The organism is Novosphingobium sp. (assembly GCF_965228995.1).
GTDB lineage: Bacteria > Pseudomonadota > Alphaproteobacteria > Sphingomonadales > Sphingomonadaceae > Novosphingobium.
Genome location: NZ_OZ245852.1, coordinates 2,457,513 through 2,515,183, shown reverse-complemented (window position 1 = coordinate 2,515,183; position 57,671 = coordinate 2,457,513). Strand labels below are relative to the sequence as shown.

The 57,671-nt window shown below is 65.2% G+C and carries 41 protein-coding genes (2 of these 41 cut by a window edge); 24 read left to right on the top strand and 17 right to left on the bottom strand.

Features of this window, described 5'->3' with window-relative positions; genetic code table 11:
- The 14 genes from ACO056_RS11490 to ACO056_RS11425 all read right to left on the bottom strand — a co-directional run.
- Positions 1–799, bottom strand: the 5' portion of a protein-coding gene (locus ACO056_RS11490) for an amidohydrolase (RefSeq protein WP_421846820.1). It extends 980 nt beyond the left edge of the window; only the first 799 of its 1,779 coding nucleotides appear in the window; it begins with the start codon at positions 797–799; the stop codon falls past the left edge of the window.
- A gap of 121 nt (positions 800–920) precedes the next feature.
- Positions 921–2,297, bottom strand: coding sequence for an L-serine ammonia-lyase (locus tag ACO056_RS11485; protein ID WP_421846818.1), 1,377 nt, complete (start codon positions 2,295–2,297; stop codon positions 921–923).
- Positions 2,294–2,803, bottom strand: coding sequence for a prolyl-tRNA synthetase associated domain-containing protein (locus ACO056_RS11480; protein ID WP_421846816.1), 510 nt, complete (start codon positions 2,801–2,803; stop codon positions 2,294–2,296). The genes ACO056_RS11485 and ACO056_RS11480 overlap by 4 nt, the downstream gene beginning before the upstream one ends.
- Positions 2,800–3,339 (bottom strand): sarcosine oxidase subunit gamma, encoded by a 540-nt coding sequence (locus ACO056_RS11475; protein WP_421846814.1) that lies wholly within the window; start codon positions 3,337–3,339, stop codon positions 2,800–2,802. Before ACO056_RS11475 ends, ACO056_RS11480 begins: the two co-directional genes overlap by 4 nt.
- On the bottom strand, positions 3,332–6,196 hold the full coding sequence (locus ACO056_RS11470) for a glycine cleavage T C-terminal barrel domain-containing protein (RefSeq protein ID WP_421846812.1): 2,865 nt from the start codon (positions 6,194–6,196) through the stop codon (positions 3,332–3,334). Before ACO056_RS11470 ends, ACO056_RS11475 begins: the two co-directional genes overlap by 8 nt.
- The gene (locus ACO056_RS11465) at positions 6,193–6,465 is read right to left on the bottom strand and encodes a sarcosine oxidase subunit delta (RefSeq protein WP_421846811.1); all 273 of its coding nucleotides are present in this window, start codon (positions 6,463–6,465) and stop codon (positions 6,193–6,195) included. The genes ACO056_RS11470 and ACO056_RS11465 overlap by 4 nt, the downstream gene beginning before the upstream one ends.
- A 10-nt stretch (positions 6,466–6,475) precedes the next feature.
- Positions 6,476–7,729: a sarcosine oxidase subunit beta family protein gene (locus ACO056_RS11460; RefSeq protein ID WP_421846809.1), complete on the bottom strand. Its 1,254-nt coding sequence runs from the start codon at positions 7,727–7,729 to the stop codon at positions 6,476–6,478.
- A gap of 5 nt (positions 7,730–7,734) precedes the next feature.
- Positions 7,735–8,973 (bottom strand): aromatic ring-hydroxylating oxygenase subunit alpha, encoded by a 1,239-nt coding sequence (locus ACO056_RS11455; protein ID WP_421846807.1) that lies wholly within the window; start codon positions 8,971–8,973, stop codon positions 7,735–7,737.
- Positions 8,974–8,977: 4 nt separating this feature from the next.
- Entirely contained in the window at positions 8,978–11,485 is a 2,508-nt protein-coding gene (locus tag ACO056_RS11450) for a GcvT family protein (RefSeq protein ID WP_421846805.1), read from the bottom strand.
- A gap of 254 nt (positions 11,486–11,739) precedes the next feature.
- Complete coding sequence (locus ACO056_RS11445) at positions 11,740–13,389, bottom strand: APC family permease (protein ID WP_421846803.1); 1,650 nt, start codon at positions 13,387–13,389, stop codon at positions 11,740–11,742.
- Positions 13,386–15,068: a choline dehydrogenase gene (betA, locus tag ACO056_RS11440; RefSeq protein ID WP_421846801.1), complete on the bottom strand. Its 1,683-nt coding sequence runs from the start codon at positions 15,066–15,068 to the stop codon at positions 13,386–13,388. The genes ACO056_RS11445 and betA overlap by 4 nt, the downstream gene beginning before the upstream one ends.
- The gene (gene betB, locus ACO056_RS11435) at positions 15,055–16,464 is read right to left on the bottom strand and encodes a betaine-aldehyde dehydrogenase (protein ID WP_421846799.1); all 1,410 of its coding nucleotides are present in this window, start codon (positions 16,462–16,464) and stop codon (positions 15,055–15,057) included. The genes betA and betB overlap by 14 nt, the downstream gene beginning before the upstream one ends.
- Before the next feature lie 178 nt (positions 16,465–16,642).
- Positions 16,643–19,096, bottom strand: a complete 2,454-nt coding sequence (locus tag ACO056_RS11430; protein ID WP_421846797.1) for a TonB-dependent receptor — start codon at positions 19,094–19,096, stop codon at positions 16,643–16,645.
- Between the two features lie 222 nt (positions 19,097–19,318).
- Positions 19,319–21,661 carry a transketolase gene (locus ACO056_RS11425; RefSeq protein ID WP_421846795.1) on the bottom strand — a complete coding sequence of 781 codons (2,343 nt, stop codon included), beginning with the start codon at positions 21,659–21,661 and terminating at the stop codon, positions 19,319–19,321.
- 137 nt (positions 21,662–21,798) lie between these two features.
- On the opposite strand from ACO056_RS11425, the gene ACO056_RS11420 reads away from it, so the two are divergent.
- From ACO056_RS11420 to ACO056_RS11345, 16 genes are all read left to right on the top strand, one after another.
- Positions 21,799–22,272 (top strand): Lrp/AsnC family transcriptional regulator, encoded by a 474-nt coding sequence (locus tag ACO056_RS11420; protein WP_421846793.1) that lies wholly within the window; start codon positions 21,799–21,801, stop codon positions 22,270–22,272.
- Positions 22,273–22,511: 239 nt separating this feature from the next.
- A complete protein-coding gene (locus tag ACO056_RS11415; RefSeq protein WP_421846791.1) occupies positions 22,512–23,720 on the top strand; it encodes a CoA transferase in 1,209 nt (402 codons plus the stop codon).
- Positions 23,717–24,949 (top strand): acetyl-CoA C-acetyltransferase, encoded by a 1,233-nt coding sequence (locus ACO056_RS11410; protein WP_421846789.1) that lies wholly within the window; start codon positions 23,717–23,719, stop codon positions 24,947–24,949. Before ACO056_RS11415 ends, ACO056_RS11410 begins: the two co-directional genes overlap by 4 nt.
- Positions 24,950–24,951: 2 nt before the next feature.
- Positions 24,952–26,544, top strand: a complete 1,593-nt coding sequence (locus ACO056_RS11405) for an acyl-CoA dehydrogenase family protein (protein ID WP_421846787.1) — start codon at positions 24,952–24,954, stop codon at positions 26,542–26,544.
- Positions 26,544–27,404 carry a hypothetical protein gene (locus ACO056_RS11400; RefSeq protein ID WP_421846785.1) on the top strand — a complete coding sequence of 287 codons (861 nt, stop codon included), beginning with the start codon at positions 26,544–26,546 and terminating at the stop codon, positions 27,402–27,404. The genes ACO056_RS11405 and ACO056_RS11400 overlap by 1 nt, the downstream gene beginning before the upstream one ends.
- Positions 27,401–28,357, top strand: coding sequence for an NAD(P)H-binding protein (locus ACO056_RS11395; protein ID WP_421846783.1), 957 nt, complete (start codon positions 27,401–27,403; stop codon positions 28,355–28,357). The genes ACO056_RS11400 and ACO056_RS11395 overlap by 4 nt, the downstream gene beginning before the upstream one ends.
- Positions 28,357–29,277, top strand: a complete 921-nt coding sequence (locus ACO056_RS11390; protein WP_421846781.1) for an alpha/beta fold hydrolase — start codon at positions 28,357–28,359, stop codon at positions 29,275–29,277. Before ACO056_RS11395 ends, ACO056_RS11390 begins: the two co-directional genes overlap by 1 nt.
- Positions 29,278–29,495: 218 nt before the next feature.
- Positions 29,496–32,486, top strand: coding sequence for a TonB-dependent receptor (locus tag ACO056_RS11385; RefSeq protein ID WP_421846779.1), 2,991 nt, complete (start codon positions 29,496–29,498; stop codon positions 32,484–32,486).
- A 111-nt stretch (positions 32,487–32,597) separates the two neighbouring features.
- Positions 32,598–34,127, top strand: a complete 1,530-nt coding sequence (locus ACO056_RS11380) for a tryptophan halogenase family protein (RefSeq protein WP_421846777.1) — start codon at positions 32,598–32,600, stop codon at positions 34,125–34,127.
- Positions 34,124–34,843: a SapC family protein gene (locus ACO056_RS11375; RefSeq protein ID WP_421846775.1), complete on the top strand. Its 720-nt coding sequence runs from the start codon at positions 34,124–34,126 to the stop codon at positions 34,841–34,843. Before ACO056_RS11380 ends, ACO056_RS11375 begins: the two co-directional genes overlap by 4 nt.
- Positions 34,836–35,867: a cupin-like domain-containing protein gene (locus ACO056_RS11370; RefSeq protein WP_421846773.1), complete on the top strand. Its 1,032-nt coding sequence runs from the start codon at positions 34,836–34,838 to the stop codon at positions 35,865–35,867. The genes ACO056_RS11375 and ACO056_RS11370 overlap by 8 nt, the downstream gene beginning before the upstream one ends.
- Positions 35,864–37,366, top strand: coding sequence for a tryptophan halogenase family protein (locus tag ACO056_RS11365; protein WP_421846771.1), 1,503 nt, complete (start codon positions 35,864–35,866; stop codon positions 37,364–37,366). Before ACO056_RS11370 ends, ACO056_RS11365 begins: the two co-directional genes overlap by 4 nt.
- Positions 37,366–38,340 carry a glycoside hydrolase family 16 protein gene (locus tag ACO056_RS11360; protein WP_421846769.1) on the top strand — a complete coding sequence of 325 codons (975 nt, stop codon included), beginning with the start codon at positions 37,366–37,368 and terminating at the stop codon, positions 38,338–38,340. Before ACO056_RS11365 ends, ACO056_RS11360 begins: the two co-directional genes overlap by 1 nt.
- A 3-nt stretch (positions 38,341–38,343) precedes the next feature.
- On the top strand, positions 38,344–39,408 hold the full coding sequence (locus ACO056_RS11355; protein ID WP_421846767.1) for a LacI family DNA-binding transcriptional regulator: 1,065 nt from the start codon (positions 38,344–38,346) through the stop codon (positions 39,406–39,408).
- Positions 39,401–40,636, top strand: coding sequence for an MFS transporter (locus tag ACO056_RS11350; RefSeq protein ID WP_421846765.1), 1,236 nt, complete (start codon positions 39,401–39,403; stop codon positions 40,634–40,636). Before ACO056_RS11355 ends, ACO056_RS11350 begins: the two co-directional genes overlap by 8 nt.
- A gap of 78 nt (positions 40,637–40,714) precedes the next feature.
- Positions 40,715–43,135, top strand: a complete 2,421-nt coding sequence (locus ACO056_RS11345) for a glycoside hydrolase family 3 N-terminal domain-containing protein (protein WP_421846763.1) — start codon at positions 40,715–40,717, stop codon at positions 43,133–43,135.
- Here ACO056_RS11345 and ACO056_RS11340 read toward each other — a convergent pair.
- From ACO056_RS11340 to ACO056_RS11330, 3 genes are all read right to left on the bottom strand, one after another.
- Positions 43,128–44,702, bottom strand: coding sequence for a sulfotransferase (locus ACO056_RS11340; RefSeq protein ID WP_421846761.1), 1,575 nt, complete (start codon positions 44,700–44,702; stop codon positions 43,128–43,130). The genes ACO056_RS11345 and ACO056_RS11340 overlap by 8 nt on opposite strands.
- Positions 44,703–44,711: 9 nt before the next feature.
- Positions 44,712–45,587, bottom strand: coding sequence for a sterol desaturase family protein (locus tag ACO056_RS11335; protein ID WP_421846759.1), 876 nt, complete (start codon positions 45,585–45,587; stop codon positions 44,712–44,714).
- A 139-nt stretch (positions 45,588–45,726) separates the two neighbouring features.
- Positions 45,727–48,138 carry a TonB-dependent receptor gene (locus ACO056_RS11330; RefSeq protein WP_421846757.1) on the bottom strand — a complete coding sequence of 804 codons (2,412 nt, stop codon included), beginning with the start codon at positions 48,136–48,138 and terminating at the stop codon, positions 45,727–45,729.
- 785 nt (positions 48,139–48,923) lie between these two features.
- Between ACO056_RS11330 and ACO056_RS11325 the strand changes: the two genes are divergently transcribed.
- From ACO056_RS11325 to atzF, 8 genes are all read left to right on the top strand, one after another.
- Positions 48,924–49,979: a putative urea ABC transporter substrate-binding protein gene (locus tag ACO056_RS11325; RefSeq protein ID WP_421855458.1), complete on the top strand. Its 1,056-nt coding sequence runs from the start codon at positions 48,924–48,926 to the stop codon at positions 49,977–49,979.
- Between the two features lie 4 nt (positions 49,980–49,983).
- Positions 49,984–50,799, top strand: a complete 816-nt coding sequence (locus ACO056_RS11320) for an ABC transporter permease (protein WP_421846756.1) — start codon at positions 49,984–49,986, stop codon at positions 50,797–50,799.
- Complete coding sequence (locus ACO056_RS11315) at positions 50,796–51,575, top strand: ABC transporter ATP-binding protein (protein ID WP_421846754.1); 780 nt, start codon at positions 50,796–50,798, stop codon at positions 51,573–51,575. The genes ACO056_RS11320 and ACO056_RS11315 overlap by 4 nt, the downstream gene beginning before the upstream one ends.
- A 13-nt stretch (positions 51,576–51,588) precedes the next feature.
- On the top strand, positions 51,589–52,062 hold the full coding sequence (locus ACO056_RS11310) for a CopG family ribbon-helix-helix protein (RefSeq protein ID WP_421846752.1): 474 nt from the start codon (positions 51,589–51,591) through the stop codon (positions 52,060–52,062).
- Positions 52,059–52,898 carry an urea amidolyase associated protein UAAP1 gene (locus tag ACO056_RS11305; protein ID WP_421846750.1) on the top strand — a complete coding sequence of 280 codons (840 nt, stop codon included), beginning with the start codon at positions 52,059–52,061 and terminating at the stop codon, positions 52,896–52,898. The genes ACO056_RS11310 and ACO056_RS11305 overlap by 4 nt, the downstream gene beginning before the upstream one ends.
- A 12-nt stretch (positions 52,899–52,910) precedes the next feature.
- On the top strand, positions 52,911–53,549 hold the full coding sequence (locus ACO056_RS11300) for an urea amidolyase associated protein UAAP2 (protein WP_054120202.1): 639 nt from the start codon (positions 52,911–52,913) through the stop codon (positions 53,547–53,549).
- Complete coding sequence (gene uca, locus ACO056_RS11295; RefSeq protein WP_421846748.1) at positions 53,546–57,142, top strand: urea carboxylase; 3,597 nt, start codon at positions 53,546–53,548, stop codon at positions 57,140–57,142. The genes ACO056_RS11300 and uca overlap by 4 nt, the downstream gene beginning before the upstream one ends.
- 112 nt (positions 57,143–57,254) lie before the next feature.
- Positions 57,255–57,671, top strand: the start of a protein-coding gene (gene atzF / locus ACO056_RS11290) for an allophanate hydrolase (RefSeq protein ID WP_421846746.1). It continues 1,359 nt past the right edge of the window; 417 of the gene's 1,776 nt are visible here — the first part of the coding sequence; the start codon lies at positions 57,255–57,257; the stop codon falls past the right edge of the window.

Here is a 57,671-nt window from a genome sequence, read left to right as displayed (position 1 = left end):
TGCTGTCGGTGCCGCCTTTGCCCACCGGCTCGTCGTCGATAGTGCCGCTGGCATCGTGGAAGCTGGTGATGCCAAGCGCGAGCATCTGCTTGAGCCATGCAATCGTCGGCCCGCGCATCGCCGCCCAGCCCGGATCGGGGATGAACTTCGAGACTATGTCCATGCGCTCACGGATGATCCCGCTGGGCTCGCCATTGGCATCCCGCTCGATCAGGCCCGTCGCCGGCTCGGGTGTCGACTTATCCACCTTGGCGATCTGAAACGCGGCTGAATTATAGGCCGCCGAATGCGAGCCGGCGCGCAGCAGGGCCACGGGGTTGTTCGGCGCAGCGGCATCAAGATCGGCGCGCGAGAGATTGCGCTTTTCGGCAAAGTTCGATTCCTGCCAGCCATAGCCGGTGATCCATTTGCCCGGCCCCAGCTCTTTCGCCTTGGTGCGCAGCATGGCCTGCACTTCGGCAATGCTCTTCGCATCCTGCACCGCGATATCGTTGGGCGAAACGGGCTTGGGATGGAGATGTGTGTCGATAAAGCCGGGCATCAGCGTTTTACCGGCAAGATCGATCACTTTGGGCGCGGAATAGGCTTCAAGCAGGTCCTCGCCGCCCACCGCGACGATGCGGTCGCCTTTGACCGCGACAGCGGTCTTGAGCGTGAAGGCGCGGTCTACGGTGATGACCTGCCCGTGATGGAGGATAAGATCGACCGCTTCCTTGGCGCAGACCTGCCCCGCCGGCAGCGCGAGGCTCGCCGCGATAAGGCCGCCCTGCAGCCACTTGCCGAAACGCAACTGCGCCATGTCACTTCCCCCAACTCCGAACGCTTGTCCTAGATCGTATCAAGGGGAATTAGGCCTGTCGACCAACTCGTTCTCGCCGACCATAAATAGGGACAGTCCCTATTTATTGATCACCGCGCCCTCAGCACTCCACGACGTTGACTGCGAGCCCGCCCTGCGAGGTTTCCTTGTACTTGTCGCGCATGTCGAACCCGGTCTGGCGCATGGTCTCGATCACTTTATCAAGGCTGACCATGTGCTGCCCGTCTCCCAGCAGCGCGAGGCGCGAGGCGTCGATTGCCTTGACCGCGCCCATTGCATTGCGCTCGATGCAGGGGATCTGCACCAGCCCGCCGACTGGATCACACGTGAGCCCGAGATTGTGCTCCATGCCAATTTCGGCGGCATTCTCGATCTGCGCGTTGCTGCCGCCGAGAACCGCTGTCAGCCCCGCCGCCGCCATCGAGCACGCAACGCCCACTTCGCCCTGGCAGCCCACTTCGGCGCCCGAGATCGAGGCATTGCGCTTGTAGAGCGCGCCAATGGCTGCCGCCGTCAGCAGGAATATACGCCGCCCTGCCACATCGCCGCGATAGCAGCGTTCGTAATAGCGCAGCACCGCCGGGATGATGCCCGCCGCGCCATTGGTCGGCGCGGTGACGACCCGGCCGCCCGCGGCGTTCTCCTCGTTGACCGCCATGGCCCAGAGGTTGATCCAGTCGAGCACCACCAGCGGATCGCTCAGCGCCGCTTGCTGCCGCGCGACGAGCTCCGCCGCAATGGCCTGCGCCCGGCGTTTTACCCTGAGGCCGCCCGGTAGCACGCCGCCCTGCGATGTGCCGCGATCGATGCAGGCAGCCATTGTATCGGCGAGCAGGTCCAGTCCCGCTTCGACTTCGGCGAGCGGGCGCAGCGCCGTTTCGTTTGCCAGCATGAGCTCTGCAATCGTGACGCCGGCCTCAGCGGCCATGGCGACCAGTTCGTTGCCGGAAGTGAAAGGATAAGGCACCGGGGCGCTATCGCCTGCAGGGGCATTGCGGCCTGCCTCGTCCTCGTCGAGCACGAAGCCGCCGCCGACCGAATAGTAGAACCGCCGCAGCAGCACGGCATTGTCCGCACCAAACGCGCTCAGCGCCATGGCGTTGCTGTGAAACGGCTGCCGCTCGCGCTGGTGGAAATGGAGGTCGTCCGCGGGGGCAAAGCGGACCTGCTGCTTGCCCAGCAGATCAATGTATCCGCTTTCATGCACTGCCGCGATTTTTGCGGGCGCCGCGTCGATATCGATCCCGGACGGCGTCTCGCCCATCAGCCCCAGCAGCACCGCGGTATCGGAGGCGTGCCCCTTCCCGGTCAGCGCCAGTGAGCCGTAAAGATCAACCTCGACCCGCGCGGTCCCCGCCAGTAGCCCGCGCTCTTCCAGCAGCAGGCCGAACCGACGCGCCGCCACCATCGGACCCACGGTGTGCGAGCTCGAAGGCCCGATGCCGATCTTGAACAGCTCGAAGGTCGAGACGGTCATGCCGGTTCGGCTGGCGCGCGCTCGGGGATGGCAGCGATCAGCGGTTCATGCCCCCAGGCCGTCAGCGCGCGGACGAGATCCGCGCCGGGCAGGCCAATCGTTGCGGTGTTGCGCAGGGGGTGGACATGCACCGCATCAGCTGCTGCCAGTTCGGTATCAAGCACAACGCGCACCGCGCCACCGGTATCATGGAGCGCGGCGAGCGGCGTCACTGAACCCGGCGTCACGCCCAGCAGCCGCTCCATGTCCTCGGCCTTGCCGAAGCTCAGCTTCTTGGCGCCGATCACGCCGGCCAGCGCCTTCAGATCGACGCGCCGGGAATGCTCGACCGTCACCAGCCAGAACTGTCCGCCCGCATCCTTGAGAAACAGGTTCTTGGTATGCGCACCCGGCAGCGCGTCGTGAATCGCGGCGCTTTCCTCAACGGTATAGACAGCCTCATGCTCAAGGATCGACCAATCGATCCCGAGCGCTGCTAGTGCATCCTTCAGCGCCGCATCGCTCATTTGGCACCATGCTTTGCGGCCAGAAACGCATGCCACAGCCAGATCGCAAAGCTGCGCCACACTTCCACGTGCCACCGGTCCTCCGCCTCGCGCCAGACCACGATCTCGACGGTCTCGAACACCGTGCGCGTTGCGCGGCCGACGCTCATCTTCGCCAGATCAAGCGGGCACCCGCTGGAGAGAACCGCCAGCGCCCCCGGCCCTTCGAGCACCAGCCCTAGCGCGCGCGAGGACACATCGACCACGCTGACCGGCAAGCCTTCACCGCGCGGCAGATCGAAGTTGTCGGGCAGAACGACATACCATTCGTCCGGCCCAAGGCAGGCAATCCCGGCGTCCGTGTCGCCGATCTTTTTCGGCAGTTCGAGGCCAAGCACACCTTCCAGCACCGCCGGATCGCGCGCCCGCATCGAATAGCGCACCTTGTCATCCGCCATCGACAACCGCACGCCGTTGCCGCCGACCGGCTCCGTGCCCAGCTTCAGCTCTGCCGCCGAAACCGCGACCTCTGCGATCTCAACCCCAATCTCAGCCATTGAGGCGGCTCCCTTCCGGATCATAGAACATGGGCGCGACAACCTTGGCGCTGATCGTTTTGCCGGCCATCGGAATATGCAGCGTATCGCCCATCCGGTCGCGGCCACCGGCCACCAGCGCCATCGCGATGGAGCGGCCAAGCGTGGCGCTGTGATACGAAGACGTCACATGCCCGATCATCGTCATCGGCACTGACTGGTTTGGATCGGCCACGATCTGTGCGCCTTCTTCCAGCACTTCCTGCGGATCATCAGTGAGCAGACCCACCAGTTGCTTGCGCCCCGGCGCCACGATATCGGGCCGCGCCAGCGAACGCTTGCCGACGAAATCGGGCTTCTTCTTGCCGACTGCCCAGCCCAGCCCTGCGTCGTCCGGCGTGACCGTGCCGTCGGTATCCTGCCCGACGATGATGAAGCCCTTCTCCGCGCGTAGCACGTGCATGGTCTCGGTGCCGTAGGCGACTGCGCCGTGCTTCTGCCCTTCGGCCCAGATCGCATCCCACACCATGCGGCCATGCTCTGCGGGCACGTTGACTTCAAAACCCAGTTCGCCGGTGAAGCTCACCCGGAACAGCCGCGTCTCTACGCCGCCGATCTGCCCCTCGCGCACCGCCATATGCGGAAACGCTTCGGGCGAAAGGTCGATGCCTTCCACCAGCGGCGCGATCACCCGGCGGGCCTTGGGACCCTGCACCGCGATCACCGACCACTGCTCGGTCGTACTGGTGAGCCAGACGTCGAGGTCCGACCACTCGGTCTGGAGGTAGTCCTCCATCATCCCCAGCACGCGCGCTGCGCCGCCGGTCGTGGTCGTCAGGTGGAACCGGTCGGGCGCAAGCCGCGCCGAAACGCCGTCATCTATGATGAACCCATGCTCGCCCAGCAGCAGGCCATAACGGCAGCGGCCCGGTTCGAGCGACTTCCACGGGTTCGTGTACATGCGGTTTAGGAACTCGGCCGCATCGGGCCCGACAACTTCGATCTTGCCGAGCGTCGAGGCATCGAACACGCCGACGGCGCTGCGGACCGTGCGGCACTCGCGTGCGACGGCGGCGTCCATGTCCTCGCTCCCTTGCGGGAAATAGCGCGCACGGCGCCACTGCGCGACGTTCTCGTAAACCGCGCCTTGGGTTTCAGCCCAATCGTCGATCACCGTCTTGCGCAAGGGCTGGAACAGCGCTTCCTTGTGATGCCCGAGGATCGCGCCGAAGCTTTGCGGCGTGTACGGCGGGCGGAAGGTCGTCAGGCCGATCTCGGTGACGGGCCGCGAGAGCACGCCAGAGGCGATCTGCAACCCGTTGAGGTTCGAGGTCTTGCCCTGATCGGTCGCCATGCCGTTGGTGGTGTAGCGCTTGATATGCTCGATCGAGCGGAACCCTTCCTGCACCGCCAGGCCGATATCGCGCGCCTTCACGTCATTCTGGAAATCGACGAAGGCCTTGCTTTCGTGGAGCGGCTTTGGCGCGGGAAGCAGGCCCACCGAGAGGCCCGAACCGAAGTCCCATTCGCCTGCGCAGGCACCCACGCAGCGCAGGCTCTCGTGGGTCTTGTCCGGCAGGAACGCGCCCCAGGCCTCGTCCCAGCGCAGTGTGCCCTTGGCGTGGCTCCACAAATGGACCGTCGGCGTCCAACCGCCCGCCATCAGCAATGCGTCGCAATCGAGCTTTTGCCCCTTGCCCACACCCGCGAGCGCGATGGTCACGCCGCTCACCGCCTGGCGCCCGCCAACGCCCGTCACCGCGTAGCCCGGATAGCAGGCGATCCGCGCATCGCGCGCCGCCTCGACGAGTTCGGGTGCCGCATCGCGCCGGATATCGACAATCGCTGCAATCGGCACGCCCGCTGCATGGAGCGCGAGCGCATCGCGCCAGCCACTGTCGTGCACCGCCATGACCACAACCTTGCGGCCAATGGCGACCCCGTAGCGCAGCGCGAAGGTGCGCGCCGCGCTTGCAAGCATGACGCCGGGCACGTCATTGCCCTCGAACACCAGCGGGCGCTCGATCGCGCCCATCGCCAGCACGACTTCGCCAGCACGGATGCGCCAAAGCTTCTCGCGCGGGCCGTGCGCTTCGTCCACCGGCAGATGGTCGGTCAGCCGCTCTGCAGCGACCACGAAGTTCTGGTGATAGTGGCCAATCGCGGTCGTGCGCGAAAGCACCGTCACGTTGTCCATTGCGGCGAGCTTGGCGGTGGCATCTGCCAGCCACGCCCACTGCGCCGGATCGCTCAGCGCGCCGCCACCAATCTCTTCCTGCTCGTCGATCAGGAACACGCGTCCACCGCTCGCTGCCGCATCCAGGGCTGCCGCGATGCCCGCAGGCCCAGCGCCCACCACAAGCGTCTCGCAGTGCGCGTAAGTCGCGTCGTAGTGATCGGGATCGCGCGTCGTCGGGCTGTCACCCAGACCTGCAAGGCGGCGGATGATCGGCTCGTAGACCTTCTCCCACGCCGCGCGCGGCCACATGAAGGTCTTGTTGTAGAACCCCGCCGGGAAGAACGCAGAGAACACGTTGTTGACCGCGATCAGGTCGGTTTTGAGGGTCGGGAAGCGGTTCTGGCTAGTCGCGACAAGGCCGTCGTGCACCGCGACCGAAGGCGCGCGCAAGTTGGGCGTCACGCGCCCGGGCCCGCGATCCACGGTCACCAGCGCGTTGGGCTCCTCGACTCCGGCGCCAAGGATGCCGCGCGGGCGGTGATACTTGAACGAGCGTCCGAACAGCATCTGCCCCTGCGCAAGCAGCGCCGAGGCGAGGCTGTCGCCGGCATAGCCCCAGTGTGCCTTGCCATCGAAGCTGAAGGTGCGCTTCGTGCGGCGGTCAACGCGGCCGCCGTCTGCCAGACGAAATCCGCTCACTTGCGCGGCTCCCCGGCCTTGTAGGTTGTCTCGAACACATCCGTCACCGTATCGCGCACCGCGTTGAAAAAGCGACCGCAGCCATGCGTGTGCCGCCAGCGCTCATGGTGCCGCCCGCGCGGGTTGTTGCGGATGTAGAGGAGCTTCTCCCACTCGGCGTCCGAATAGGTCGAAGGATCGACCGGCCGCGCGATATGCGCCTCGCCGCCATAGACGAACTCGACCTCGGGCCGCGCCTCTTCGCAATAGGGGCAGTGAATCAGCAGCATGTCTCGTGCCTCAGTGCGCGACGGCGGCAGCGGCCGCCTCGTCGATCAACCGGCCATTGCGGAACCGGTCGAGATTGTAGGGCGCGTTGATCGGGTGGGGCTCATCATGCGCGATGGTATAGGCAAGGAGATCGCCCGCACCCGGGGTCGCCTTGAACCCGCCGGTGCCCCAACCGCAGTTCACATAGAGCCCCTTGACCGGTGTCTTGCCCAGGATCGGCGAACGATCCGGCGTCACGTCGACAATACCGCCCCAGGTCCGCAGCATGCGCATGCGGGTGAAGATCGGGAATATCTCGCAAATCGCCGCCAGCGTATGTTCGACGATATGGAACGCGCCGCGCTGGGAATAGCTTGTGTATTGGTCGGTGCCCGCGCCGATCACCAGTTCGCCCTTGTCGGACTGGCTCATGTAGGCATGCACCGTGTTCGACATCACGACGCAAGGGAAGATCGGCTTGACCGGCTCGGACACCAGCGCCTGCAACGGATAACTTTCCAGCGGGAAATCGAGCCCGGCCATCTTCATCACCAGCGAGGTGCTGCCCGCCGCCGAAACGCCCACCCGGCGCGAGGCGATGAAGCCGCGCTCGGTCTCGACACCTTCGATTGCGCCGTCCGCGCTGCGGCGGATGCCCGTTACCGCGCAGTTCTGGATGATATCGACGCCCAGCGCCGAGGCAGCGCGCGCATAGCCCCAGGCCACGCTGTCATGCCGCGCTGTGCCACCGCGCCGCTGCAGCGCACCGCCCAGCACCGGATGGCGCGTGCGCGGCGAGATATCGATCGGCGGGCAATAGGCCTTGCACTCTTCCGGGGTCAGCCATTCATTGTCGACGCCGTTGAGCCGGTTGGCGTGGATGTGCCGCTTGAAGCTCTGCACATCATGCACATTGTGCGCGAGCATCAGCACGCCGCGCTTGGAATACATGATGTTGTAGTTGAGCTCCTGGCTAAGCCCGTCCCACAGCTTCACGGCGTGATCGTAAAGATGCGCGCTCTCGTCGTAGAGGTAGTTCGAGCGAATGATCGTGGTGTTGCGCCCGGTGTTGCCGCCGCCCAGCCAACCCTTCTCGATCACCGCGACATTGGTGATCCCGTACTTCTTCGCCAGATAATACGCCGCGCCGAGGCCGTGCCCGCCCGCGCCGACGATGATCGCATCGTAGCTCGCCTTGGGCGCCTTGTCGGGCCAGTGCTCGGGCCAGCCCTGATGGCTGCGAAACGCCTCGCCGATCAGGTTGAAACCGGAAAACCGCTTCATCGTGTTCAGACCCCCAAGGCAGCGCGGCTGCGCTCGACGTAGAACGCCTTGAACGCGTCCACCAGCTTCTCTTCGACCGAATACATGCCGGGGCGATAGCCATCGCCCTTGATTCCGGCGTGGTTGACCGCCGAAAGATGGCTGTCCTGCGCATTGGTCGCCCGCCACACCGCGGCGAGGTTATCGACATCGTAGTCGACGCCTTCAACAGCATCTTCGTGCACAAGCCAGGTCGTGCGCAGCAAGGTCTTGTCCGGGCCGAGCGGGGTGAGCGAGAACGTCACCACGTGATCGCAGCAGAAATGGTGCCAGGAGTTGGGCTGCGTCCAGACCGAAAGGCTGGTCTGCTCCTTGTCGCCATGCGGCCAGATCAGCTTTCTGGAAGCGGGCTTACCGTCCAGCGTCTGCGTCACTGCGCCGTTCGCCAGCGGCAAACGCGCCACGCGGTGCCACCAGCTATCCGGAAACTCGACGAGATCGTGATAGATGCCAAGTTCCTGCCAGCGCTGGCGCTGCGCCTCCAGCATGGCGTCGAAATCGGCATCATCGACCACATCGTTCTCGCCGTCCTCGGGCAGGCCCTTGCCGAAGCCGTATGTCGAAAGCGACTTCATCAGCTCGGGATGGCTCGCGTCGCAGTGATAGCACTCGCGATTGTTTTCCATCACGAGCTTCCAGTTGGCAGGCTCGATCAGATCGTCCTGCACCGCGACCTTGAGCTTGGTCATGTCGTAGATCGCAATCTGCTCTTCGATGTCCGCCTTTACGCGGTCGATCGGCGGCGGATTGTCGGACAGGTACAAGAAAATCAGCCCGCCGATGTTTTCGAGCGCGACCGGGCGCAGGCCGTTCTCGGACTTGTCGAAGCCCTCGGGCATGTTGCGCGCGGCAAGCAGCTTGCCATCGAGCGCGAAAGTCCACTGGTGATAGGGGCACACCAGACGCGCCGCCTTGCCCGCGCCTTCACAAAGCTTCGCGCCGCGGTGCGTGCAGGTGTTGTGGAAGGCCTTGATCTCACCGTCCTTGGTGCGCACCACGATCACCGAGGTCTCGCCCAGCTCGAACAGGAAGCGGTCGCCCGGGTTCTTCACGTGCGCGACGGTGCAGGCATAGAGCCAGACCGACTTGAGCAGAACCTCGGTGTCGAACCGGTAGGCCTCCTCGCTCACATAGAGCTTCTGCGGCAGGGTGAAGCCTGCACGGTCCTGTTTGAGGCTCTCGGCAATCGCGTCAAAGTGCATCATGGGATCAGCTCCGCAATGCGTTGTTGTCCGGGTCGAACGGCGAGTCCGGGATGATCACCGCGCGGTGCGCTTCGCCCAGGATCGTGATCTCCAGTTCCGTGCCGACCGCGGCATGTTCGGGTGCGACCATCGCCAGCGCGAGGCTCTTGCCGCAGCGCCAACCATAGCCGCCCGAGGTCGCGCGGCCAACCAGCGTGCCTTCGCGGTAGATCGCTTCCGAACCGCGCGCGTCGGCATCGGTCACGCCGAAGACTTCGAGCGTGACGAACTGCCACTTGAGGCCGGCCTCCTTGCGCGCCAGCAGCCCCTCGCGGCCCTTGAACGCTGGCTTCTTGAAGCTCACGAAACGGTCGAGCCCGGATTCGAGCGCGGCATATTCGATCGAAAGCTCGCGCGGGATCAGCTTGTAGCTCTTCTCGATCGCCATCGCGGTCATTGCGCGGATGCCGAAGGGCTTGATCTGGAACTCCGCACCTGCCGCCATGATCTTGTCAAAGATGTAGTTCTGCATCTCGATCGGGTGGTGGATCTCAAAGCCCAGCTCGCCGATGAAGTTCACGCGCAGGAGATCGACCTTGGCCAACCCGAGCGAGACCGACTGGCCGGTGAGCCAGGGGAACGCCGCGTTCGAGAGATCGGCGTGGGTCAGCTTCTGCAGCACATCGCGCGACTTGGGACCTGCGACCACCAGCACGCCCATCGCCGTCGTCAGCCGCTCGAAGCGCACCGAACCATCGGTCGGCAGGGCTTTCAGCAGATAGTCCTGATCATGCCGCTCCAGCGCGCCGGCCGAAACGAGGTAATAGGCCTGCGGGCCCTTCTTGTAGACGGTGAACTCGGCGCGCACGCCGCCTGCATCGGTGAGCAGGTACGACAGCGTCACGCGGCCGATCTTCTTGGGCACCACGTTGGAGAGGAGGCCATTGAGCCAGTCCTCCGCGCCCGGGCCCGAGATCAGGCACTTGGCGAACGCGCTCATGTCCTGAATGCCGACATGCTGCGTCACATGGCGGCACTCATTACCCACGTGCTCGAAGTAGTTCGAACGGCGGAACGACCACTTCTCGCGGATCGGCTCGCCCGCCACATCGGGGTGGTTGTGGCCCAGGATCACGTCGGGCTTGTCGAGATCAGACTCGCCTAGCTCATAACCCTCGGGTGCGAACCAGTTTGGTCGTTCCCACCCGAACACCGAGCCGAACACCGCACCCAGCGCCTTCATCCGATCGTAGCACGGCGTGCGGCGCAGCGGCCGCGCGGCTTCGCGCTCTTCATCGGGGTAGTGCACGGTGAAGACCTTGGCGTAGGCTTCCTCGTTCTTTTCGATGAGGTAGCCCTCGCCTGCATAATCACCGAAGCGGCGCGGATCGACGCCCATCATGTCGATGCTCGGCTCGCCTTCCACGATCCACTGCGCCAGCTGCCAGCCCGCGCCGCCCGCGGCGGTGATGCCGAACGAATGGCCTTCGTTGAGCCAGAAGTTCTTCTTGTCCCACGCCGGGCCGACGATGGGCGAACCATCGGGGGTGTAGGCAATCGCGCCGTTATACACCTTCTTCACACCGACTTCGCCGAACGCAGGCACACGCGCCATGGCCGAAAGGATGTAGGGCTCGAGCCGCTCGAGCGCGTCGGGAAACAGTTCGTATTCGCTGTTGGCCGCCGGGCCCTTCACGTAGCACGCAGGCGCGCCGACTTCGTAGGGCCCGAGCAGCAGGCCGCCGGCTTCCTCGCGCATGTACCAGCTCGCGTCAGACTCGCGCAGCACGCCCATTTCGGGCAGGCCCGCCTTGCGCCGCGCCATGATTTCGGGGTGCTGCTCGGTCACGAGATACTGGTGCTCTACCGGCACGACAGGAATATCGAGCCCGACCATCTCGCCCGTCTGGCGCGCGAAGCTGCCCGTGGCGGAAACGACGTGCTCGCAAGTGATCTCGCCCTGATCGGTCGTGACCACCCATTCGCCATTGGCCTTCTGCGTGATGCCGGTCACGGTCGTGTTGCGATAAATCGTCGCCCCACGCTGGCGGGCACCCTTGGCCAGCGCCTGCGTGAGATCGGCAGGCTGGATATAACCGTCCGCCGGGTGCTGGATCGCGCCGAGCACCCCAGTCATGTCGGCCAGCGGCCAGATCGCCTTGACCTCGTCAGGGCTCAGGAAGTTCACTTCGACGCCGATCGTCTGCGCCACCCCGGCGTAGTATTTGTACTCGTCCATGCGGTCGCGCGTGGTGGCGAGGCGGATGTTGCTGACGTTGGAGAAACCGACGTTGAGTTCGGTCTCGGCCTCCAGCGAAGGGTATAGTTCGACCGAATACTGGTGCAGCTTGCCCACCGAGTACGAGAGGTTGAACAGCGGCAGCAGCCCCGCCGCGTGCCAGGTCGAGCCCGAGGTGAGTTCCTTGCGCTCGATGAGGACGCAATCGCTCCAGCCGAGCTTGGCGAGATGATAGAGCGTGCTCACGCCCACCACACCGCCACCGATGACCACTACCCGCGCTGTCGTCTTCATGTCGCCTCTTGGCCTTCCAGTTTCTCTCAGGATGCCGTTATGCCAGCCGCGCGCGCAAGGCTGAACCGCTCATTGCGTCCATCGTGAAGACTAATGCTGGGTATTAGGTGAAAGAACCCCTCCGACCCGCCCTCGGCGGCCCACCTCCCCATTTGCACTACGTGAAAATGGGGAGGAACATTTCGGTCCTCCCCATTTTTGCCGCAGGCACAAATGGGGAGGTGGCAGCGCGAAGCGCTGACGGAGGGGTAATTTCAACCCACCGGTACCGGCAGCTGCGCCAGAAAATGCGCCCCGAACACGACGAGCGCCGCCCCGGTCAGCGCCAGCCACGGCAGCACGCCCGCCCGCTTCACCGCCGCGCTTTCGGCAAAGTCCTCCGACATGGCCGCCGGGAATACGCCTTTGTCCTGCACATAATGCCGGAAGGCGAAGACCGGCAGGATCAGCAGCACGCCAATCAGACCATTGCGCAAAGTGCCCGCGCCATAGACGTCCGCACCCGCACCCATGAAGGCCATGTTGACGAAACCCAGCACCGCGCCAAGCCCCAGCAGCCAGGTCGGGCAGCGGAACGGCCGCTCCCATCCGGCGCGGTCCATGCGGTGGATCCAGCCCGATTGCAGGTTGAGGAAGTTGAACGCCATGTAGCAGACGTTGCTGATCATCAGCACCGCGAAATAGTCTGAAGCCATCAGCAGCACGAGGTTGAAGGCCAGATCGGTCCACATAGCCGCGGTGGGCGCGCCGTGGCTGTTGACCCTGCCCAGGTACTTTGGCAGCCAGCCATCGACCGCCGCCTGATAAAGCGTGCGCGATGAGCCCATCATCGAAGTCATCACGATCAGCAGCAGCGAAAGGATCAGCATCGCGATGAACAGGTTGGCGACGATCACGGCGCCGCCCGCCGTCACACCTAGCCCCTTGGTCACGATACGCGCCAGGGCCAGTGCCACGCCCGAACCATTGCCGATGGACGGGTCCATCATCGCCTCGAGCCCAAGCGAGGCCTGAAACGCCAGCGGAACCAGCGCGAAGATCACGATGCACAGGATGCCAGAGGCGATCAGCGCGCGCGGCGTATCGCGCGCGGGGTTCCGGAATTCGCGGGTATAGCACACCGCTGTCTCGAACCCGTAAGTCGACCAACCCGCACCGAACATCGCGGCGGCCATCAGCGTCAGGCCGTAGCCGTCCCACGTGCCGAAATGCGCGTGCCCCGCCGCATCGCGCACTAGCGGCAGCAGCGGGAACAGGTTCTTCGTGGGCAGATCGCCGGTAACCAGCGGCACAAGGCCGACAAGGATCAGCGGTGCAAGGCAGGCAATGCCGAGGATCTTCTGCGCATTCGCCGCCTTGGCCGCACCGCCGTGCTGGAGTGCAAAAGTCAGCAGCAGGAACGCCGTGCCGATGATCGAAACGGCATTGATCCGCAGCGTAAGCTTGTCGCGGATGAAGCCCAGATCCAGCAGCGTGATGTGCCAGGTGTTGATCACGCTATCAGGCGCGAACAGACTCGCCATGATATACCCGGCGGCAAGGCTGGTGCCGAGCGTCAGCACCGGTGACCACGCCAGCCAGTTGCACCACACCGATATCGGTGCAACGAACTTGGAATACGGCAGCCACGCCGCCGCACCATAGACCGATGCGCCGCCCGACTTGTGCGGATAAAGCCCGGCGATTTCGGCGTAGACGAAGCTCTGCAGGAACCCCATCATGATCGAGGCGATGAAGATCACCCAGCTCGGCTGGCCGATCATCGTCGCGATGCCGCCGATGGTGAGAAGCACGCCCGCCGGCACGCCGCTCGAGGCCCAGAACGCGCCCTTCCAATCGAGCGAACGATGGAGCTGCGCGCTTTCCTCGATCATCGCGACATCGGCGATCGCTGTGCCGCTCATCGTTGGCTATTCTCCCAGTCCGGGGCGACATAGTAAGGCGCGTTGGACGCTGCGAGGAGCGGCTTGCCGAGAATATGGTCCGCCCCCTTCTCGCCGATCATGATCGTTGGCGCATTGAGGTTGCCGGTGGTGACCGAAGGCATCACCGAGCTGTCGACAACCCGCAGCCCCTCAACGCCAATCACGCGCAGTTCGGGATCGACCACGGCCATGGGATCGGTCACCGCCCCCATCTTGCAAGTGCAGGAAGGGTGATAGGCGCTCTCGACCTTCTGGCGAATGAAAGCGTCGATCGCCTCGTCGCTGGTGACGTCCGCCCCCGGCTGGATCTCCCGCCCGCGCCAGGGCGCAAAGGCCGGCTGCTGGAAGATCTCGCGCGTCAGCCGTACGCAGGCGCGCATTTCCTCGATATCGTCGGGATGCGTCAGGTAGTTGAAGCGGATCACCGGCTTGTCGAGCGGATCGGCGCTGCGCAGCGTGACTGAACCCCGGCTCTTCGAGCGCATCGGGCCGACATGGGCCTGAAAGCCATGCTCGCTTGCCAGAGAATTGCCGTCGTAGCTCACGGCCATCGGGAAGAAGTGGTACTGGATATCCGGGTAGCGGATGCCGGCCTTGCTGCGGATGAAGCCGCAAGTCTCGAAATGGTTGGTCGCGCCGAGGCCCGATTTCAGAAACAGCCAGCGCGCCCCGACGATGCCTTTGCCGAGCAGGTTGGCATACTTATAGAGCGTGACCGGCTGGGTGCAGGCCATCTGGAAGTAGAACTCGAGGTGGTCCTGCAAGTTCGCGCCGACGCCGGCGCGATCGGCCACGACCTTAATCCCGTGCCGCGCCAGTTCTTCTGCCGGACCGATGCCCGAAAGCTTGAGGAGCTGCGGCGAATTGATCGGCCCGCCCGCAAGGATCACCTCGCGCCCGGCGCGCACCACATGGCGCTTGCCATAGCGCTCGTATTCCACGCCGACCGCGCGCTTGCCTTCCATCACCACGCGCGTCGCCAGCGTGTGCTGCAAGACGGTGAGGTTCGGCCGCCGCATCGCCGGGCGCAGATAGGCCTTGGCCGCGCTGCAGCGCTCGCCGTCCCGCACGGTCATGTCCATCCGGCCGAAGCCTTCCTGCCGGTAGCCGTTGACGTCGTCGGTCAGCCCATAGCCCGCCTGCTGCGCCGCATCGAGCCAGGCCTGATTGAGCGGATTTTCCAGTGTGCCGTAGCGCGTATCGAGCGGGCCATTGCCGCCCCGGTATTCATCGCCGCCCTCGTCGCGCCGCTCGGCTCGCTTGAAGTAGGGCAGCACCGAGGCGTAGTTCCAGCCCTTGGCGCCTTCGCCTTCCCAGCGCTCGAAATCCAGCGGATTGCCGCGAATGTAGACAAGGCCGTTGATCGAGGACGAGCCCCCCAGCCCTTTTCCGCGCGGAGTGTGCAGCACGCGGCCATCAAGCCCCGGCTCGGGCTCGCTCTCGTAGTGCCAGTTCCACCGCGTCGTGTTCATCGGGATGGCGAGCGCGCTCGGCATCTGGATATAGATTGACTGGTCGGAGCCGCCGAATTCCAGCACCAGCACTTTGTGCTTGCCGTCAGCCGTCAGCCGGTCCGCCAGCACGCAGCCGGCCGAACCTGCGCCGACGATCACATAGTCCCAAGTATCTTTGGCAAATTCACCCTCAGTAAGGGGCATCGATCGGCTCCATCGCAACATAGACGCTCTTGAGGCGCGTGAAGTGGTGGATCGCCTCGCGGCTGTTTTCAAAGCCGAGGCCGGACTGCTTGAACCCGCCGAACGGCATCTCGACCGGGCAGATGTTGAAGGTGTTGATCCAGCACGAACCCGCATCGAGCGCGGCGATCACGCGGTGTGCGCGCGTCAGATCCCTGGTGAAGACGCCTGCAGCAAGGCCGAACTCGGTATCGTTGGCGCGCGCGATCACTTCCTCTTCGCTGTCGAACGGAAGCACTGTCATGACCGGTCCGAAGATTTCCTCGCGCACCACGGTCATGTCGTCGGTGCAGGCGGTGAACACGGTCGGCGCGACATAAAAGCCCGCCGCTGGCACGCCCTCGGTCACGCGGTGGCCGCCGGTGAGGACTTCGGCGCCTTCGGCCTTGCCCTTCTCGATATAGCCCATGACCTTGTTCATGTGCGCTTCCGAGATCAGCGAACCCATCTGCGTCGCAGGGTCGATCGGATCGCCCAGCTTGATCCGCTCGGTGCGCGCCTTGAGGCTTTCGAGGAACTGCGGCAGAACGCTGCGCTCGACGAAAACGCGCGTCCCGTTCGAACAGACTTCACCCGCCGAGTAGAAATTGGCGAGATGTGCGCCCGAAACCGCATTCTCGATATCCGCGTCGGCAAAGATGATCAGCGGCGATTTGCCGCCGAGTTCCAGCGTCACGTTCTTGAGCGTCGCCGCGGCGCCCGCCATGATCCGCTTGCCGGTCGGCACGCTGCCCGTCAGCGAGATCTTGTGGATCCCCGGATGCTGGGTGAGCAAAGCGCCGGTCTCGCCAAAGCCGTGCAGGACCTGAAACAGCCCGTCCGGCAGTCCGGCTTCGCGGTAGATCTTCTCCACCTCGATTGCGGTCAGCGGGGTCAGTTCCGAGGGCTTGAAGATGATCGCATTGCCGCAGGCGAGCGCGGGTGCGGATTTCCAGCAGGCGATCTGGATCGGATAGTTCCATGCCCCGATCCCGGCGCATACCCCCAGCGGCTCGCGCCGGGTATAGCCGAAGGCGGCCGGGCCAAGATCAAGATGTTCGCCGGCAATGGTCGGCGCGATGCCCGCAAAGAACTCGAGGCAGTCCGCACCCGAGACGACATCGACCACCAGAGTTTCCTGGATCGGCTTGCCGGTATCGCGCGTTTCCAGCGCGGCCAGCTCGTCATTTCGTTCGCGCAGGAGATCGGCCGCGCGTCGCAGGATGCGCCCGCGCTCGGTGCCGGTCCGCTTGGCCCATTCCTTCTGCGCCGCCGCCGCCTTGGCGACCGCGGCATCGACCTCGGCCTTTCCGGCGATGGGCAGCGTTGCCAGCACTTCGCCGGTGGCCGGATTGATCGTCTGGAAGGTCTTGGTCATGGGTTGGTGTCGCCGCTTTCAAATCAAGGGGAAGAACCCCTCCGACCCGCCTGCGGCGGGCCACCTCCCCATTTGTGCCTGCGGCAAAAATGGGGAGAACCTACTTTCCTCCCCATTTTTGCCGCAGGCACAAATGGGGAGGTGGCTCGCGAAGCGAGGCGGAGGGGTGATCTTCTTCTTACTTCCCGAAGTGCCACACCGCATTCACGCCCCAGGTGCGCGGCTTGCCGTAGACGCCAAGCACATCGCCCCAATAGGCCGAACCGTCAAACGCGTACGTGCGGTACTGGCGCTCGAACACATTGTTCACGAACACCGCGAGATCGACGTTGGTGCCCTTCGGCGTCAGCCCCACGCGCAGGTTCTCGACGTGGTAGGGCTTCTCGCGCTCGACCGGTGCGCACATGACCGAGAAGCAGAACTTGCCAGTGTAGAGCCCATCCGCCTGTAGCGAGGCGCGGCCGATGCCCGTGTCGAATTCATAGCGCACCAGCGCATTGCCGGAGAAGCCCGGGGCCTGCGGCAGGTTGCTTGTCTTCACCGTCACGCCGTCGGGCAGCAGGACGTTCTTCACTTCGCTGTCCTGCACCGCACCCGAAAGCTGCAGCGTCAGTCCGGGGATCGGGTGGCTGGTGAGGTCTGCCTCGATGCCCTTGATCTTGGCGGGCAAGTTGCGAACCACCTGCGCCGCGAAGACCTGCACGAAGGCCTGGTAGTTCTTGTAGTCATAGTAGAACGCCGCAAGGTTGAACTGCGTATTCCCGGGCAGCTTGGCCTTGAGGCCCACTTCGTAGGCGTTCAGCGTTTCCGGCCGGTAAGGAATGTTGTTGATCGTATCGATCAGCTGGGTCGGGAACGGCGTGCCGGTCGAGAAAGTGAACCCGCCCGACTTCGAACCGCGATTGTAGCTGGCATAGATCAGCGTGTCGGGCGTCGGCTTGTAGTCGATCTCCGCGCGGGCGGTCACGCCGCTGAAGCTCGGCGTTGCAGCCGCCGGCGTCACGGTGACACCCGAGGCGGCCCCGCTGCCATAGCTCCACGATCCCGGCGTAACCGTGCCGGTGTTGTCGGTGTAGGAAATGTCGTTCGGCCCGAAATGCAGCGAAAGCGCATAAGGTCCGACCGGCGATTCAGCGGTGTAGTCACCGCGCTTCTTGTCGTGCCAGTAGCGCACGCCGCCGATCAGCTTCCACTGATCGTTGATCTTGAATTCGTCCTGCGCGAAGAACGCGAAGCTTTCGGTGCGCTGGGTGAAGCGGACGCGTGGGTCATAGCCATCGAAGGGCGTGGCATACTTCGCACGGAACTTGCCATCGATGATCATGCCGAAGCCGCCGAAGGTCAGGTAGTTGCTGCCGAACGTGGCAGCTGCGCGCAGTTCCTGCGTGTACTGGTTGGTCCGCGCGTCCTGATAGAACACCGTGCCGCTCTCGTAGCAGGTCACGCTCTGCGCCGGTGCCGCGCACGGCCCGGGCGCGCGCACTGGGCCAAATTCGACATAGGGCAGCTCGGGCTGGCCGTCGCCGCTTTCGATGTAGAACTTCTTGAGGTGCGTGTAGTCGGTGATCGAAGTCACATCGAACACGCCGAGCTTGGCATCGAGCCGCAGCGAAGCGCCGAACACGTTGCGATCGACATAGGCATCGCCTGTGCCCGCCGTGCGCCAGGGATTGCCGCCTTGCGAAGGAGTGATCGACGGATTCTTGTAGCCGCTGCCGGTGGTGCCGACAGTGCCCCAATAGGCGCAGGCCTCGTTCTCGCCGAGGAATTCGCCCTGGAACTGAGCGTTCGGGCAAGCGGGTGCAAGCGTGTAGACACCGGCCTGACGCTCCTTGTCCGCTTGCGTGTAGCGCACTGTCAGCTTGGCCTTAAAGTCGCTGCCTGGCTCCCACTTCAGGATCCCGCGCAGCGCCCAGTGGTTGTCCGCCCCGCGGTCCGCCTGGCCGGGGGTGATGTTCTTGAGATAGCCGTCATCGCGCGAATACTGGCCTGAAATGCGCGCCGTCAGCGTGTCAGACAAGGCACCGGAAAGCGCGCCCTCAAGGATCGTCTGGTTATAGCGGCCGTAAGTCGCCGACAGATAGCCGTCGAGGTCCTTGGTCGGCTGGGCGGAAATGAACTGCACCGCGCCGCCCGTGGCGTTGCGGCCAAACAGCGTACCCTGCGGCCCGCGCAGCGCTTCAACGCGCGCGAGGTCGAACACCGGGAAGCTCGCCGTGGTGATCGAGGAGGTATAGCTGTCGTCCTGATAGACCGCGACCGGCGGTTCCTGCTGGTCGCCGTAGTCGTTCTGCGAGACGCCGCGGATGTTGTAGACGACCTGGCTCGAGCCATAGGCGTTGAACTTGAGGTTGGGGATCGCCCGCACGACATCGGTCGCGTTGGTGATGTTGAGCGCCTTGATGTCCTTCGCGCCGACCACGCTAACCGCGATGCCGACATCGTTGGCCTTCTGCTCACGGCGCTGGGCGGTGACGACGATCTCGCCGGTCTGCTCAGGGGTGGCTGCGCTTTGTGCCGCCTGTGCTTCCTGCGCCGAGGCCGGAGCGGCCAGAAGGCCCAGCGTGAGACCCGCAAGGGCCGTGCCCGCCAGCATCGCGCGGCGGATGGTGCTCATGTCCGTCATGTTCATGTTCTTTCTCCCCGGAGGACAGCGTCCCTCCCGCTTCTCCAGATGTGCAAAGAAGTGCCTCAAGCCTCCGGTACGCGCAAGCACGCGCCGCGCGCAGCAAACCGAAGGTTGCTGGCCGATGCCAATCGGCCACAAGTATTTCAATGACTTAGAGATTAAGCCTGCATATCAAGGGAGATTATATCTTCCATTAGATGTTGGAATACCAAGCAATTGCTCCCCTCACCCCTCCAGAAACAGCTCTGCCGCCGCGTCGATGATAGCATCCGCGTCGAGCCGGTAGGTGTGGTAGAGATCGGGCAGGTCGCCTGTCTGGCCAAAACGATCGACTCCGAGTGGGCTCACCCGCATTCCCTTGACCGCGCCCAGCCATGACAGCGCGGAGGGCGATCCATCGATCACCGTCACCAGTCCGGCCGCCGGTGCCAATGTGCCGAGCAGCGTGTCGATATGGCTGGGCTCAGGCTTCTTGCCCGTCCACCGCGCCGCACGCCGGGCCGACCAAGCCCGGTGGAGCAGGTCGGGCGACGTCACGTTGAGCAGGCCCAGACCGGGCAGATCTTCACGCAGCGTCTCCCACGCGGCCAGCGCCTCAGGTGCGATTGCCCCGGTGAACACGATAGCCGCCTCCGCGCCCGGTGCAGGCCGTTTGAGCCAGTAGGCACCCTTGAGCGCATCGGCCTCCCAGCTCTCGTCCTCGCGCACAGCCTGCGCGATCGAGCGCGTGCTGAGGCGCAAGTAGACCGAACTGCCATCGGGCTGCTGCATATGGTGGAAAGCATGGCGCATCAGCAGCGCCACCTCGTCAGCAAAGGCCGGCTCGAAGTAATCGAGGTTGGGCTGGCCCATTCCGATCAGCGGTGTGTTGATCGATTGGTGCGCGCCGCCTTCCGCGCCCAGCGTCAGCCCCGACGGCGTTCCCACCAGGAGGAACCGCGCATCCTGATAACAGCCATAGTTCAGCGCATCGAGCCCGCGCGCGATGAACGGATCGTAGACGGTCCCCACCGGCAGCAACCGCGTCCCGAAATGCGGCGCGGAAAGGCCGAACGCGGTCAGCACCAGGAAGAAGTTGGTCTCGGCGATGCCCAGCTCGACATGCTGCCCTGCCGTATTGCCCACCCACTTCTGCGCCGAAGGAATGCGCGCGGCCTGGAACACGTCCTTGAGCTCGCTGCGGCGGAACAGCCCGCGCCGGTTGACGAAGCCGCCGAGGTTGGTGGTCTGCGTCACGTCGGGCGCGGTCGTCACGATGCGATCACCCAGCGGATCACCGGGCCGCGCCAGATCCATCAGGATACGGCCGAAGGCAGACTGCGTCGATTGCTCCTCGCCCTCCGGCACAGGCAGGCGCGCCGGCACCGGAATGGCCGGCGGGCTATGCTCGGCAGGCTTCACCGCCAGCGCGCTGCGCTCCACGAAGGCCTTGAGCTCTGCCGCCAGATTATCGCCCAGCCCGCCCCAGGGCTCCCATTCCGCGCCTTCGGCAATGCCCATGCTGGCGCGCAGACTTTCGATCTGCGCGGTGTTCATCATGCCCGAATGGTTGTCCTTGTGCCCCGCCAGCGGCAGACCATAGCCCTTGACGGTATAGGCGATGAACAGCGTCGGCTTGTCGTCATCGGCCTCAGCGAAGGCTTCGATCAGCGTCTCTGCGCAGTGCCCGCCAAGGTTGGTCATCAGCTGGGCGAGCGCCGCATCGTCAAAGCTCTCGATCAGCGCGCGGGTCTTCGGCTGGTCGCCGAGATCCTTGAGCAGCCGCTCGCGCCACGCCGCGCCGCCCTGATAGGTCAGCGCGGCAAACTCGGCGTTGGGGCAATTGTCGATCCAGTCCTCGATCGCCGCTCCGCCAGGCTTGGCAAACACCGCCTTCTGCAACTTGCCACTTTTGAGCGTGATCACCCGCCAACCGCAGGTCTCGAAGATATCGTCGAAGCGGCGGAACATCCGGTCCGCGGTCGTCGCATCGAGCGACTGCCGGTTATAGTCGACCACCCACCAGCAATTGCGGATATCGTGTTTGTAAGCCTCGATAAGGCATTCGTAGATGTTGCCCTCGTCAAGTTCGGCATCGCCCATCAGCGCGATCATGCGGCCAGCGTCCGCCTCGCTCATATGCCCCTGCGCGATGCAATAGTCCTGCACCAGGCTGGCAAAGGCGGTGATCGCCACGCCAAGGCCGACCGACCCTGTCGAGAAATCGACCGGGATCCGGTCCTTGGTCCGCGAAGGGTAGCTCTGCATGCCGCCAAGGCCGCGGAAGCGTTGCAATTGATCGAGCGACTGGTTGCCCAGCATGTAGTGGATCGCGTGCAGCAGCGGCCCCGCATGCGGCTTCACCGCCACCTTGTCTTGCGGCCGCAGCGCATGGAAATAGAGCGCGGCCATGATCGTCGACATCGAGGCGCAGCTTGCCTGATGCCCGCCCACTTTCATCCCGTCGCGCTTCGTGCGGAGGTTGTTGGCATTGTGCACCGTCCATGCCGAGAGCCAGCGCAGCCGCGCGTCGAGCGCCTCGATGGCGGGGACCAGTTGGACGCGTGGATCGGCAAGTGCGGCGGTCATGGCAGGCTTTCGATTCCGTCTCGGTAGGGAGTTTGCGAAATATAGCGCGGCAAACGGCGCAGCGTCTTGCGAACTTCGCCCCGTGCGGTCAGACTATTGGCATAATCTGCCAATAGCGGCGCCATGAGTAAAAGATAATGCCAGATACCGATCTAGACGCGATTGACCGAAAGATTCTCCGCCGCCTCCAGCAGAACGGCCGCCTCACCAACCAGCAGCTCTGCGAAGATGTCGGCCTCAGCCCGAGCCCCTGCCTGCGGCGGGTCCGCGCGCTGGAGGAACGCGGGGTGATCTCCGGCTATGTCGCCCTTGTCGAGCCGGAGACGATCGGCCTCCCCGTTACCGCCTTCGTGCGCATCCGGCTCGACCAGCAGGACGACCACCACCTCGCTACCTTCGAAAGCGCGGTCGCCGAATTTCCAGAAGTGATGGACTGCTACCTGATGACCGGCGAGGCGGACTATCAGCTGCGCGTCCTCGTCCCCTCACTTGCCGCCTTCGAGGATTTCCTGAGAAAGCGCCTGACCCGCATCGCCGGCGTAGCACAAGTCACCACCAGCTTTGCACTGCGTCCCATCGTGAACCGCACGGCGTTGCCGGTGCCGGATTGAGTTCATCAAAATCGGCCCTGATCCCGCCCACACTGCCGCTCATGCTGAGCTTGTCGAAGCATCACACCCGGCCGTCGCGCCAGCACCCTTCGACAAGCTCAGGATGAGCGGGGTTGGGGCGGGTTGGATCGCCCGCCCCCCAAAAGCGCCAACCACCCCGCCTACCCCCTTGGCTTAACCGCTCGATTGATTACACGGTTGCACCAACCATAAGAAACGTCCTGAAAGCCCCTCGCCCAATGTACAATCTGCTCTCCGGCATCACGGTGATCGAGGTGTCCTCCTTCGTCGCCTCGCCAACCATCGGGCTCTATCTTGCCCAGTTCGGCGCTGAAGTGATCCGCGTGGACCAGATCGGCGGCGGCCAGGATTTCAAGCGCTGGCCGCTTACGCCCGAGGGCCATTCGCTTTCGTGGGAAAACCTCAACCGCGCCAAGAAGAGCGTCGCGCTCGATCTCGCGCGCCCGGAAGGCCGCGCGGTGCTTACCCAGCTGATCCAGCGGGTCGGCACGCTCGTCACCAACCTCCCCGTCGGCGGCTTCCTCGCGCATGAAAAGTTGGCGGCAGACCGCCCGGACCTCATCACCGTGCGCGTGATGGGCTGGCCTGACGGCGCCATCGCGCTCGATTACACTGCCAATGCCGTGGTCGGCTATCCGGCACTCACCGGCACGCTGGCTGACCCTTCGCCTGTCAACCACGTCCTCCCCGCGTGGGATCTGCTCACCGGAGCCTACGGCGCGTTCGCGCTTGTCTCTGCGCTGCGCCGCCGTGACGAGACCGGCCTTGGCGGCGAAGTGCGCCTCCCCCTCACCGACATCGCGATGGGCTCCGCCGCCAATCTCGGCCGCGTGGCCGAAGTGCTGCAATCCGGTGAGGACCGCGAGCGCCTCGGTAACGGCGTCTACGGCACCATCGGCCGTGATTTCGTGACCGCGGACGGCGCGCGGGTGATGATCGTCGCGATCAATGAACGCCAGTGGCAGGGCCTCGTCCGTGCGCTCGATCTGGCAAGCGGCCTCGCCGCGCTTGAGGCACGGCACGGCGTCTCGTTCACCGGCGACGACGGCGTGCGCTACCGTTACCGTGATGCGATCTATGCCCTGCTTGAAGCCGCCATCGCCCCGCTCAGCCACGCGGCACTCGCCGAAAAGCTCGACGCGAACGGCGTCACCCACGGCCCCTACAAAACCATGCCCGAAGCCGTGCAGGATCCGCGCCTTGTCAGCGAAAATCCGATGTTCGCGCACACGGCGGACAACCCCAGCGGCTTTGCCTATCCCGCCGCCGGCGCGTTCGCGACGATGCCCGGCCTCGAACGCCGCACCCCCGCCCCTGCGCCCGTGCTGGGCGCCGACACGCGCGATGTGCTCGCCCGCCATCTTTCCCTCGATCCCCAGGCCATAGACCGGCTGCTTGAAGCCGGTATCGCAGGAACCCCCGCATGACCAAGCTCACCCGTGCTGCCATCGTCGCCCCCATTCGCACTGCCGTCGGCAAGTTCGGCGGCAGCCTTGCCGATCTCAATGCCGGCCAACTCGGCGCGGTGATCCTCAAGGCGCTGATGGAGCGCACCGGGATCGACCCGTCACGCGTCGACGACGTCGTCTTCTCGCAGGGCTACGGCAATGCAGAGGCGCCCGCGATCGGTCACTGGTCGTGGCTCGCCGCCGGGCTCCCGCTCGAAGTCCCAGGCTACCAGCTCGACCGCCGCTGCGGCTCGGGCCTTCAGGCCGTGATCAACGCCGCAATGATGGTGCAGACCGGCCAGTCCGACGTCGTCGTGGCGGGCGGGGTCGAATCCATGTCGAACGTCGAATACTACACGACCGAAGGCCGCCGCGGCACGCGCGCGGGCGGCCTCATGCTGCATGACCGCCTGACGCGCGGCCGCCTCATGTCGCAGCCGATCGAGCGCTTCGGCGTCATCTCGGGCATGATCGAAACCGCCGAGAACCTTGCGCGAGACTATGGCATCAGCCGCGAGGCTTGCGACGCCTATGCCGTCCGCAGCCACCAGCGCGCCGCCGCCGCGTGGAAGAACGGCCTGTTCGATGATGAATTGATCCCCGTCAGCATCCCGCAGAAAAAGGGCGATCCGAAAGTCTTCGCGCACGATGAAGGTTACCGCGCCGATGCGACGCTGGAATCGCTTGGCGCGCTGAAGGCCCTCGAAGCCAAGGCGATCCCCGGCGCGGTCGTTACCGCCGGCAACGCCAGCCAGCAGAACGACGCCGCCGCCGCCTGCCTCGTTGTGGCCGAACACAAGCTGGAAGAGCTGGGCCTTGAACCCATCGCGTGGTTCCATTCATGGGCGGCCGCCGGCTGCGATCCCGCGCGCATGGGCATCGGCCCGGTACCAGCGGTCGAGCGCCTGTTCGCGCGTACCGGACTCGGCTGGGGCGATATTGATCTCGTCGAGCTCAACGAGGCCTTCGCGCCGCAGGTTCTCGCCGTGCTCAAGGGCTGGGGCTGGAGTGAGAACGACAGCCGCCACGACGTGCTCAACGTCAATGGCTCGGGCATTTCGCTCGGCCATCCCATCGGCGCGACTGGCGGGCGCATTCTGGCGAACCTGACGCGTGAACTGGTCCGCCGTGAGGGCCGCTTCGGTCTTGAAACCATGTGCATCGGCGGCGGTCAGGGCATCGCTGCGGTGTTCGAGCGCGCGGCCTGAGCATGGATCTGAAAGCGCCGCTTGAAGCGGCCATAGCCTACCGCGAAGCCGCCCGCAGTGCGCTTGCCCGCCGCCTCGCCAACCGCCCGGTGGATGCGGAACAGCGCGCCGCGCATGGCTTCGCGTGGATCGCCACCAGTGTCGCCGCACTGGAAGCCGTCGCGGCATGGGCCGAAGCAGGCGGCGGCGCCAATCCGCTCGATGCTCAGGTCGCGCAGCTAGCCTTCGCCGAGACCTTGGGCCAGCTCACCGGCGCGCTGCTGATGGGCCCGGCTGAAATGCTGCGCCCGGCAGACCTTGGCCTCACTGCCGAGGCCCGCGCCCTTGCCGAAGCCGCCGCCGCCCTGCTCGATGCAGACATGGCCGAAACCCGCGCCGCCCTCGCTGCCGCACTGGCGGAAGGCCAGTGGCCCAGCGAAACGCTCCACGATGCAGAGCTGGATGAAATCCGCGCCCAGTTTCGCCGCTTCACCGATGCCGAAATCCTGCCCCATGCGCACAAGTGGCACCTCGCCAACGCGCTGATCCCGGATGAGACCGTCCGCGCGATGGCCGATCTCGGCACCTTCGGCGTCTGCATTCCCGAGGAATACGGCGGTCTCGGCCTCGGCAAGCTGGTGATGTGCCTGGTCAGCGAGGAACTCTCGCGCGGGTGGATCGGCGCGGGCTCGCTCGGTACGCGCTCGGAAATTGCGGGCGAGCTGATCATGCTCGGCGGCACCGAAGCGCAGAAGGCCGCTTGGCTCCCGCGCATCGCGGCAGGCGAAACACTGCCCGTTGCGGTCTTCACCGAGCCCGATGTCGGCTCGGATCTTGGCGCGCTCACCACCCGCGCAAAGCAGGACGAATCCGGCGACTGGGTGATCCACGGCGCGAAGACGTGGATCACGCACGCCGCCCGCTCCGATCTGATGACCCTCCTCGTGCGCACCCGGCCAGACACGCCGGGGTACGCGGGTCTTTCGATGCTGCTCGTCCCCAAACCGCGCGGGACGGAGGAGACGCCCTTCCTCGCCAAAGGCATGACCGGCAGCGAAATCGAAGTCCTCGGCTATCGCGGCATGCGAGAATACGCCCTGCAGTTCGATGGCATGCGCGCGCCCTCTGATGCCCTACTCGGCGGCCGCGAAGGCGCGGGTTTCAAGCAGCTTATGCAGACTTTCGAAGGCGCCCGCATCCAGACCGCCGCGCGCGCCGTCGGAACCGCCCGCCGTGCGCTTGAGCTTGGCCTTGCCTATGCGCTCCAGCGCAAGCAGTTCGGGCAGTCGCTGATCCACTTCCCCCGCGTGGCGGACAAGCTCGCGGTCATGCTCGCGGAATACGTGACCGCGCGCGAACTTTCCTATGCTGCTGCCCGCGCCAAGGATGCCGGTCGCCGCTGCGATATCGAGGCCGGCATGGCCAAGCTCCACGCCGCCCGCGCCGCCTGGACCGCTGCCGATGCGTCGCTCCAGATCCACGGCGGCAACGGCTATGCGCTGGAATACGAGATCAGCCGCGTATTGTGCGATGCGCGCATCCTCTCGATCTTCGAGGGCGCTGCCGAAATCCAGGCGCAAGTGATCGCGCGCGGACTTATGGCGGGGCGCGGTTGATGGGTGACTACAGCGCATGGTTGGGCCGCGAGGAAGTGCGCCGCGACCTTTTGACGCCGAGCCTTCTCGCTCGCTGGTGCGCCACGCTGGACCGCGCCGAACCCTCCGACCAGACTGCGCCGCAGGGCCTCCACTGGTGCCTCTGCACGCCCGATGCACCCACCTCCGCGCTAGGGCCGGACGGTCACCCCAAGCGTGACGAGAGCCCCGCCAGCCTGCTCCCTCCGCTCCCGTTGGAGCGCCGCATGTGGGCAGCGGGCGCGGCGGAATTCCTCGCTCCCATCCCGTCCGGCGCCGCCATCGAGCGCCGTTCGCGCGTCATCTCGATCAGCGAAAAGCAGGGCACCACTGGCCCCCTGGTTTTCGCCGAACTGGGGCACGAAACCTATGCCGGTGAAACGCTCGCAATTCGCGAAACCCAGACGCTCGTCTACCGCGACGCACCGCCCTCCGGCAGCCCGCCGGCGCCGCCACCACTTGGCGAAGGCCGCTTCGATCCGGGTGGCTGGGACGCGGTTCGCGAAGTGCTGCCCACCCCGGCGCTGCTGTTCCGCTACTCCGCGCTCACCTTCAACACGCACCGCATCCACTACGACCACCCGTACGCCACCGGCACAGAAGGCTATCGCGGCCTCGTCGTCCACGGCCCGCTGATCGCCACGCTGCTGCTCGATCTCGCCCGCCGCACGCTGGGATCGGAAACCGCGCTAACGAAATTCAACTTCCGCGCGGTTTCTCCGGCTGTGGCTGACGAGCCGCTTCACCTCGCCGTGAAGCACGCGGATGGCGCTCTCATCCTCGCCGCCCGCGCCGCCGATGGACGGCAGATCATGGCGGCCAAAGGCACGCTGCAGGCATGAGCCGGATCGCTCTGCTCGGCGCAACCGGCACGATTGGCCGGGCGACCGCGCAGGCATTGGTCGATGCCGGGCACGAGGTTGTCGCCATCGTCCGCCGCGAGACCGCCGCGCCACTCCCCGGTGTCACGCTGCGCACCGCCGATCCGGCCGACCCGGTCAGCCTCGCGCGGCATGGCTTTGCCGGCGAAGCTTTCGACGCCGTCGTCTCCTGCATGGCCTCCCGCACGGGCCTGCCGCGTGATGCCTGGGCCATCGATCACAAGGCGCACAGCCATGCGCTCGCGCTGGCGGAACGCTGCGGCGCGGCGCATTTCGTGCTGCTTTCGGCCATCTGCGTGCAAAAACCGCTCCGCGCGTTCCAGCAGGCCAAGCTCGCCTTCGAGGCCGAACTCGTCTCCTCGGGAATGCGCTATTCGATCGTCCGCCCGACGGCCTTCTTCAAATCGCTTTCCGGCCAGATCGAGCGGGTGCGCGGCGGCAAGCCCTTCCTCCTCTTCGGCGATGGCACGCTCACCGCCTGCAAGCCGATCAGCAATCGCGATCTAGCCGCCTATATCGCCGGCTGCCTCACCGCGCCCGAACGCTGGAACAAAGTGCTCCCCATCGGCGGCCCCGGTCCCGCGATCACCCCGCGCGATCAGGGCGAGGCGCTGTTCGCGATGACCGGCCTGTCGCCCAGATACCGCTCCGTCCCGCCCGGCTTTCTGAGCGGCATCGCGGGGGCACTCGGTCTTGCCGCGCGCCTTATCCCCGCGTTAGAGGCCAAGGCCGAGCTCGCCTGCATCGGGCACTACTACGCGACCGAATCCATGCTCGTCCTCGATCCCGCAACCGGCCAATACGACGCCGCGCTCACGCCCGAAACCGGCAGCGACACTCTGTTCGATCACTACCGCGCTATTCTGTCCGGCGAAGCCGCGCCGGATGATCGCGGCGATCACGCGGTGTTCTGATGCTGCGCCGCATCCTGCGCTGGGCCGCCGCGCTTCTTCTCCTCGCCATCGCAGGCCTCGCCTTTTGGCTCTATGCGCCAGATAAGCCCCGCACCGCGCTTGAAGCGGCCTACCCCGGCGAATTCCGCACTGTGCTCGGTCTCCGCCTGCGCATGCGCGATAGCGGCCCCCGCCAGGCCCCCGCCCTGATCCTGCTCCACGGCTTCGGCTCGAGCCTTGATACCTGGGAGCCCTGGGCCAGGGCGCTGTCTGCAAAGTACCGCGTCATCCGCCTCGATCTGCCCGGCTTCGGCCTGACCGGACCCGATCCCACGGGCAACTACTCCGATGAGCGCACCCTTGCGATCCTCGCTGCGCTGATGGACCAGCTTGCCCTGCCCAAGGTCGCGCTGATCGGTAACTCGCTTGGCGGGCGCTTCGCTTGGGAATTTGCTGCACGCTATCCGCAGCGCGTGACAAAGCTCGTGCTGATTTCGCCCGATGGATTTGCCAGCCCCGGTTTCGAATATGGCAAGGCGCCGGACGTCCCGCTCATGTTGGAAGCCATGCCGTGGGTTGGCCCGCGCTCGCTCGTCCGCGCGAACCTTGCGCCGGCCTGGGCCCATCCTGACGCACTTCCCGATGCAGTGCTCGAACGCTACCGCGATATGCTGCTAGCACCCGGGGTCCGCCGCGCGATCCTCGACCGCACCCGCCAGACCGTGATCACCGACCCGGCGGCGCGGCTGCGCAGCATCAACGCTCCCACCCTGCTGCTGTGGGGCGAACAGGACCACATGATCCCCGTGCAAAACGCGCAGGACTACTTGCGCCTTCTGCCCGATGCGCATCTCGTCCGCCTGCCGGGCATGGGCCACGTTCCCTTCGAGGAATCCCCCGCGGCCGCGCTTGCGCCGCTCGAACGCTTCCTCGCGCAATAGTTCCGCTGCAGGCGGGCATACCTCGCCCAACCGGCAGGACGCCGGATAGGCCGCGCCGTCGCGCCCGAGCAATTGCCACCAATTTGGGCGAAAACTGCAATCGCCTGTGCGCAAAACGCCCGGTACCGGCTTGACGAAGTGAACGTTCCCAGCTAGGTGAACGTTCACAATCGGCACTCAACCGGACAAAGCGCCGGATTTCAGGGGGAAGAATCGCAATGAAAGCATCGCGCAAGCCTGCCTATGCCCACCTTATGCTCGGGGCGTCGGCAGCCGCACTCGCTCTTTCCGCACAGCAGGCCGTAGCGCAAGAAGTCGCGCCGCAGGCCGCTCCGGAAGCCGCCGCACCGGCTGATGCCAATGCCATCGTCGTCACCGGCATCCGCGCCTCGCTGAAGAGCTCGCTCGACATCAAGCGCGCCAACCTCGGCGTGGTCGATGCGATCACCGCACTCGATATCGGCAAGTTCCCCGATACGAACCTTGCAGAATCGCTCCAGCGCATCACCGGCGTCTCGATTGACCGCAATAGCGGTGAAGGCTCGACCGTCACCGTGCGCGGCTTCGGCCCCGATTTCAACCTCGTCCTGCTCAACGGCCGCCAGATGCCGACCTCGACGCTGGGCGATGCAGCCAGCCCGCCCAATTCACGCAGCTTCGATTTCGGCAACCTTGCTTCCGAAGGCATTGCCGGCGTCGAAGTCTACAAGTCGGGCCGCGCAACGCTGGCCACCGGCGGTATCGGTTCGGTCATCAACATCAAGACGGCGAAGCCGCTGGACCGCCCCGGCCTGCACGGCTCGATCGGCGTGAAGGGTGTCTATGACACCTCGCGCTTCGAGAACAAGACGGTCACGCCCGAAGTCTCGGGCATCATCAGCGATACCTTTGCCGACAACCGCATCGGCATCCTGATCAGCGGCTCCTATCAGGATCGCAAGGGCAGCCAGGCACAGTTCAACGCCGGCTGGCGCGAAGGCTACAAGGGCGACGAAAACAACTGGGGCTCACTGGCGCCCGCTGGTTCGCCCAACATCACCAACCGTCCTGGTCCGAACGACGTCTATCAGGTGACGCAGAACGCCGGGTATGATTTCACCACGTTCGAGCGCAAGCGCTACAACGGTCAGGCCGTGCTGCAGGTCAAGCCGACCGACACGCTGACTGCCACCGTCGACTACACCTTCTCCCAGAACACCGTAGATTCGCGCACCAACAGCATTGGCGTGTGGTTCAACCATGGCAACACCACGAGCAGCTGGACCGATGGGCCCGCTGCCGGTCCCAACTTCTACGCAGAAGCCTTCCGCCCCGGCGAGAACAAGGACCTTGCCATCACCGGCGCGGTCGCGGCCAACCGCTCGATCAATCGCTCGATTGGCGGCAACCTCCAGTGGAAGGGCCCCGGCGGCCTCAAGCTCGAGCTCGACGGCCACCACTCGACCGCGGAGAGCAAGCCCACCTCGCCCTACGGCAGCAACATCGCCGTCGGCAGCGCGATCTATGGCGTTCTCAACCAGAAGGTTGATTACACCCACCAGATCCCCGTGATCTCGGTGACAATGGCGCCCGGCGCGGAAATCGCCGCCGCCAACATCCGTCCCGCCGGCAATGCCTTCCGCAACGCCTACTTCCGTGACGAGATCAACGAAGGCAGCTTCAAGGGCCATTACGACTTCGATGCGTCGTTCATCGACAGCCTCGACTTCGGCGTGACTTATACCGAGAACAAGGTCCGCTCGGCCTTCGGTGTGATCCAGAACGACACCTGGGGCGGCACGCTTTCGGCGGCTGATACGCCTGATGGTCTCTACACCAGCACCAACCTGCCCAACGACCTCGCTGGCGCCGAAGGCTCCAACGCGTCGGGGATCATTCCGAACTACTTCAAGGTCGATACGACAGGTCTGATCAAGCTGCTCGATAGCCAGCTGGGTATCTGCGCCAAGGCGATCAAGCCCGGCACCTGCCTTGCCTTCCAGGACACTGATCGCCGTATCCGCGAGCGGACCTGGGCGCCCTACATCCAGTCGACCCACACCTTCGATCTGGGTGAAAACCCTGCCCATCTGCGCCTCGGCTTGCGCTATGAGACCACCAAAGTCGATTCCACCTCGCTGGTCCCGACCCCGCTCCTGTCCTTCTGGTCGGGCGGTAACGAGACGACCATCGTGAACAAGGTCGACGCCAACGGTGCGCCCGTCCTGCAGTCTGCCTCGCTGTCCGGCCGGTATCACAACTGGCTGCCGGCCATCGACTTCGACATGTCGCCGATCAAGAACGTCAAGTTCCGCGCTTCGTACAGCCAGACGATCACCCGTCCTGACTACCAGAGCCTTCAGGGCGGAACGACGCTCAACCAGCTGATCCGCGTCGGCGGCGGCACCGGCAACAGCGGCAATCCGGGCCTTCTGCCCTACAAGTCCTACAACGTCGATCTTTCGGCGGAGTGGTACTACGGGCCCACGAGCTACATCTCGATCGGCTACTTCCACAAGGTGGTGAAGAACTTCATCGCGCAGAACCAGGTCAACCGCACCGCGTTTGACCTGACGAATGCCGTGAATGGCGATTATGCCAAGCAAGCCCGTGCAGCGCTCGGCCAGGATGCCAGTGCGACCGCGCTCATTGAATATGTCGCCGCGGCTCATCCGGAAGCGGCGTACCGCGATGACAAGGGCAAGCTGCTCGGCATCATCAGTCAGCCCGGCGATCCGAAGTCCAACTTCGTCATCACTCAGCCGAGCAACTCGGACCAGCTCGACACCATTCATGGCTGGGAATTCGCGATCCAGCACAACTTCTGGGAAACCGGCTTCGGCACGATCCTGAACTACACGGTGGTGAAGAGCGACCACAACATCAACAACGCGATCCCGCACACCGTCACGCAGTTCGCGGTTCCCGGCGCCAGCAACAGCGCCAACGCCGTGGTCTACTACGACAAGCACGGTCTGCAGGCCCGCGTTGCCTACAACTGGCGTCAGGGCTTCCTCTCCGGCCTCGGTCAGGATCCGTACTACATCAATTCCTACGGCCAGTGGGACATGAGCGCGAGCTACGAGATCAAGAAGGGCATCACGATCTTCGGCGAAGGGATCAACATCACCAACGCCGACCGCAAGGGTCATATGCGCAATGACCAGATCGTGTTCTTCTCGGCGCCCGGCTATGCCCGCTGGGCGGCAGGTGCCCGCTTCACCTTCTGACCGGTTCACGCCAGTACGAAGGTCCTGCATTTGCAAGAGCCGCACTGCCCAACAGCGGTGCGGCTCTTCGCTTTGGTCACACAGGCTAAACTGCGCTAAGGTCGCACGGACATGAGCAACGCGGTCCAGCATATCGTCATCGTCGGCGGCGGCACCGCCGGATGGCTTTCCGCTTGCCTGCTTGGCGCGCGGCTGGCGGACAAGCGCATCACGCTGGTCGAGGCGCCGGATATCCCGACTATCGGCGTCGGCGAAGGCACCTGGCCGACGATGCGCGAGACGCTGGCCACCATCGGCATTCCCGAAGCCGAATTTCTTGAACAATGCGACGCCGCCTTCAAGCAGGGCTCGCGCTTCGATGGCTGGCGCGATGGCTCGGCTGAGGACAGCTACCTTCATCCCTTCAGCGCACCGCCTGCGGCGGATATGCGCGATCTGGCCGCAGCGTGGCAGATGGCAGGCCGCCCGGGACCCTTTGCTGCGGCAATCAGCCCGCAGCATGCGGTGTGCCTTGGGAACCTCGCGCCCCGCCAGCGCGCAATGCCCGATTACGCCGGCGCGCTCAATTATGGCTATCATCTCGATGCCGGGAAGTTCGCCGCGCTTCTCATGCGGCACGCCACGCAGCGGCTTGGCGTCAGCCGGATTGCTGCACAGGTCACCGGCGTAACCCGCGCAGCAAATGGCGATATTGCTGCGCTCCTGTTGCAGGACGGTGCGGCGCTGGAGGGCGATCTTTTCCTCGATTGCTCGGGGCAGGCCGCCATTCTCATTGCGGGCGCGTGCGGCGCCGAATGGATCGACCGCTCGGACATTTCCTTCAACGACCGCGCGCTGGCCGTGCAGGTTCCGGTCGAACCCGGCAGCCCCATTGCCGCGCAGACCATCGGCACCGCGCACGAAGCGGGCTGGCTCTGGGACATCGGCCTCCCCACCCGGCGCGGCATCGGCTGCGTCTATGCCTCGCGGTTCCTGTCCGACGACCGCGCCGCCGAAATCCTTGGGGCCTATGTCGCCGCCAAGGTCCCGGATGCCGATCCCGCCAGCCTCACCCCGCGCAAGCTTTCGTTCCGGACCGGCCACCGCGACCGGTTCTGGATCGGCAATTGCATCGCCGTGGGCCTTTCCGCCGGTTTCATCGAGCCGCTCGAAGCTTCGGCCATCGTGCTGATCGAGCTCTCGCTGAAAGCACTTGCCGAGAACTTCCCGCAAAGCCGCGCCGGTATGGATATCCACGCCGCGCGCTTCAATGAGCTGTTCCGCTATCGCTGGGACCGTGTGGTTGAATTCCTCAAGCTCCACTACGTGCCGAGCGTGCGGACCGAGCCTTACTGGCAGGCCCAGCGCGCGCCCGAAACCATCCCCCCGCGCCTTGCCGAATGCCTCGCGCTGTGGCGCGAACAGGCGCCTTCGGTGTGGGATTTCCCCCGCGTGGACGAGATGTTTCCCGCCGCGAGCCAGCAATATGTGCTCTACGGCATGGGCGTTCCCGTCCCGCTGGCAAGCAACGCGCCCGCCGTCCCCGCCCGCCTCGCCGAAATCGCCGCCAAGGCCCGTGCGCTTGCCGCCGCGCTGCCGACCGCCCGCGACTACCTCGACCGTCTCGCTGCCCAATCGGCGGCTGCCAGGATACCCGCATGAGCCAGCACCAGATCCTCAATCCCGCCGATCATGGCCAGCTTCGCATCCAGACCGAAGCTGGCGCTGAATACGGCGACAACGTCATGGCCTCGCTCGCCATGCCGGCTGAATTTCGCGAGGTGCAGGCGCACTATCCCATCGTCTTTCGCCGCGATGCCGAGACCGGCAAGCTTGCCGCGCTCGCGCTGTTCGGCTTCGAGGCCGGTGAAAATCTCTTCCTCGATGGCAGCATATGGGACGCGCGCTACCGCCCGATGGCGCATGCCGTGCAGCCGTTCCTGATCGGCCGGCCACCGGAAGAGGGCGCCGCGCCGCAAGTCCACGTCGATATGGCCAACCCGCGTATCTCGGCCACTGGCGAAGGCATGCGCGTGTTTGACGAAGCCGGCGCGCCCACGCCCTGGCTCGAAGCCATGGCCACGATGCTCGGCGATCTCGACTACGCGTGGCACGAAAGCACCGACTTTTTCACCGCGCTTGAAGCCTACGAACTGGTTGAACCGTTCACTCTCGAAGTCACGCTCGATAATGGCGCAGTCCAGTCGCTTGTCGGCTTTCAGACGATCCACGAAGAGCGCCTCTCCAGCATTGATGGTGAAGCGCTGCACGCCCTGATGAACGCGGGCCACCTCGCCCGCATCTACATGGTGCTCGCCAGCCTCGCGCAGTTCGGCAACCTCGTCGCGCGCAAGAACCGGAAGGTTGCGCTTGGCTGAGGCAGATGCCTCGATTTTCGCCGCTATGCCCGCGGTGGAAGAGCGCGCGGCAGGCGATGCCGCTGCGCTCGACGCGCTGCTGCGAGGTGCCCGCACGCCTTTCGTGATCCGCGGCCTCGTTCGCGATTGGCCGCTGGTGCAGGCGGGGCTCGTCTCGGCCCGCGCCGCGCGCGCCTACCTCCTCGAACGCGCACGCCCCGTCCCCTTCACCGTCTCGCTGGGCGAACCTGGCAAGGATGGCCGTCTGTTCTACGGCGCGGACATGGCGATGAATTTCCGCGAAGCGCGGGGCAAGCTTGCCGACATCTTCGGCGGCATGGACGCCAACGAGAGCCGCCCTGATGCCCCGGCGATCTACCTCGGTTCAATTGATGTGCCGACGCACTTCACCACCGTCGCGGCGGAAAACACCCTCGATCTCGGCAAGCGCGAGCCGATCGTCAGCCTGTGGATCGGCACGCCGACGCGGATCGCCGCGCACAATGATTTTCCCGACAATCTCGCCTGCTGCGCTGCCGGTCGCCGCCGGTTCACGCTGTTCCCGCCCGAACAGTTCGCGGGTCTGCACCTCGGCCCGATCGACAACACGCCTGCGGGCCGCGCCGTGTCGATGGTCGATTTCCACGCGCCGGACCTCGATCGCCACCCGCACTTCGCGGAGGCCCTGAACCACGCGCAGGTCGCCGTGCTGGAACCGGGCGATGCGCTCTTCATCCCTTCGATGTGGTGGCACCATGTCGAAGGGCTCGCCCCGTTCAATATCCTGATGAACTACTGGTGGCGCGATACCCCGCGCTGGCTCGGGCAGCCGCAGGACGCGCTCAACCACGCGATCCTTTCGATCCGTGACCTGCCCGCCGAAGACAAGGCGATCTGGCGCGCGCTGTTCGATTACTACGTGTTCGAGAACGGCCCCGAAGTCACCGCCCATATCCCCGAAGGCGGGCGCGGCATTCTGGATCCGCTCGATCCTGCCGCCGCCGGACGGCTCCGCTCGTTTCTCTTGAGGACACTCAGCAAATGACCCAGGCAAGCCCCAAGCGCCGTATCGTCGTGGCAGGAGGCGGCACAGCCGGCTGGATGGCCGCCGCCGCGCTCGCGCGCACGATGGGCGCTGCTATCGAACTCACACTCGTCGAATCCGAGGCGATCGGCACAATCGGCGTGGGCGAAAGCACCATCCCCCCGCTCGTCACCTACAATCGCCTGCTCGGAATTGGCGAGGCCGATTTCATGCGCGCCACGCAGGCGACCTTCAAACTTGGCATCAACTTCGAAAACTGGCGCGTGCCGGGTGAAAGCTACTTCCACTCCTTCGGCGTGACCGGGCGCGATCACTGGAGCGCGGGCTTCCAGCACTTCTGGATGCACGGCCTGACCAAGGGCCACAAGGAGAGCTACGACGACTACTGCATCGAGCTTCAGGCGGCGATGAAGTCGAAGTTCGCCCACCTCCCGGATGGCCGCATCAACTACGCCTATCAGCTCGATTCCGGGCTCTACGCCGCCTTCCTGCGCAAGCTCGCCGAGGCGGACGGCGCGCGGCGTGTCGAAGGCAAGATCGCCGAGGTCGAACTTCAACCCGAAACGGGAGACATCGCCGCGCTGCGCCTTGAATCCGGCCAGCGCATCGAAGGCGATCTGTTCCTCGATTGCACCGGCTTCCGCGCCATCCTCATGGAAGGTGCGCTCCATGTCGGGTACGACGATTGGACGCACTGGCTCCCCTGCGATTCCGCCATCGCGGTGCAGACCGCCAGCGTCCGCCCGCCCGTGCCCTACACCCGCGCCATCGCGCACGATGCGGGCTGGCAGTGGCGCATCCCGCTGCAGCACCGGCAGGGCAACGGCATAGTCTACTGCAGCCGCTATCTCACCAAGGACGCAGCGCAGGAGCGCCTCTTCTCGACCGTCGAGGGCGAGCGCCTGACCGAGCCCAATGTGATCCGCTTCACCACCGGCGCGCGGCGCAAGCAGTGGCACCGTAACTGCGTGGCCGTGGGCCTCTCGGGCGGGTTCATGGAACCGCTTGAATCGACCAGTATCCACCTCATCCAGCGCGCCATCCTGCGCATCATCCGCATGCTGCCAGCAGGCGAGATCAGCGCGCGCGATGTGGCGGAATTCAACGATCAGCAGATGACCGACATGGAGCAGATCCGCGATTTCCTGATCCTCCACTACAAGGCGACCGACCGGCGCGACAGCCCGTTCTGGCGCCAGTGTGCGGCGATGGAAATCCCGGACAGCCTCACCCACAAGATCGAACTGTTCCGTGAGACCGGCCGCGTCTTCCGCAAGAATGAGGAACTTTTCGTCGAGAACAGCTGGGTTCAGGTGATGATGGGCCAAGGCATCATGCCGCAGACCTATCACCCGGTCGCGACCAAGCTTTCGGACGCTGAACTCGATCACCTGCTCAAAGGCCTGCGCGAAAGCGTGGTGAAGACGGTCGCGGGACTTCCCGATCACCAGGCCTATGTCGCGCAGTATTGCGGCGTGCAGCCGGCGCGCGCGGCCTGATGCGGCACCTCCTCGCTCTCGCCGCGCTGGCAGCCCCGCTCCCGGCGGTTGCCGCGCCAAGCGAGGCGGGCTGGCAGCTGGTATGGTCCGATGAATTCAACGGCCCGGCCATAGACCCGGCCAAGTGGAGCTTCGAGGTCGATTGCTGGGGCGGCGGCAACGGCGAACGCCAATGCTACACCGATCATCCGAGCAACGCCCGCATAACGGACGGCGCGCTCGTCATCACCGCGCTGCACGAGCATGTCAGCGGCCCGGCCGTTCCCGCCAGCCCGCGCGCCAATCCGGCCAAGCCCGGCGCGCTTGTCAATCGGGATTATACCTCCGCCCGCCTCAGCACGCGCGGCAAGGCTGCGTGGCGCTATGGCCGCATCGAACTGCGCGCCATGCTGCCGCAAGGCCAAGGCACCTGGCCCGCGATCTGGATGCTGCCCGAAGCGAATACTTATGGCCCATGGGCTGCCTCGGGAGAGATCGACATTCTCGAAGCCGTCAACCTTGGCACCCCTTGCAAGGACTGCGCAGACGGCAAGGAAGACACGATCCTCGGCACGCTGCATTTCGGCAAGCCCTGGCCCGGCAACACCCACAAGGGCACCGAAGTCCACCGGCCCGCCGTGCTCGCGGGCTTTCACACTTATGCCATCGAGTGGCAGCCGGACCGCATCGTCTGGCAACTCGACGGCGAGACGTATGCCGTCCGGCAGCGCGATGAATGGTTCACGTCCGGGTCCACTGCGCCCGGTGCCCCATTCGACCAGCCTTTCCATCTGATCCTGAACCTGGCCTTCGGCGGCGGCCTTCCAGAGAGCCGCGGCCTCAAGGGCGTGTCAGACAGCAATTTTCCCAAGCGCTTCTTGATTGATTGGGTGCGCGTCTGGCAAAAGCCGTCCGAGACTGTCGGCAATGCGCCGACAGCCACCGCGACGACTGCCGCAAAGGCTGCGTCTGCGAAACAAGAAGAGGGCCAATAACGCATGGCGAGGCGTCGTCAGGCGGTCACGATCAGGCACGTTGCGGCAGACGTCGGAGTTTCGCTCCAGACGGTAAGCCGGGTTATCAACAACGAGCCCAACGTCCGCCCCGAACTCAAGGAGCGCGTGCTCGAGGCGATCAAGCGCCTCGGCTATGTCCCCTCTATCGCGGCCCAGCGCATGAGCGGCTCGCGTTCGTACCTCATCCTCGCCTTGAACGACCGGGACCGCACCATTGCCGATTGGCGCGCGCGGCAGGGCACCGACTGGGTCGACCAGATGCTGCTTGGCGGCATGCTCAAATGCGCCGAGCACGGGTATCGCATGATCGTCGAGCTGGTCGATACGCATTCCGATCATGTCGAGCGCGAACTGCTCGGCGCCATTGCCGCGCTTCAGCCCGACGGGATCATTCTCACGCCCCCGCACTCGGACAATCCGCAAATCGTGCGCTGCCTCGCGCAGCAGCAGATCCCGTTTGCGCGGATCGGCTCGAAGGCGCGCGATGCGGGCATGCCGATCCTGATGGACGATGAAGGCGCTGCCGCCGCGGCCACGCGCTATCTGGCGGAACTCGGTCACCGGCGCATCGGCTTCATCGCAGGCGCGGCGGAATACAACCTCAGCGGCTGGCGCGTCGATGGCTGGGAAGCCGCGATGGCCGAAGCCGGGCTCTCCACCGAAGACCTGCTTCAGGCCGGCGATTTCACGTATGCCTCGGGTGAACGCGCCGCGCGTGCCTTGCTTGCTTTGCCGCAGCCGCCCACCGCGATCATCGCCAGCAACGACCAGATGGCGCTCGCCACGCTCGATGTGGCCCGCAAGAACGGGCTTGCCGTGCCGCGCGATCTTTCGCTCATCAGCTTCGACAACACGCCGATGACGCAGTTCACTCAGCCCCAGCTCACCGCAATCGATCAGCCCATTGCCGCAACGGCTTCCAAAGCAGTCGAGCTCATCATCGCGGCGCAGAAGGGCGATCTCCTGCCCGATGCGCTCACGGTGATCCCGGCAAGCCTGGTCAAGCGCGGCTCGGTCGCCAATGCCCGGCAAACCGTGAGTGTCTGACAAACCCGGCGTGCCTGCCGCTCGCTCGTTGCACCAGCCCCCCTCGCACCAGTCGCTCGCGTTCCTTGTGCTTTATGCGCTGGCCTGGGCCGGTGGTTCGATCGCTTATGTGCCGTTCCTGACGATCCTCCTGCCCGTCCGCGTCGCGGCACTGGCACCGGGGGAGCAAGCGATCATGTGGCTTTCGGCCATCGCCTTTTGCGGCGCCATTTCGGCCAGCATCGGGCACATCCTGTTCGGCTGGCTGAGCGATGTGACCGGAATGCGCCGACCCTGGGCCGCGCTCGGGCTCGCACTTTCCTGCGTGCTGCTGGTCGTTGTCCCTGCGGCGCGAAGTCTGCCCGAAATCACCGGGATCGTGGTGCTGTGGCAGCTCGGGCTCAACATGATGCTTGCCCCGCTTGCGGCGTGGGGCGCGGACTGCGTGCCCGATGGCCAGAAGGGCCTCCTTGGCGGCCTCCTCGCCTTTGCGCCCGGGCTCGGCGCGCTGGCCGGGGCGCTCGTTACCATGCCCGGCCTTGCCTCCGCGGATGGCCGCCTCCTGATCGTTGCCGTCGCCGTCGCGGCAGCGGTGCTTCCTGCGCTACTCCTCGGCAACCGAAGCGGAACCGATCCCGTCCCGCAGGCAGCCCCGTCATCAGGAGCGCCGCCGCGCTTTCGCAAGCGTGCCGCGCTGCGCATGTGGGCGGCGCGGCTCCTCGTGCAGGTGGCCGAGGCAGCGCTATTCTCGTTCCTCTACCTCTGGCTGCGCTCGATCGATCCAGCGGTCGACGATCACCTCACCGCGCGGGTGTTCAGCACGGTCCTCGTCATCTCGGCTCCGGCCGCGCTGCTTGCCGGTCGCTGGGCTGATCGCCGCCGCCATCCCTTCCTGCCGCTTGTCGTGTGTACGCTGGTCGCACCCATTGGCCTTGTCGGCATGGCGCTTGCGCAAAGCGTGACGACCGGCGTGCTCAGCTACGGCGTGTTCGGTTTCTCCACATCGATCTTCCTTGCGCTGCATTCGGCGCAAACGCTGCGTACATTGCCCGATGGCAACCGCCGCGGGCGCGATCTCGGGTTGTTCAATCTTACCAACACCATGCCCTCGCTGGTCATGCCATGGTTCACGCTTGCGCTGGTGCCGTGGTTCGGGTTTTCCGGCCTTTTCCTGCTGTTTGCCGCACTCGCCCTGGTGGCGGCACTGCTGCTCGCGGGCCTCTCATCAAGCGCAGAGCGTGAAATCTGACAGCCCCGCTTGATTTTGATGCTTTCTCATGCGACGAACCGCCATGAGAACGTTCACAGAGAAACGGGAAGGGTGAGAATGATGGTTCGGCGCACGCTTTTGGCAGCCATGTTGCTGGCGTCGGGAAGCGCCCTTGCAGCCTCGAATACGGCGGCACCCGGCGATGCGGGACAAGGTGCATCTGCCGCATCGAGCACCGCCCACCCCGCGCTCTGGCCTGCCGCGCACAGCCCGGCCGCAATCACCACTCCGGCCACCGAGCGCCGGATTGCCCGCATGATCGCCGCGATGACGCTCGAGCAGAAAGTCGGGCAGATGATCCAGGCGGACATCAGCGCGATCACCCCGGCAGACCTTGCAAAATACCCTCTCGGTTCGATCCTCGCCGGCGGTAATTCCGGCCCCTATGGCGATGAACGCGCCAATGCCGCCAAGTGGGAAAAGCTGGTGCGCGAATTCCGCACGGCTTCGGCAAAGTCTGGCGCGGGCATTCCGATCCTGTTCGGTATCGACGCCGTCCACGGCCATTCCAACCTCCCCGGCGCCACGATCTTCCCGCACAACATCGGCCTCGGCGCTGCGCACGATCCGGCCCTTATCCAGCGCATCGGCGAAGTGACCGCGACCGAAGTTGCCGCCAGCGGCATCGACTGGACGTTCGCGCCCACGCTCGCCGTCCCGCAGGATCTGCGCTGGGGCCGAAGCTACGAAGGCTATGCCGCCGATCCCGCACTCGTCGCCAGCTATGCCAAGGCGATGACGATCGGCCTGCAGGGCCCGCTCGTTTCCGGCAAGCCGATTGCCGCCGATCGCGTTGCGGCAACTGCCAAGCACTTCCTCGCCGATGGCGGCACCGATGGCGGCAAGGATCAGGGCGACGCACTGGTTTCCGAGCGCGAACTCGTCGCTCACCACGCGCAGGGCTATCCGCCCGCGATCGATGCGGGTGCATTGACGGTGATGGCCAGCTTCTCCAGCTGGAACGGCACCAAGAACCACGGCAACAAGAGCCTGCTCACCGATGTGCTCAAGGGCCGCATGGGCTTTGCAGGCCTCATCGTCGGCGATTGGAACGGCCACGGCCAGATCCCGGGCTGCTCCGTCACCGATTGCCCCAAGACATTCACCGCCGGGCTCGATCTCGCGATGGCGCCCAACAGCTGGAAGGGCTTGTTCGAGGCCACCGTCCGCGAGGTTCGGGACGGCACGATCCCGCTGGCGCGCGTCGACGATGCCGTCGCGCGGATCCTGCGCGTCAAGGCCAAGCTCGGCCTCCTCGGCACGCATCCGGTGGATCGCGGCAATCCTGCCATGGTCGGCACCGATGCGCACCTTGCCGTCGCACGTGAAGCAGCGGCCAAGTCACTCGTCCTGCTCAAGAACAACGGCGGCGTTCTGCCCTTGCGCCCCGGCGCCAAAGTGCTGATCACTGGCCCGGGCGCGGACTCGATGGCGATGCAGGCCGGGGGCTGGACCATCACCTGGCAGGGCACCGATACCACTGCGGCCGATTTCCCCAAGGGCCAGACCATCGGCCGCGCCATCGCCACCGCCGTGAAAGATGCGGGCGGCAGCGCAGCGATCTCGGCCAATGGCAGCTTCACCGATCGCCCCGACGTCGCCGTGGTCGTCTACGGCGAGCAGCCCTACGCCGAATTCCAGGGTGATATGCCCAACATCGCCTTCCGCGCCAATGCTGGCGAGAAGGAACTGCTGGCCAGGCTCAAGGCGCAGGGGATCAAGGTCGTCTCGGTATTTCTCTCGGGCCGCCCGCTGTTTGCCGGGCCTGAGATCAACGCGTCCGATGCTTTCGTCGCAGCATGGCTTCCCGGCACGCAGGGGCAAGGCGTGGCGGACGTGCTGGTCGCCCGCAAGGATGGCAAACCGGCGCGCGGCTTTACCGGCAAGCTCCCCTTCCCCTGGCCTGCCGACGCGATTTCCCCGGTCAAGGCCCCGCTGTTTCCGGCGGGCTATGGCCTTGGTTACACCAGCAAGACCTCAGTCGGCCCGGTCAATGAAGACCCCAAGGTCGATCTCGTCGCTTCGGCGAGTGAGGGCGTCTACTTCGCCCTCGGCAAGGTCCCCTCACCCTGGCACCTCAGCCTCGATCCCGGCATTGCCGCGCGCGCGGTCGATCTCGGCGCGCAGGAAGATGCGCAGGCGTTCAGCTGGGGCGAAGCCGGCGCCATCGGCATCGACGGTCCGCCGGTCGATCTCATGCGCCAGCTTGACGAGGAATTTGCGCTGAAGCTCGAAGGCCGCCTCGATGCCGCCGCAGGACCCATCGCGGTGACCATGGCCGGCGCCACGCTCAAGGTAACGCCGCCCGCCGGCCCCCTCACGCTGCGCATCCCGCTGCGCTGTTTCAAGGATGCCGGTGCGGACTTCAAGGCGGTCGGCACCCCGCTAAAGATCGCGGGCGAGAAGGGCCTCGTGCTCACGCTGCGCGGTGCCAGCATCGAAGGTGTCGGCCAGACGATCCCCTGCCCGGCTAAATAGGGATACCCTGTTCTTCGAAAAATGCGATCACCGGGGCCAGCGCGTCTAGGTGCCTGGTCCAGCGCGCCACGGAATCGCGGTACATCGGTCGCCGCACTTGTGCTGCACTCGGCGTCGAAACGGGCGCTGTGTTGCGGTGGAAATCGAGGCAGGCCGCATCCCACTTGAGCCCGCAATGCTCCAGCAGCGCCCGCGTGCCGCCTTCCTGATCCACCACCAGATCCTCGTAGCCCAGCTCGAGGATGCGCCCCGGCAGCACCTCGCGCCACAGCTTGATCAACCGGTCGAACCGCACATAGTACCGCGCGATATCCATGAGATCGTAGCTGTAATCGTAATAGCGCGAGGAAATCGCGAAGAGATTGCGGAAGTTCGCCAGCACCGTATCGAGCGGATGGCGCCGCAGGCACACCATCCGTGCTTCCGGCAGCGCCCGCGCGATGAACCCGGCGTACTGGAAGTTCCCCGGAAACTTGTCGACGAACCGCCCCTGCTCGCGCGCGCCAGCATGGCTCAGCGCCCGCGCCATGTAGTCGCGCCCGATCGCGCCGAGGTCTTCGCCGGCCGCCGCCTCGATCGTCTCGGGATCGAGCACCACACGGCTCGCGGTGCCTGCTGCCATCTTCACCGCGAGCGGCATGGCCTGCAGTTCGCCCGCACTGCGCACGGCGGGATGCGAGGAGAGGATGCGGTCAACCAGCGTCGTCCCGGTGCGCGGCATCCCGATTACGAAGATCGGCGAGGCATCGGGAGCGCCGTGCACCGCCGCCGCCGCAATGCGCGGCCAGTTGCGCTCGATTGCATCGAAGTTGGCGCTGTCCCGCGCGAAAGTATAAGGCAGCCGAGCCCGGTGTTCGGCATTGGCCTGCGCGAGCCGGGCAAAGGCAGCTTGCTGCTCGCCAATGTCTTCCAGTTCCTTCGCCAGCGCATAGCCCAGCAGCAGCCGCGCATCCGGCGCCCGCGCGCGGCCCAGCGCCGCGGTAAGCCGCTCCGCATGGTTGCGCTCTGTGCTTTGCTTGCGCAGCCCCGCCAGCATGTGATGGCCCCGCGCGTAGTCAGGGTCTATCGCGATGAGGGCTTCCGCTTCGGTCTCCGCGCCATCGACATCGCCGATGAAGTTGAGCGCCGCCGCAAGGTTATAGCGGTAAGAGACGTTGTCCGGCGCAAGTCGCACCGCTTCGCGGAAATGCGGCACAGAGGCGGCGTGCTCGCCAAGCCTTGCATAGACGCAGCCGATGGTATCGCGCCCGTGCGCGTCGTCGGGCAGTGTCTGTTCGGCCAAGGCCAGCGTTTCCGCCGCCGCGCTGTCCTGCCGGAGCATGACTTGCAGCCGCGCCAGCTGCGCCCGATAGCTCCCGCGCGGATCGAGTTCGACCGCGCGCAGGATATCCGCGATCCCGGCACTGACACGCCCGGCCTCGGCCCGCGCCATGCCGAGCAGGAAGCGGCCTTCCGCATCGTCCGGAAAAGCCGCAACTACGCTACCGGCAAGCTGCTCGGCCGCTGCCAGATCGCCGCGCCCCATGGCGCGGCGAACGGCGGCAATCCGGGCTGGCTCAGCCTTCACCCTGCACAATTAACCGGCAGGGGACTGGTCCCGGCGCCGCTCGATCATCTCGATCACTGGCTTGAACGGGAACATGAACTGCTCCCAGATCGTCAGCCGCCGCCTGTCGTCCTGCCCGACGAGGATGCCTTCGCCTTCCTTGTAGGTGCCAAGGATGCGGTCGAACAGGATGATCGCATTGCCATAATTGCAGCGTGTGTTCTCGTAGCCCACCGAGTGATGGAAGCTGTGATGGCGGATCGAGGTGAAGAAGAACGAATAGAACAGCGGCGGGTCGGCCTTCACGTTGGCGTGGTTGAAGGTCGAGACCACGTTGCCAAGGCTGAACGCGCAGAGATAAGCCGCAGGCGACACATCGAGAAGCGCGACGACGCCGAGGCTGATGAGGAACAGTTCGATCGGATTGCCAACCGCACCCTTCATCGCATTGAGCTGGGTGATGTGGTGATGCGGGGCATGGGTCAGCCAGAACGGCTCCCAATTGTGCATCAGCCGGTGCATCCAGTACTGGCCGAATTCCCACAGCCCCCAGACCGCCGCGACCTGCACCAGGAACGGCGCGTGCAGCAGCCAGGGCGTGCCGATACCCCAGGCATCCTTTAGGCCGCGCAGCGGTGCCTCGGAGAGGATATAGGCCATGCGCCCGATCACGGTGTTGATCAGGATGAAATAGAACAGGTCGGTGAGGAGTTCCTGCCGGTTTATCCGCCAGCCCTCGTGCCGCTCGAACACCAGTTCGAGGCCCAGGACGAACACGGTGATGACGCTGTTGACCAGAAGCAGCGTCCACGGGTTGGCCACCCATGCCGCTGGCGCGAAATACCAGAACGCTGCCACCGCTGCCAACGTCGCGGGCGGAATGCAATCGACCGCCAGTTTCTTCACGCCCGAACTCATGACCTTGCCACTCCTCGCCAGTTGTCGTTCGTCGTCCTGTCCTGCTGCTTGTTTTTCTGCCGCAGGATTGCGAAATCGGGGGCGAGGATCAACCCCGCCCCCTTTTGTGCAGTATTCGCCTGGAAGATCAGTACTTCACCCGGAACTCCAGCCCGACGGTGCGCGGCGTGATCACCGTATTGCGGAGATAACGCAGCACCACGCCGCTGTTGACGCCAACACGCGACCGGTCGTTGGAGACTGCGGTGATGGCGAACTTGTTGAAGATGTTGTTGGCGAACACCCCAAACGAGTAAGTGTCGTTCTGCCAGGTGAGCGAGGCCCGGTGGAGCACGAAGCCCGGCAGCTTGTCGCCATAGGCGCGGTCCCAACCGAGGCGCGTCACCACATCGCCGCGATACGTCGCGGTCCAGTCGCCGATAAGCTCGCCGCCCATCGCCGGCATTGTGTAGTTGACGCCAAGGCTGCCGCTGTTCTTGGTCGAACCGGGCAAGCGATCGCCCTTCAGTGCAGCCAACTGGATAGGCGAGCTGGGATATGTCGCCGCCGGACTGTTGACCGAGATGATCGCGGGTACGTCCTCGGTGAGCCTGGCGTTCGTGTACGAATAAGTACCCTGGATCGAAAGCCCGTCGATTGGCCGCAGCTGGAATGATGCGTCGAAGCCGTCGGACTTGGCCTTGCCGCCATTCACGGTGATGCCGACGATGCCGTTTACGGTTGCCGAGGAGACCTGGAGGCCGGTCCAGTCGATCGTGAAGGCATTCATGTTCAACGTGAGCTTGCGGTTGAACAGTTCTGCGCGGATGCCGACCTCGAGGTTCTTGGTCGAGTCCGGCCCGTATTGCAGCTCGTTAGGGAGGGCGCACACGTTCTGGAACGGCGGCGGCTTCAGCGGGAGGACGCACGGTGCGACGGTGTTTGGTCCGCCGATACGATAGCCCTTGCTGTAGGTCGTATAGATCATGATCTCGGGCGTGATCTTGTACGAGGTGTTGAACTTCCACACCCCGCCGCTCTTGCCCGATACGCCGCCGGCAGCCTTGAGATCATAGGGGCTGACCGGATCGCCAAGAATCGGCGTCACCGCACGGCCCGAAACCGCCGAGCTATAGTTGAAGTAACGGCCGCCAGCGGTGATTTGCCATTCAGGCGTGATCTTGAAGGTGCCTTCACCGAAGACGGCCTTCTCGATAACCTTGGCGCGATTGAACGAAGCGTACTCGATCTCATCCGGGTTGGTGGCGAGGTCGACCCACGGATGGCCCGGGACATGTTCGCGGTAATCGCGCTGCAGCTTCTGCTCGTTGTAGAACCCGCCAAGCACCCAGCTGAACGGCCCGCCATGGGTCGAAACCAGGCGGATTTCCTGGTTGAATTGCTTGCGCAGATCCTGGCTCTCGTTCCAGCTCGTGAACTGCGGGAACAGCTCGTAGTCATAGTCGAGATCGAGCAGCAGGTCGGTGTTGTCACCCTTCCGCTTGTTCTTCACCTCGGTGTAGGCAGTCGTTGCCACGAGGTCGAACACACCGCCGACATGGGCGTTGATTTCCATGGCCGCGAGATGTGCCTGACGATCGACCGGCTCGGCATAGCGCGCCGCGCTTTCGTACTTGCCGGTGCCCAGCACGCCATCGCTGTTGTACTGGCCGCCATCGGTCTTGGTGTGCTGATAGGCATACGTGAAATCAACCGAGAGGTCCGGCGTGACCTGCACCAGCAGCTGGTTGCGGGTCGTGAAGGTCTTCTCGAAGTTGAGATCCTTGCGCCTGTAGAGGTTCGCATCGTAGCCCGCCTGCGAAATCGATGTTGGCGGAACCGTGACGAAGCCATCGGGCTGCGGGTTCGATACGCCGGGTGTCTTCACCAGCAGCGGATAGTCGATGAAACCGGGGTCAAAGTAATAGCCGGTAGCCGAACGGAAGGCGATGTGATCCTTCACGATCGGAATGTTGATCATGCCATCCAGCTGATAGCCGGTCTTGGAGGCCGCATCCTTGCCATAGACGCGTCCGTGCCATTCCGCCTGCCACTTGTTCGTATCGGGCCGATTGGGAATGTTGCGGATCGCGCCCGCCAGCGTGCCGAGGCCATAGAGCGTACCCTGCGGCCCGAGCAGCACCTCGACACGATTGATATCGAGCATCTTGAAATCGTAATAGATCGGCACTTCGCCGAGGTAGACGCCCAAGGCGTTGTCGTAGCTGTTGCCGGTCGCGTCGGTGTCCGAGGCGTTGAGGCCACGCAGCACGATCGTGCCGGTGCTGCCCGGACCGGTATCGGCGATGGTCACGCCGGGCGTGAAATCTGCGATATCGCGCACGTCGTCGATGCGCTGGCGCTCGAGCTGCTCCGAACCGACCGCGGTGATGTTGATCGGCACGTCCTGCAGCGACGTCGCGCGCCGCGTGGCGGTCACCACGATGGTGCTGTTGTCGGACGCTTCAGCAGCGGCCTGGGGCGCCTCGGCACCGGCCTGGGGCGCCATCTGCGCAAAGGCGGGAAAGGCGGTGCTGCCCATGAGGATCGTCGCACCCATCAGAGCCGTCTTGGCCAGTGTTGTCTTATATGATTTATTGGTCACTCGAGCCCCCGCGTTGCTTGCGTGAAAGCCTTTTCGAAGCGACATCCCCATCCTTGATTGCCCGCGTTATACGGGGCACGCCGATCCTTTGATGGATCTGGCGCCTTGTCATTCCCTCACTTCATCGCCGCCGAGGAGGCGACTTAACTCGTCAACAAACCAGATGACCAAAGAGGCAATTCGACCAGAAGGGCCCGTCATCCAGCACTAATGCTTCACGATGATACTGATCTTCTTCAGACACTTTATTCCGAAGTCGAACAGCATCGCCTCCACACGTCAATACCGTGCAGAATACTCACGCCAGACAACTGCATTGCCTGGTTTTAAATTTGGTTGTCGCCATTGCAAAGGACTAACACCTTTGCGACATTTCGGTTACGCTATCGATATTACATAACAGGTCAAGCGTAATAATTCGGCCTAATCCCGGTATTATCAGGCTCTCGCTGCACTGCGGAATTCCTTGATTTTTCGGTGTGCAGGTGCCGCAAGTCCCAGCCCCCGCAGCATACTCGGCTTGCTGAACCGTTGCGCCGAATCAACACAAGGCCCCAATCCGGCCCTGCTGATTCGCGGCACAGCGGGCGCCTCGCCCAAAAATGGTATTACGTTTTTTCCGGAACGTAACATTTTGCCATGGACAAGCAGAATGTTTCTCGCAATGCTGCACTGCGAAAGGAGACAGAATCGTGTCAGCCACCTCCCCCGCCAGGCCCCGCCGGGCGAAAACCGGTTCCATGCTCCTCCTCGCCGCTGCAGCCACGCTGGCACTCGCAGGTTGCTCGGGCGGCAGCGCTCCCACTGAAAAGAAAACCGAATTCAGCATCGGCTGGTCGATCTATGCTGGCTGGATGCCGTGGCCTTACGCGCAGCAGGCCGGCATCGTGAAGAAGTGGGAAGACAAGTACCACCTCAAGATCAAGATCGTACAGGTCAACGACTACGTCGAATCGATCAACCAGTACACCGCCGGAAAGTTGGACGGCGTCACCCTCGCCAACATGGACGCGCTGACGATCCCGGCGGCGGGCGGCAAGGACACTACCGCGGTCATCCTCGGCGATTACTCCAACGGCAACGACGGCGTCCTCCTCAAAGGAGCCACCAGCCTCTCCGCAATCAAGGGCCGCTCGGTCAATCTCGTCGAGCTTTCGGTCTCGCACTACCTCCTCGCCCGCGCGCTAGAGAAGGGCGGCATGGGGATGACCGACGTGAAGACGGTCAATACCGCCGATGCCGATATCGTCAGCGCTTTCGCCAGCCCCGATGTCACCGCCTCCGTCGCGTGGAACCCGCAGCTTTCGGTGATGCGTGCGCAGCCGGGCGTGACGCAGGTGTTCTCCTCGGCCGATATTCCGGGCGAGATCCTCGATCTTCTCGTCGTCGATACCGCCACCCTCAAGGCCAATCCCGATCTCGGCAAGGCGCTCGCGGGCATCTGGTACGATACCGTCCAGCTGATGATGAAGCAGGACGCTTCCGGCAAGGCCGCCCGCGCGGCGATGGCCAAGCTTGCCGGGGCCGGGCCGGAAACCTTCGACAACCAGCTGAAGACGACCTTCCTCTACACCGATCCCAAGGCCGCCGTTGCTGCCGCCCAGTCCCCCGCGCTGATCACCACAATGACCCGCGTGCGCGATTTCAGCTTCTCCAAGGGGCTGTTCAAGGGCGCCACCTCGGCCGACGCGGTCGGCATTGCTTTCCCCGGCGGCAAGACGCTGGGCGATGCGGCTCATGTGACCCTGCGCTTCGACGACAGCTTCATGAAGCTTGCTGCTGACGGGAAGATCTGAGCGCATGCGCTGGATCAACTGGCACCTTTCCAGGCGTGATCGCCTGATTGCGGGCGGCGCGCCGATCCTGCTGCTGATGGTGATCTACATCGTCACCGCGCTGCAGCGCCACGCGGCCAATCCGTCAGACAAGATCCTCCCGCTTCCCTCGGGGATGGCGAGTGCGATCACGGCGCTGCTCACCACGCCCGATCCGCTTTCGGGCCGTCTGGTGTTCTGGGCCGATACGCTCGCCAGTCTGCAGCGGCTCGGCCTCGGCCTCGGCATCGCAACGCTGTTTGCCCTGGTCCTCGGCCTCCTCATCGGCGCGCTACCCCCGGTGCGCGCGGCGCTCAGCCCGCTCGTCACCGGCATCGCGGTGATCCCGCCGATCGCGTTGCTGCCGATCCTGTTCATCGCGCTTGGCCTTGGTGAAACCTCCAAGGTCGTGCTCATCGCCATCGGCGTTGCGCCGGTCATGGTCCGCGATATCGCCGCGCATGTCGGCAGCTTGCCCCGCGAACAGATCATCAAGGCGGAGACGCTGGGCGCCAATTCGTGGCAGATCATCGCCCGCGTCGCGCTGCCGCAAGCGATGCCGCGGCTGCTGCAAGCGATCCGCCTCGCGCTCGGGCCGGCCTGGGTGTTCCTGATCTCCGCCGAAGCCGTCGCCTCGGACATTGGCCTTGGCTACCGCATCTTCCTCGTCCGCCGCTATCTCGCGATGGACGTGATCATCCCCTATGTCGCATGGATCGCGCTGCTCGCGATCCTGATGGACGTGACGCTCGCCGCGATCAGCCGCCGCGCCTTCCCCTGGGCACATGGGGACGGACGATGAGCGCGCTCCTTTCCCTCCGCAACGTCTGGGTCGAGTATGGCGACAAGGTCGTGCTCGAGAAGGTCAATCTCGAAGTCCCCGAAGGCGCTTTCCTCTCGATCATCGGCCCCTCGGGCGCGGGCAAGTCCAGCCTTTTGCGCCTGATCCTCGGCCAGGAAGCCCCCACGCGCGGCACGATCCTGCTCGATGGCGAGCCGCTGGAGGCGCAGTGTGGGCCCGATCGGGGCGTCGTGTTCCAACGCTATTCGGTGTTCCCGCATATGACGGTGCTGGGCAATGTCACCTTTGGCCTCGAATGCCCCGCCGCACCCATCGCAGCGCGCCTTTTCGGCAGCGCGCGCCGCAAGGCCGAGGCGCAAGCCACCGAAATGCTCGAAGCGGTCGGGCTTGCCGACAATCTCCACCTCTATCCCGCGCAAATGTCGGGCGGCATGCAGCAGCGCCTTGCCATTGCGCAGGCCCTGATCAAGCGCCCGCGAATCCTGCTCCTCGATGAGCCGTTCGGCGCGCTGGATCCCGGCATCCGCGCCGACATGCACGGCCTGATCACCCGCCTGTGGCGCGACTACGGCCTCACCATCGTCATGGTCACGCACGATATCAAGGAAGCCTTCACACTCGGCACCCGCGTCCTCGCGCTCGACAAGCGCCGCCACGATCCCCACGCGCCGCATCGTTACGGCGCAACTGCGGTCTATGACCTGCCCTTGCGCGGCCCGCCCGTGCCCGCGCCGGAAGCCGCACCCGCGCCCCAGCCCGCAACTGCCGCCAGCTGAGAGAGAACCCGCCATGAGTCCCGAAACCACCGGCCTCGCCCGGCTGAGCATGAGCCTTCCGGCCGAACTGTTCCGCAAGCTCGACATGATGGTGAACGAACGCCAGCTGCCCTCGCGTTCGCAGCTCATGGCCGAGCTGATCCGCCACGCGCTCGCTGCGCACGAGGCGTTCACCCGGCCCGACGAGATGCTCGCCGGCACGATCACGCTTGTCTACCGCGGCGAGCGCGGCCGCGTCCGCCACCAGCTTGCGCAGACGCAGGCGCACTACCTCAAGGAAGTGATTTCCTCGCAGCACGTTTTTCTTGAAGACGACCAGTCGCTCGAAGTGCTTCTCGTCCAGGGCCCTGCTGCCCGCCTCAAGGACCTGTCGGACGCGCTGCGCCGCGTGCGGGGTGTCCAGCAGCTCGAACTCGTCACCACCACCGCGCTCCTTCCGCAGCTTTATGAGCCGGAAGCCGATGCGCCGCAGGGAGCCGCCGCATGACCACTGCACCATCTGGCACTCTGGCCAACCCCAACGCCGCCCGCGATCACGCCCGCTCGATGGCCGGCACCGTGGTCGAGGCAATGCCGGTTCTGCCCCCCGCCGCGCCGGACCTGCCCGAAGGCGTTGCTTCCGAAGCGCTGCTCTGGGAGGAAACCATCGCGCCTGGCGGCTATGCCACCCGCCGCCTGCCGCGCGGCAGCCGCCTGCGCCTGATCGACGTCAAGGGTGATGCCTGCGCGAGCCTGCAGATCTTCAACGCCGAAATGCCGACCGAGCGCTACAGCTTCGCCGACACGGTCAAGATCCAGTGGAACGCCTATCTGGCCAAAGGCAAGTTCCTGCTCTCCGACATGGGCCGCGTGCTGATGAGCATCGCCGAGGACACCACCGGCGGCACGCACGATACCTTCTCCGGTACTTCAAACGCCCATACCAACGGCGCCAAATACGGCGACGGGCGCAACAGCGGCCAGTTCCCCAACGGGCGCGACCGCTTCCTGCTCGGCGCTGCCAAGCACGGCCTCCAGCGCCGCGACATTCATGCCGCCGTCACCTTGTTCAAGGGTGCGCGGATCGCCGACGACGGTGCGATCGAACCGCAGATCGGCCCGTTCGAGCCGGGCCGCGAAGTCGTGCTGCGCGCCGAAATGGACGTTATCGTGGTGATCGCAAACGTGCCCCACGTGCTCGATCCCCGGCCCGACTACATCGTCACCCCCCTGCGCGCGACCGCCTGGCGGGGGCCCGTGGCCGGCGAAGACGATCCCATCCGCACCGCGACGCCGGAGGGCCTGCGCGCCTTCCTCAACGTCGAAGACTATTACCGCCGGTAAGGAGGCAGCCCCATGCAGAACCGCGATCCGCACCATGACGGCCTGCCCGATACCATCGTCCACGACGAGGTCGTCCCCGCCCGCGCGCCCTGGATTCATCACATCAAGAAGGGCCAGACGCTGCGCATCGTCGACCTTGAAGGCAACCAGGCGGTCGATTTCCTGCTCTACAGCGAAGCCGATGATACCGAGCGCTACAGCGCGCAGGATACCGTTGCGGCGCAGGGCAACCTGTTCCTGCGCACCGGCACCGTTCTTCGCTCCAACGAAGGCCGCCCGATGATGACGATCGCCGCCACCACGGTCGAGTATCACGATACCATTGGCGGGGCCTGCAGCTGCGAGAGCAACACGCTGCGCTATGGCCACCACACCAAGGCCCAGCACGCCTGCGTCGAGAACTTCCTCGAGGCAAACCTCACCGAAGGCCGCGGCAAGCGCGATATCGTCGCCAACATCAACTTCTTCATGAACGTGCCGGTGGAAGCGGACGGCGCGCTCGGCATCGTCGACGGCATTTCTGCGCCGGGCCTTACGGTCGATCTCAAGGCCGAGATGGACGTGATCGTCGTCGTCTCGAACTGCCCGCAGATCAACAACCCCTGCAACGGCTTCAATCCCACGCCCGTCCGCATGATCGTCGCCGCATGAGCTTCGGCACCGTTCTCATTGCCAACCGCGGCGCCATCGCCACCCGCATCATCCGCACCTTGCGCCGCATGGGGCTGCGCTCGGTCGCGGTCTATTCGGAGGCCGATGCGGGCTCGCTGCATGTCTCGGAGGCAGACGAGGCGGTCTGCATCGGCGGCGCGCGGCCGAGCGAAAGCTACCTCAACGTCGAGGCGATCCTTGCCGCCGCGAAGGCCACCGGAGCGGGCGCGATCCACCCCGGCTACGGCTTCCTTGCCGAAAACACCGATTTTGCCGAGGCCTGCGCGGCTGCCGGGATTGTGTTCATTGGCCCGACGCCGGACAATATCCGCATGTTCGGCCTCAAGCACAGCGCCCGCGCGCTCGCCAAGGCCCACGGCGTGCCGCTCGCACCCGGGTCCGAACTGCTGACCAGCGAAAAGGAAGCGCTCGCCGCTGCCAATGAAATCGGCTTTCCGGTCATGCTCAAGGCCACCGCCGGCGGCGGCGGCATCGGCATGCGCGTCTGCGAAAGCCAGGCCGATGTGCAGGAGGGCTTTGCCACTGTCGCTCGACTCGGCCAGAGCAACTTCGGCGATGCCGGCGTCTTCCTCGAACGCTACGTGCGCCGCGCCCGCCATGTCGAAGTGCAGATCTTCGGCGATGGCGAGGGCCGGGTCGTCGCGCTGGGCGAACGCGATTGCTCGCTCCAGCGCCGCAACCAGAAGGTCGTCGAGGAATCTCCGGCCCCGCTGCTGCCTGAACACATCCGGCAGGATCTTTACTCCGCCGCGATCCGGCTTGGTGAGGCTGCGCGCTATCGCAACGCCGGCACGGTCGAATTCCTCTACGATGCCGAACGCGAGCAGTTCTACTTCCTCGAAATGAACACCCGCCTGCAGGTCGAGCATGGCGTGACCGAGATGGTCATGGGGATCGATCTCGTCGAATGGATGGTGCGGGGCGGCGCGGGCGATTTCAGCTTCCTCGATGGCGCGCCGACAACACCCGGTGGCCATTCGGTGCAGGTCCGCCTCTACGCAGAAGACCCGGCGCTCGATTACCGCCCCACTTCGGGCACGCTGACGGCGGTCCAGTTCCCGGCGGATATCCGCACTGAAACCTGGGTCATGGCCGGCAGCGAGGTCACCTCATGGTACGATCCCATGCTCGCCAAGCTGATCGTCCACGCCCCGACGCGTGAGCTTGCCGTCACCGCGATGCAGAAGGCGCTCGGGGAAACCCGCGTCGATGGCATCGAGACCAACTTGCGCTGGCTGCGCGATGTAGTCCGTACGCCTGCCTTCACGAGCGGCGAGGTTTCCACCCGCGTGCTGGATACCATTGCCTACACCCCGCGCAGCGTCCGCGTCGTGAGCGGCGGCACCGCCACCACGGTGCAGGACTGGCCCGGCCGCCAGCGCCTCTGGGCAGTCGGCGTGCCGCCTTCGGGCCCGATGGACGACCAATCCTTCCGCCTCGGCAACCGGCTGCTCGGCAATCCGGAAGGCACGGCTGGCCTTGAGCTGACGCATTCCGGCCCCACGCTCGCCTTCTCGGCGCCCGCGCAGGTCGCGCTTGCCGGTGCCGATTTCGGCGCGACGCTCGATGGCGTGCCCGTCCCGCGCGGACAGGTGATCCCGGTCGCCGCCGGGCAGACCCTCGCATTGGGCCGCGCACGCAGCGGCGGCATGCGCGGCTATCTGCTGTTCGCGGGCGGCCTCGATATCGCCCCCTACCTCGGCAGCCGCGCCACATTCGAACTCGGCCAGTTCGGCGGCCATGCCGCGCGCCGCCTTGTCGCGGGCGATGTTCTGCACTTTGGCGACGAGCCCGCGCAGGCACCGCTCGCCACCACCGCGCTCCCTTCGCTCGGCAACGAATGGACCCTGCGCGTCCTCTACGGCCCGCACGGCGCGCCCGATTTCTTCACGGCAGACGATATCGCGATGATCGTCGCTGCCGAATGGCAGGTGCACTACAATTCCAATCGCACCGGCGTGCGCCTGATCGGCCCCAAGCCGCAATGGGCGCGCAAGGATGGCGGCGAGGCGGGTCTCCACCCCTCGAATATCCACGACAACCCCTACGCCATTGGCGCGGTCGACTTCACCGGGGACATGCCGATCATCCTCGGCCCGGACGGCCCCTCCCTTGGCGGCTTCGTTTGCCCCTTCGTGGTCATCGCGGCGGATCGGTGGAAGCTCGGCCAGCTCGTGCCGGGGGATCGCCTGCGCTTCGCCCCGGTGACCATTGCCGATGCCGCTGCTGCCGATGCCGATCAGCAGCGCCTGCTCGGCTCGGGCACGCTCCCCGGCCCGGTGCCGGACCGCCCCGTTGCGCACCTCTCGCCGATCCTCGCTGAAATCGCCGAAACAGCGGTTCGCCCCCGCACGATCTACCGCCAGCAGGGCGACCGCAACATCCTCGTCGAATACGGCCAGATCGTGCTCGACATTGAACTGCGCATTCGCGTCCATGCGTTGATGGTCGAACTCGAACGCCTTGCGCTGCCCGGCGTCATCGATATCGTCCCCGGCATCCGCTCGCTCCAGCTCCATTTCGACGGCAAGCAGCTGGGTCAATCCACCGCGCTCGCGGCGTTGATCGAGGCCGAGGAGCGCCTCGGCGATCTTGCCGATTTCACGATCCCCTCGCGCGTCGTCCACCTGCCGCTCTCGTGGCGCGATCCCGCCACGCTCGAGACGATCGAGAAATACATGGGCGCCGTCCGCGACGATGCCCCGTGGTGCCCGGACAACATCGAATTCATCCGCCGCATCAATGGCCTGCCCGATGTGGCGGCAGTCGAGAACCTCATCTTCGAGGCCAACTACCTCGTCATGGGCCTTGGAGACGTCTACCTCGGCGCGCCCGTCGCCACCCCGGTGGATCCGCGACACCGCCTCGTCACCACCAAGTACAACCCCGCGCGCACCTGGACTCCGCCCAACGTCGTCGGCATCGGCGGCGCCTACATGTGCATCTACGGGATGGAGGGCCCGGGCGGCTACCAGCTGTTCGGCCGCACCGTGCAAGTGTGGAACACCTACAAGCAGACCGAAGCCTTCACGGACGGCAAGCCGTGGCTTCTGCGCTTCTTCGACCAGATCCGCTTCTACCCGGTCAGCGCGGAAGAACTGGTGGAATGGCGCCGCGATTTCCCGGCCGGCCGCCGTGCCCTCAGGATCGAACCAAGCGAATTCCGCCTCGCCGACTACCGCAAGTTCCTCGCCGACAACGCCGATGCGATCAGCATCTTTGAAGCCAACCGCCAGGCCGCCTTCGACGCCGAGCGCGCCGACTGGCAGGCGCGCGGCGAGTTCGACCGCGTGACTGACCTCGCCGAAGCCGAAGCCCCCGCCGCCGGTGCGACGCAAGTCCCCGACGGGACCGACCTCGTCGAAGCCCCCTTCGGCGGCAGCGTATGGAAGCTGCTCGTCTCCGCCGGCGATGCCGTGAAGGCCGGCGATACCATCGCGGTGATCGAGGCAATGAAGATGGAATGCCCCGTCGAAAGCCCCGGCACCGGCACGATCGAGGCGCTCTACATCAAGGAAAAGCAATCCTTGCAGCCCGGCTCCCCGATGCTGGCGCTGAGGCGCACGGTATGACCTCCTGCACCGAACCCCAAACCCATCCCCGTTCGTGTCTAGCGAAGTCGAGACACCAGGCGCGGCGTGTGGTGTCTCGACTTCGCTCGACACGAACGGAGATTGGGTTTTGATGATGCGTGATTCTGCAGCCTCAATCGCCGCCGCCGTCCAGTCCAGCAAAACCACCGCCGTCGCAGTCGCCGAAGCCGCGCTTGCCCGCATCGCTGCATATGATGCCATCCAGCCCCAGATCTGGATCAGCCGTGCCAGCGCAGAGCAGGTCCTTGCCACCGCCCGTGCCGTCGATGCCCGCATCGCGGCAGGAGAAGCGCTGCCCCTCGCCGGCGTGCCCTATGCCGCCAAGGACAACATCGACGTCGCCGGCTTCGAAACCACCGCCGCCTGCCCCGCCTTTGCCTATAGCCCTGAGGCCAGCTCGACCGTCGCGCAGCGCCTCGCCGCAGCCGGTGCGATCTGCATGGGCAAGACGAACCTCGATCAGTTCGCTACCGGGCTGGTCGGCGTGCGCAGCCCCTATGGCATTCCG

What these genes read in the sequence shown, in the direction of transcription:
- ACO056_RS11485 (WP_421846818.1), bottom strand. Translation starts at nt 2,297, where the DNA reads ATGACCGTCTCGACCTTCGAGCTGTTCAAGATCGGCATCGGGCCTTCG.
- ACO056_RS11480 (WP_421846816.1), bottom strand. Translation starts at nt 2,803, where the DNA reads ATGAGCGATGCGGCGCTGAAGGATGCACTAGCAGCGCTCGGGATCGAT.
- ACO056_RS11475 (WP_421846814.1), bottom strand. Translation starts at nt 3,339, where the DNA reads ATGGCTGAGATTGGGGTTGAGATCGCAGAGGTCGCGGTTTCGGCGGCA.
- ACO056_RS11465 (WP_421846811.1), bottom strand. Translation starts at nt 6,465, where the DNA reads ATGCTGCTGATTCACTGCCCCTATTGCGAAGAGGCGCGGCCCGAGGTC.
- ACO056_RS11460 (WP_421846809.1), bottom strand. Translation starts at nt 7,729, where the DNA reads ATGAAGCGGTTTTCCGGTTTCAACCTGATCGGCGAGGCGTTTCGCAGC.
- ACO056_RS11455 (WP_421846807.1), bottom strand. Translation starts at nt 8,973, where the DNA reads ATGATGCACTTTGACGCGATTGCCGAGAGCCTCAAACAGGACCGTGCA.
- ACO056_RS11450 (WP_421846805.1), bottom strand. Translation starts at nt 11,485, where the DNA reads ATGAAGACGACAGCGCGGGTAGTGGTCATCGGTGGCGGTGTGGTGGGC.
- ACO056_RS11445 (WP_421846803.1), bottom strand. Translation starts at nt 13,389, where the DNA reads ATGAGCGGCACAGCGATCGCCGATGTCGCGATGATCGAGGAAAGCGCG.
- betA (WP_421846801.1), bottom strand. Translation starts at nt 15,068, where the DNA reads ATGCCCCTTACTGAGGGTGAATTTGCCAAAGATACTTGGGACTATGTG.
- betB (WP_421846799.1), bottom strand. Translation starts at nt 16,464, where the DNA reads ATGACCAAGACCTTCCAGACGATCAATCCGGCCACCGGCGAAGTGCTG.
- ACO056_RS11430 (WP_421846797.1), bottom strand. Translation starts at nt 19,096, where the DNA reads ATGAACATGACGGACATGAGCACCATCCGCCGCGCGATGCTGGCGGGC.
- ACO056_RS11425 (WP_421846795.1), bottom strand. Translation starts at nt 21,661, where the DNA reads ATGACCGCCGCACTTGCCGATCCACGCGTCCAACTGGTCCCCGCCATC.
- ACO056_RS11420 (WP_421846793.1), top strand. Translation starts at nt 21,799, where the DNA reads ATGCCAGATACCGATCTAGACGCGATTGACCGAAAGATTCTCCGCCGC.
- ACO056_RS11415 (WP_421846791.1), top strand. Translation starts at nt 22,512, where the DNA reads ATGTACAATCTGCTCTCCGGCATCACGGTGATCGAGGTGTCCTCCTTC.
- ACO056_RS11410 (WP_421846789.1), top strand. Translation starts at nt 23,717, where the DNA reads ATGACCAAGCTCACCCGTGCTGCCATCGTCGCCCCCATTCGCACTGCC.
- ACO056_RS11405 (WP_421846787.1), top strand. Translation starts at nt 24,952, where the DNA reads ATGGATCTGAAAGCGCCGCTTGAAGCGGCCATAGCCTACCGCGAAGCC.
- ACO056_RS11400 (WP_421846785.1), top strand. Translation starts at nt 26,544, where the DNA reads ATGGGTGACTACAGCGCATGGTTGGGCCGCGAGGAAGTGCGCCGCGAC.
- ACO056_RS11395 (WP_421846783.1), top strand. Translation starts at nt 27,401, where the DNA reads ATGAGCCGGATCGCTCTGCTCGGCGCAACCGGCACGATTGGCCGGGCG.
- ACO056_RS11390 (WP_421846781.1), top strand. Translation starts at nt 28,357, where the DNA reads ATGCTGCGCCGCATCCTGCGCTGGGCCGCCGCGCTTCTTCTCCTCGCC.
- ACO056_RS11385 (WP_421846779.1), top strand. Translation starts at nt 29,496, where the DNA reads ATGAAAGCATCGCGCAAGCCTGCCTATGCCCACCTTATGCTCGGGGCG.
- ACO056_RS11380 (WP_421846777.1), top strand. Translation starts at nt 32,598, where the DNA reads ATGAGCAACGCGGTCCAGCATATCGTCATCGTCGGCGGCGGCACCGCC.
- ACO056_RS11375 (WP_421846775.1), top strand. Translation starts at nt 34,124, where the DNA reads ATGAGCCAGCACCAGATCCTCAATCCCGCCGATCATGGCCAGCTTCGC.
- ACO056_RS11365 (WP_421846771.1), top strand. Translation starts at nt 35,864, where the DNA reads ATGACCCAGGCAAGCCCCAAGCGCCGTATCGTCGTGGCAGGAGGCGGC.
- ACO056_RS11360 (WP_421846769.1), top strand. Translation starts at nt 37,366, where the DNA reads ATGCGGCACCTCCTCGCTCTCGCCGCGCTGGCAGCCCCGCTCCCGGCG.
- ACO056_RS11355 (WP_421846767.1), top strand. Translation starts at nt 38,344, where the DNA reads ATGGCGAGGCGTCGTCAGGCGGTCACGATCAGGCACGTTGCGGCAGAC.
- ACO056_RS11345 (WP_421846763.1), top strand. Translation starts at nt 40,715, where the DNA reads ATGATGGTTCGGCGCACGCTTTTGGCAGCCATGTTGCTGGCGTCGGGA.
- ACO056_RS11330 (WP_421846757.1), bottom strand. Translation starts at nt 48,138, where the DNA reads ATGGGTGCGACGATCCTCATGGGCAGCACCGCCTTTCCCGCCTTTGCG.
- ACO056_RS11325 (WP_421855458.1), top strand. Translation starts at nt 48,924, where the DNA reads ATGCTCCTCCTCGCCGCTGCAGCCACGCTGGCACTCGCAGGTTGCTCG.
- ACO056_RS11320 (WP_421846756.1), top strand. Translation starts at nt 49,984, where the DNA reads ATGCGCTGGATCAACTGGCACCTTTCCAGGCGTGATCGCCTGATTGCG.
- ACO056_RS11315 (WP_421846754.1), top strand. Translation starts at nt 50,796, where the DNA reads ATGAGCGCGCTCCTTTCCCTCCGCAACGTCTGGGTCGAGTATGGCGAC.
- ACO056_RS11310 (WP_421846752.1), top strand. Translation starts at nt 51,589, where the DNA reads ATGAGTCCCGAAACCACCGGCCTCGCCCGGCTGAGCATGAGCCTTCCG.
- ACO056_RS11305 (WP_421846750.1), top strand. Translation starts at nt 52,059, where the DNA reads ATGACCACTGCACCATCTGGCACTCTGGCCAACCCCAACGCCGCCCGC.
- ACO056_RS11300 (WP_054120202.1), top strand. Translation starts at nt 52,911, where the DNA reads ATGCAGAACCGCGATCCGCACCATGACGGCCTGCCCGATACCATCGTC.
- uca (WP_421846748.1), top strand. Translation starts at nt 53,546, where the DNA reads ATGAGCTTCGGCACCGTTCTCATTGCCAACCGCGGCGCCATCGCCACC.